This is a genomic window from Bradyrhizobium sp. DN3, from assembly GCF_041357655.1.
In the GTDB taxonomy this organism is placed as follows: Bacteria; Pseudomonadota; Alphaproteobacteria; order Rhizobiales; family Xanthobacteraceae; genus Bradyrhizobium.
This window is the reverse complement of the sequence record NZ_JAULLN010000044.1, coordinates 1-44,430: the sequence shown is the minus strand read 5'-3', so window position 1 is coordinate 44,430 and position 44,430 is coordinate 1. Positions and strand designations below refer to the sequence as shown.

Genomic DNA, 44,430 nt, shown 5'->3' with positions numbered 1-44,430 from the left:
CGCGACGGAGCTATTACAACGAAATACTGCCGGCCTTTTTCAACGGAATCGGCCCATCAGAGAAGCGAGGCCTCCTCGGATTGAGGTCCGCTCGGTGAGGAATAGCCGACTAGATTTGCTCACCCCGAGTTCTCCGCATTTTGACCTTGAGCCGAAGTCGGATTTGCAGCAGCCGCGCGTCCATTGCCAGCGGAGCTAGCCCACGCTGTTGGCACCGTTCCTAGGCGGCGCGAACGTAGCCGTAGCGCAGGTTCGACGGTTGCTTCGAAGCTTGCGTGTACTCGTTCTTGAGCGCCGCGAGGCGGTCCTCGGAGAAGGCCGGCATCCTGGTATTCTCGGCCGCCTTCAGCTTGATCTTGTAGAATCTGGTTGCGTTGCCCGCGAAGATCAGCTGCTTGGTAGCGCTGTTGGCGTCGCCAAGCGCCGCAAAGCCGTACTTCTTCTGCATATCCTCCGGGATTTCGAGCCGGCGCAGCGCCTCGATCTGCCACTGCGGTGAGCCGTACCAGACCGAGTCGGTGCCCCACATGACGTGGTCAACACCCATCCCCTTGATCAGCGTGCCGATCAGCGCGGCGCAGAACTTCGGATGCGCCACCGCCGAGTTGGCAAAGGACGTGCCGAGCTCGGCATAGACGTTGGCGACGCCGAACTTCTGCGGGATTTCCGCGAGATCGGTGGCCCACTGGATACGGCCGGTCTGCTCGAAATCCGCCCACGCATGATCGGGTAGCTCGAGGAACGGCCGCAGCGCCGAGTGATAGATCACGAAGTTCATCTGCGGCCAATCCTTCGCGGCTTTTCCGATGTCCCACGCCGTTGCATATTCCCAGACGCCGGCGAACGACTTCTCATAATCGGGCGGCAGCAACCCCTTGTGGATACACAGCGTGTTGATGCCGGCCTTCACTGCTTTCTCGTAGAACGGATACATCACCTGCTCGTCGTCGAGCCGCCATGGGAACTTCGAGGGCGCCAGCGGATCGCCAATCGTGTAGGACTTCCAGGAATCCGGTTTGTAGACCTCGATCGCCTTGTCCACCTCGTCCATCCAGCCGGGTTGCTTGGGGGTGATGACGCTATGCGCCAGCAGGCGGCGCGAACCGGCGAAGTCGTTGATCAGTTCTCGCGCCTTGACGATCTGCTCATTGGACAGCAGCCACCAACTCGGGTCGTCGAAGGGCGCGCCGCTCAGGAGCGCCATGTTGGTGTCGCTGTCGTAGTAGATCTCTTTCACATAGTTCTGGAACTTGTAGCGGGCGAGCGAGGAGACGCCTTCCTCCTTCATCTTCGGATTCCAGTGCTGGCTCGCAAAGTCCGCCAGCCCCAACAGCTCCTTGTGGTCGAAGTCGTCCCGCACGAAATGAGTCTGGACGTCGAAGATGAATTGGCCTGCAAGGCTCTGCGCGCGGGCCAGCATCAGCTCGGGCTCGCGGGCTTCAGCGGGCGCGACCTGGAAAACATTGCCGTAGATGTCGTTCATGGCGAGGAACGCTGCCGCCATGCCGCAGCTCGTGTGCAAGAACTGCCTGCGACTCAAGCCGAGGTGCCTGCCGTTAACATCGGCGAGCTCGTTGATCCGTGCCTCGACTTTCTTTTGCGTATCGCTCTGCGGGGGCGGGAGATACTCGCCATTGGAGACAATCTGGGTCGGGATAGGCGTTGCCGCCGATGCCGCCTCCGCGCCCGCGACGAGACGCTGTTCTCGCTCACTAAGCCAGGTGCTCATTGTTCTCCTCCCGCTTGTTGGCCGTCGACCGTGCTAGGCGCGCATGAGGCGCGTGTGGCTACTCCCAATCAGTTGGCAGGAGCGACTAGGCGTACCTCTCCGGTTCAGCTACGCATGAAGCCATCACGCGCCCGAAGCCTAGGCGAATCTCTGCATCGCTTCATCCTGCGAGAGCGGCAGACATACCCGAGAAACCACTTGCAGTTGTGGGTATCCGCGCTGATTCAATGCTCAAACTTCTATTCGCGCAAGCGATGTGATCCGACAGTCACGCTGTCCCAACGCCGCATCACTCTGTCATCTGATCGATTTCAGTCGAAGTGAAAGGCTCGTTGCTCAAATGGACTGCGTCGGCTCATGCCCCCGAGCCGAACACCGCAGCAGCGGCTGCCATCTCGACTCTCTGCCGGAGATCCTCATACGGTGGCTGCGTTAACTGCTGCTTTTGGACCCATAGCCGACCTCAACGCGCAGTGTTCGAATAGCGCATCCGATATGGACCGCTTCAGCGCTTGGTCATGGACCAGCGCTTTTGACCCGTTACGGACGTTGGGGTGGGAGATCCTCACCGCATTGGGCCGCAGCCCGGTCAGAAGGATGCGCATCCGGCGATGCTATTCGAGCATCGTGCTCGCCGGTTTTACGCGGACGCGCCGAAACGGCTAGCATCGCCCGTTTCATCTACTGGATCGGCAGATCGAAAACGCGAGATGCCGCTGCACTCATAGAGAAGATCTTCTCGAGTTCGAGCCGCATGGTGTCGCGGCATTCGCACGCCACCGCAGCGAGCCGCGATGAGTCGATCTCGATTTCGCCTCGCCGCTCAGATCTGATCGCTCCGGAAGCGCGCAGATTGCGCATCAGTAGCGTCACCGTCGTTCGTCGTACACCCAACATCTGCGAAAGCGCGTCCTGGGTGAGAGGCAGGACGTCCTGGTTGATGCTGTCGTGAAGTTGAAGCAGCCAGCGTGCCATACGGGCTTGGACGGGATGCAGTGCGTTGCAAGCCCCGCCCAATTGAAACTGCATCAGCATCGCCTTGAAGTGCAGCTGGACTACGTGCCGGATCGCAGGACTCCGGCTGAAAGCGGCATGGAAACGCGCTGCCGGGATCCGCGAGGCCGTCCCCTCGGCACGAACGATAGCCGTAACGGCCGCAGGGGACGGCCCCAGCACGGAAAGAGTGCCCACTGCTCCCTCGCGCCCTATTGCGGCGCTGGCGACCGTCTGCCCATTCGCCATATCGACCATCACCGAAACGGCGCCACTATGAGGGAAGAGGACGTGCTCGGTGTGATCCCCCACCCGCGAGACGACCTCTTCCCGATCGAGAGTTACCATCTGTAGGTCGGGTGCCAGAAGATCGAAGTCCGCGGTCGGCAGTGCTGCCAGAAGCCGGTTACCAACTCCGCTTACAAGCATCACTGCAGCCCGATGCGAAACATCCGCCCCATCGCATTTCGAGCGGCATATGGCGACAACCTCAAACTTTGTTTGAATTCGCGTATGCTTTTCGCTTCGAAATCCAATTCAGATGCGAAAGCTCTTAACCGCAAAAATGAAACTCCAAGCACACGCGACGCGGGGGGCGAATTCTGCTGTTGCAGGATCATTCAATTAGATCCGAGCGCCACGCCGACACAATTGCAAAATGGGTATGGGTAACATCATAAGGGGTTCCCGCCGTTGGCCCGATGCTGCCTAGCTCGAAGCTCGCCCGAGCGTCGGCTGCTTAGTGTAGACCGGAAGCAGCTTGCAGGCAGCGCAGACCGCCGATTCTGACCCGAAGCTACTCTTGCACGCGGTCGCAGTGTGTGCGGGGTGCGTAGGCGAAGGCTGGGACCAGAGGATCGATATTACTCGTGCCGAATTAATGAGACAGGCTACACGTTTCGGAGGAGGTTCGAAATGTACACGCGCGTTCTGGGACTCACGATATCTGCTCTCATGCTGACGTACGGCCCGGTCGGTGCGATCGCACAAGACCGAATGACACCCCAGCCAGATCAGCAACAAATGCAATCCCATCCCACGGGCCAGGAAGGCGCGAGCACGATGGGGCAAGGCGGCATGATGGGGCACGGAATGATGGGAGGACGTATGATGGGGCGCGGCATGATGGGTGGGAGCGCGATGGGATCACCCTTTATGATGCGCATGATGTTCGCTCTGATGGACGCCGACGGCGATGGGACCATCTCACTGCAGGAGTTTCAGGCAGCTCACGAGCGGATTTTCAAGGCAATGGACAGCAATAAAGATGGCAAGCTGACCCTGGAGGAGATGCAAGTGTTCATACACGGCACCAGGTGATCGGCTCCGGCGCGGATGGCGCGCGTCGCGTGCGCCATCCGCCCCCGAAGAAATGAGCCTTAAGCCTTCAGGTCCGTGATCCGCATAATCGCGACCACACTCCCATCGTTGTACGCCTGTTCTTTCGTGTCCTTGTTGCAGGTCCAGACAAAATTCTTCTTGCCCGTAAAGGTCTTTCCCTCCTGGTCAAGCCGAAGCTCCCCTTCGGTGATATGGCAGACCATGGCATTCATCATCGGGGGCCCCATGGTCTTCGACCCCGGCTGCATAATGATATCGCGCATTGAGACGGTCTTAAAACCTGGGATCAGGGATGGTGTCTCGCCTTCATATTCACGCACCACGACACCTGGCCAAGGCGTCGTATCCTTGTAGCCTGTGGTTTGCGCGGCGGCTGGCTTGATCATGGCAGCCGAAGCCGCTGCCAACCCGAATCCCAGTGCAGACCTTCGATCGACCTTGCTCATCGCTTTTCTCCCGACATTACCGAACGAGCCGTTGCATAAGCAGCGCACAAAGTTCGTGGTGAACGGTGGAGCGAAACCGAAAAAAGGACGGTCTCTAAGAGAGCGTGCCTGCCGATAGCACTAATGCCGCTCATTTACCCGGACGGTGATTTCGGCACGTCCCGCCTCAAGGGCAGTGATATTCTACGTCACCTGACGCATCCGGGGAACAGGTGGCGACGCACGAAGACACTGCGGCCGAATGTCCGGAATTTGGCCCATCGGCGACCTTCAACTATGTCTGCTGTTTGTGCCACTGTTGAGGGACGAGCGGACATCTGGAGCGCCCAAACTAAGCGCGTGATTTATGAGTACATGCCATAGCGGAAATTAGAAGGCGGGGCGCGTCTGCCCAATCCGTAAGCACGGGTGCCGTATTATTTGAGTTGCCCTCGCCGCCATCGGCGGCAACCATCGCCGGGCTGCCCATTCCCACGCGAGAGCCCCGATGACCAAGCTCACCCGCTTCTCCGTCGCGCCGCTGCACAGCATGACGCGGCGCCTCACCGATGTCGCATCCGCACGCGCCGCGCCGGATCTGATCGTCACCGGCGCGCGGGTGCTCTCGACCTATTCGGAACGTATCCATCCGGGCCGGGAAGTCTGGATTACCGGCGGCCGCATCGCGGCGGTGAAGCCGGCCGGTGCAGCGAAGAAGGTGTGGAGTGACGTGCCGCTCTATGACGCGGCCGGCGGCATCATCGCGCCCGGCCTCGTCGATCCCCACATCCACATCGAATCCTCGATGGTGACGGCCTGCGCCTATGCCGAGGCCGCGCTGCTCAACGGCACCACCACGATCTTCTGCGACAGCCACGAGATCGGCAACGTCATGGACGTCGCCGGTGTCGAGGCGATGCTGGAAGATGCGCGCGAGGCGCCGCTCTCGATCTTTTTGACAGTGCCGAGCACAGTGCCGGCAACGTCGGCGGAATTGGAGACCGCGGGCGGCGACCTCACGCCGGACAAGATTGCCGGGCTGTTCGACCGCTGGCCCGAAGCGGTGGCGCTCGGCGAGAAGATGGATTTCGTTCCGGTGACGATGGGCGACGAACGCAGCCACGCTATCCTGGCGGCGGCGTTGAAGCGGGGACGGCCGGTGTCCGGTCACGTCTATGGCCGCGAATTCGTCGCGGCGTATGCGGCGAGCGGCGTCACCGACACGCACGAGGCGATCGACCGCGACATCGCCGACGACCTGCTCGACGCCGGCGTCTGGGTTTTCCTGCGCGGCGGTCCGCCGACGACGCCCTGGCATTCGCTGCCGCAGGCGATCCGGACCATCACCGAGCTCGGAGCCTCGCACAAGCGCACGGCCGTGTGCACCGACGACCGCGATGCCGACGACCTGCTGCTGTTCGGCCTCGATTGGGTGGTGCGCGAAGCGGTGAAGGCGGGCATGTCGCCGGAGCAGGCCTGGTCGATGGGCTCGCTGCATGGTGCCACGCGCTTCGCCATGGACGGCGATATCGGCGGGCTCGGTGGCGGCCGCCGCGCCGATCTCGTGCTGATGGACGATCAGCTCAAGCCGCAATGCACCTGGTATGGCGGCGAGCTCGTGGTCGAGCACGGCAAGATCACCTCCCGGCTCGATCAGGCGCTGTCGCAGCGCTATCAATATCCGAAGGCTGCTTATGCCACCGTGAAACTGCCCGAAAAGGTCAAGCTGACGCCGGAACTGCCGGCAAAAGCTTGCACCGTCAATGCGATCAAGACTGCGCTGCCCGGCATCACGTTGATCCACGAGAAGGTCGCGATCGAGCCCGCAAAAGACTGGCCCTCGCTGTTCGCGCGCTACGGCCTGTGTTTCGTTACCGTGGTCGAGCGTCATGGCAAGTCCGCCGGCAACGTCGCGTATGGCCTGTTGAAGGATTTTGGCCTCAAGCGCGGTGCGGTCGCCTCCAGCGTCGGGCACGACAGCCATAACATCATCGTCGCTGGAACCAACGAGGGCGATATGCAGGTCGCGATATCGGCGATCAGGGAGCGCCAGGGTGGCGTCTGTGTGGTAGCCGACGGCAAGGTGAGGGCACTGGTCCCGCTGCCGATTGCGGGCCTGCTCTCGGACAAGCGCGTCACGGAAGTGGCCGAAGAGGTCAAGGCGCTGAAGAAGGAATGGGCAGAGGCTGGCTGCACCATCCCCTACATGGGCTTCAATTTGATTCCGCTATCGGTCATTCCGGAAATTCGCATCACCGACAAGGGCCTCGTGCTGGTGCCGCAGATGGAGCTGGCGCCGCTGTTCGAGTGAGGCACTTTCACGCATTTCTCCATCTAACCGATTGAGACCACCGCGATTTTTCCGCGGCTGCCGCATCGTGGAAAATAAAATCGATCTCGTTGAGATCGCATCTTGTGCGCCCGATCATCTCGCTCGCTGACGCAACCAAGCGAGGTCCGATATGGCGAAGATGCGAGCCGTCGATGCAGCCGTGCGTATTCTGGAGAAGGAAGGCATCTCCACCGCCTTCGGGGTTCCCGGCGCGGCGATCAATCCGCTCTACTCGGCGCTGAAGAAGCGCGGTTCGATCCGCCACATCCTGGCGCGCCATGTCGAGGGCGCTTCGCACATGGCGGAAGGGTATACGCGGGCCAAGGCCGGAAATATCGGCGTCTGCATCGGCACTTCGGGGCCGGCCGGCACCGACATGATCACCGGGCTCTATTCGGCCATCGCCGATTCCATTCCGATCCTCTGCATCACCGGACAGGCGCCTCGGGCACGGCTCTACAAGGAAGACTTCCAGGCGGTCGACATCGAGTCGATCGCAAAGCCCGTGACCAAATGGGCGGTGACGGTGCGCGAGCCCGCGCTTGTGCCGCGCGTGTTCAGCCAGGCCTTCCATGTCATGCGCTCCGGCCGCCCGGGCCCGGTGCTGATCGACATGCCGCTCGATGTGCAGCTCGCCGAGATCGAGTTCGACGACGAGACCTATGAGCCGCTGCCGCTTTACAAGCCGGCTGCGACGCGCAAGCAGGTCGAAAAGGCGCTGGAGATGCTCAATGCTGCCGAGCGTCCGCTGATCGTCGCGGGCGGCGGCATCATCAACGCCGATGCCTCGGATCTGCTGGTGGAATTCGCCGAGATCGCGAACGTGCCTGTGGTGCCGACGCTGATGGGGTGGGGAGCGATTCCCGACGATCACGTGCTGATGGCCGGTATGGTCGGGCTTCAGACCAGCCACCGCTACGGCAACGCCACGCTGCTGGAATCCGATTTCGTGCTCGGCATCGGCAATCGCTGGGCCAATCGCCACACCGGCTCGGTCGAGACCTACACCAAGGGCCGTAAATTCGTTCACGTGGACATCGAGCCGACGCAGATCGGACGCGTGTTCAATCCCGATCTTGGCATCGTCTCGGACGCGAAGGCTGCGCTCGAATTGTTCGTCACCGTCGCCAGGGAGTGGCGCCGGTCAGGCAGGCTCCGCGAGCGCCAGGCGTGGCCCGCGTCCTGCCGCGATCGCAAGAAGACGATGCTGCGCAAGAGCCATTTCGACAACGTGCCGATCAAGCCGCAGCGCGTCTACGAAGAGATGAACAAGGCGTTCGGGCGCGACACCACTTATGTCACCGTGATCGGCTTGTCGCAGATCGCCGGCGCGCAATTCCTCGGCGTTTACAGGCCGCGCAACTGGATCAATGCGGGGCAGGCCGGGCCGCTCGGCTGGACGCTGCCGGCAGCGCTCGGCGTGCGTGCGGCGTGTCCGGAGCGAGAGATCGTCGCGCTGTCAGGCGATTACGACTTCCAGTTCTTGATCGAGGAGCTTGCGGTCGGCGCGCAGTTCAATCTGCCCTACATCCACGTCGTCGTGAACAATTCCTATCTCGGTCTGATCCGCCAGGCCCAGCGCGGCTTCGACATGGACTATCACGTCCAGCTCTCTTTCGAGAACATCAACGCGCCCGAGATCGGCGTCTACGGTGTCGACCATGTTGCGGTCGCCGAAGGCCTCGGCTGCAAGGCGATCCGCGTCACCGACCCGAAGGACACGCAGGCGGCGTTCGCCACAGCGCGCGAATTGATGGCAAAACATCGCGTGCCCGTCGTGGTCGAATTCATCCTCGAACGCGTGACCAACATCGCCATGGGTACGGAGATCGACAACATCGTTGAGTTCGAAGAAGTGCTCGATCTGCCGCTCGACGAGGTCGGAAGCGCTCGGTCTGGCGTGTTGCAGCCGGCCGAATAAGGGGACAGCATCATGCCGAAATTCGCCGCCAACCTCACCATGCTCTTCAACGAGATGCCGTTCCTCGACCGCTTCACTGCTGCGAAGGCGGCGGGCTTTTCCGGGGTCGAGTATCTCTTTCCCTATGATTTCGACAAGGCGCAGCTGCGTGAGCAGCTCGAGGCGCACGGCCTCACGCAGGTGCTGCACAATTTGCCGGCCGGCAACTGGGCGGCGGGCGAGCGCGGCATCGCGATCTTGCCCGAACGCACCGCCGAATTCCGCGACGGCGTGTTCCGCGCCATCGACTACGCCAAGGCGCTCGATTGCGAGCAGCTCAATTGCCTCGTCGGCATCGCACCTGCCGATGCCGAACGGCGCGAGCTCAATGAGACGCTGGTTGGAAACTTGCGCTTTGCGGCCTCGACGCTGGCGCGGGAGAACATCAAGCTACTGGTCGAGCCGATCAACACGCTCGACATTCCCGGCTTCTATCTCAACGGCACCGAGCAGGCCGTGCAGCTGATCTCCGAGGTGCGGTCGAACAACCTGTTCATCCAGTACGACATCTATCACATGCAGATCATGGAGGGCGATCTCGCCCGCACCATGCAGGAATATCTGCCCCAGATCGCCCACATCCAGCTTGCCGACAATCCTGGCCGCCACGAGCCCGGCACCGGCGAGATCAACTATCCGTTCCTGTTCCGCCACCTCGACGCGATCGGCTATCGCGGCTGGATCGGCTGCGAATACAAGCCGCGCACCACGACGCTGGAGGGACTCTCGTGGCACGCGGCGCAGACGTTCGAGACGTGAGAGCGTAGCCACAGCGACGGTGCACTCCCTCTCCCGCTTGCGGGAGAGGTGCAGCGAGCGCCGATCAAATTTCGCTAATTCAACTGAGAGAAACGGACATGACCAACATCGGCTTCATCGGACTTGGCACCATGGGACGGCCGATGGCCGGCCATCTCCTGGCGGCGGGCCATCGCGTTTTCCTGCATGATGCCGCACCGGTCGCGCCCGATCTGATCGCGGCCGGCGGTATCGCCTGCAAGTCGGGTAAGCAGGTTGCCGAGGAGGCGGACGCGGTCATCATCATGGTGCCGGACACGCCGCATGTGGAAGCGGTGCTGTTCGGCAAGGACGGAGTGGCGAGCGGCATCTCCAAGGGCAAGATCGTGGTCGACATGAGCTCGATCTCACCGCTGGCAACGAAGGAGTTCGCGAAGAAGATCGAGGCGCTCGGTGCGGATTATCTCGACGCGCCGGTGTCGGGTGGCGAGGTCGGCGCCAAGGCGGCGAGCCTCACCATCATGGTCGGCGGGCCCGAGCGAGCCTTCAACATCATGAAGCCGGTGTTCGACAAGATGGGCAAGAACGTCACCAGGGTCGGGGCCAATGGCGACGGGCAAACGACGAAGGTCGCCAACCAGATCATCGTCGCGCTGACGATCGAGGCGGTGAGCGAGGCGCTGTTGTTTGCGTCGAAGGCCGGCGCCGATCCGGCGCTGGTGCGGCAGGCGCTGATGGGCGGCTTTGCATCATCGCGGATTCTCGAAGTACATGGCGAGCGCATGGTGAAGCGCAATTTCGATCCCGGCTTCCGTATCGAGCTGCACCAGAAGGATCTCAACCTCGCGCTCGAAGGCGCGCGTGCGCTCGGCCTCTCGCTGCCAAGCACGGCGGTGGCGCAGCAATTGTTCTCGTCCTGCACAGCTCATGGCGGCAAGGCCTGGGATCATTCGGCGATGGTGCGGGCGCTGGAACTCATGGCGGGGCATGAGATCGCCGCGGCCTAGACTGTTACGGGGTAACAGTCTCCAGAATTGACACGTCTTTGGCCGTCCAGGAACCGGAACAATGCTCCGGCCCCGCGGGTTGAAGGTGTACAACAATCACTGGAGGCGTAAGGACATGAAAACCCGTCTTGCGATTACGTTGGCTGCTGCGTCGCTGCTGGCGTCGAGCGCCGCCTTTGCTCAATCGACCACCGCCCAGGGCGCTGCGGACGGCGCGCGCGCGGGCGGCGACATCGGCGGGCCGGTCGGCGCGATGGTCGGCGGCACCGTCGGTGCGGCCGTTGGCGCCGGTTTGGAAATTCCGAATGCGATTCTGGGCGGAATCCCGCGCGATGATTCCGTGGTAATCCGCGAGCGCGTCGTGGTTGGCGAGCCGTTGCCGCCGACCGTGGTGCTGCGCCCGGTACCGAACTACACGGAGTATCGCTACGCGGTCGTGAATGATCGCCGCGTGATCGTCGAGCCGCGCACGCGCCGCGTCGTCAAGATCATCGACTGATCTGCGCAAGCTACGCGCTGATAAAATGGGCCCTGCGGAGTGTCACTCCGCGGGGCCTTCGCTCGTCAGGACCGAATTTGCGCGAAGCCGGGCGGTGGCCCAATCGGCGGCGGCCGCGAGCACAAAGCCCAGGCAAGCCGTGAGCGCGTCGACCAGAAAATCCTCCAGCCGCGCATGGCGACCGGGTGCCCAAAATTGCATCAGTTCGAGCACGCCGATCAGCACGACCGCGGCCGCTGCGGTCAGCAGGCGTCGCTGCCGATAGGCGAGGCCGAAGGCCAGTCCCACCAGGATGAAGGCGAGCGCATGTTCGCCGTCCTGGCCGAAGTCGGAATGGGGCCGGAGGCCGGGGGGACCGAGGGTTGCGAATGTGACGGCGGCCGCGAGCAGCCAGGCAAAGGAACGAACCAAAAGGGACATCCGGCTCGCTTAGCACAGATTTGCACCGGGCCGTATAGTCCCGCTATCAGATCGACGTGTAGTTAATGACGAAATATTAAAGTGGCTGGCGCACGCCGAGGCCGTGCATGAAGCGTTCCCGTATCTGCACGGGGTCGCGCCGGGTGGTGCCGACGCCCGGCTTGTCGTCGATCCGGACCGCGATCAGGCTCGGCTCGGCAGCCGCCATGGCATTCTCGATCAGGCGCTCGAAATCCTCCTCGTCCGCGGCCCAGGCGCTGTTGGCGAGGCCGGACCCGACGGCGATGGCGACGATGTCGGCGACATCAGCGGCCGGTGTCGGCTGTGCGCCGGTAATTTGGTAGATGCCATTGTCCATCACGATCATCGTGAGGTTCTTCGGCTTCAGGGCTGCAATCGTCGAGAGCGCGCCGAGCTGCATCAGCAGCGAACCGTCGCCTTCAAGCGCGAAGACGCGGCGGTCGGGCTGCGCCAGCGCCACCCCGAGCCCGATTGGGAAGGCGAGGCCCATGCTGCCCAGCATGTAGAAATTCTGCGGGCGGTGGCCGGCGGCCCAGAGATCGAAATTGGTGTTGCCGATGCCGCCGATCACCGCTTCCTCGTTTCCGAGCTTCGCGATCAGGCGCGAGGTGACGTCGAAACGGTTCATCACCTTGGTGTTGCGCGCATTCAGATTTGAGCTCATTTGGCCGACCTCACTTGTCGAACACCTTGCCGCCGGTGAGCAGCGGGCTCAGGATCAGCGCCACCGGCGCCTGCGTAGTGACGGCCTGCTTGATCGAGCGGTCCGTGATGAATTCGAGCTCGTCGAGCCGGGTGATGGTGTGATGCTCCAGCGCCAGCGAGTCCAGCACCGGGCGCATGGTGCGGCAGACCAGCGACTGGCCGTAATTGAACTCACCGAGCGTGCCGCGCTCGGATACGAACATGATCAGCGGAATCTGGTAGGGCACTGCGAGCGAGGCCAGAACGTTGGCGAGCGTCGCAAAACCCGAGGTCTGCATCAGCACCGCGCCGCGGCGGCCGCCCATCCAGGCGCCCGAGACGATGCCGACCGCTTCCTCCTCGCGGGCGGTGGCAAAGGTGGTGAAGAAGGGATCGGCGTGCAGGTTCCTGATCAGCGGTGTCAACACCCGATCGGGCACGTAAGGCACGAGGCTGATCTCGTTCCGCTTCAGGGTTTGCAGGACGATGTCATGCCAGCTCTTGTCGCCGGCCCCTTGCGTCGCCTGCGGCGAGGTCTGCTGCTCCGCAATCGCCATTGCGTTCTCCCTTGAGCCGCGTTGTATGCTTGTTGGTCTTCGGCCGTCGCGGCGCTCTCCTGAACTTGACGCAGCAGGCGGGATTGTCAACATGTCCGGGCCGGCACCGTGATCTGCGCCAGACGGCCTGTCGTGGCCGGCACCGCCATGTCATAAGTGCGGCAACGAAAGAGTGGGAGGAAGCAGGGAGGGGGGCGCGCGCCGCGCTGGCCTTGCTGATCCCTGGAGAGCCGGAAGGGTCCTGATGTCGGTCAACAGCAAGCGTGTCGTCTACTCCAATTATTTGGCCAATCCGATCTATATCGACATCCTCAAGGCACGGCCCGACGTCCGGCTCGATCGCATCGAGAACGGCAGCCCCGAAGACGTCTATGCGCCGCTCCTCGGCGCTACCCATGTCTACCAGGTCGGCGCTGCCCGCGACGAGCTCGCCCCGCATTTCCATGTCGATGCCGCTTTCCTGAAGCGCGCGCCGAATTTGCTGCTCGTCTCCAGCAACGGCGCCGGCTTCGACCCGGTCGACGTCGAGGCCTGCACGGCCGCCGGCGTCGTGGTCGTCAACCAGTCCGGCGGCAACGCCCATTCCGTTGCCGAGCATGCGCTGGCGATGATGTTGACGCTGTCCAAGCGCATCATCCAGTCGGACCGACGGCTGCGCCGCGAGCGCGACGTCAACCGCAACGAGCTCGTCGGCAACGAGGTCGAGCGCAAGACCGTCGGCATCATCGGCCTCGGCAATGTCGGCCGCCGCATCGCCGCGCTATGCAAGGGCCTGCTCGGCATGAAAGTGCTGGCCTATGACCCCTATTTGTCGGCCGAGGTGATGGCCGAGCGGGGCGGGGAGAAGGTCGAGCTCGACGAACTCCTGCGCCGCGCCGATTTCGTCTCGATCTCCTGTCCGCTCAACAAGGGTAGCCGCAACATGATCAGCGTGCGCGAATTCGCGCTGATGCAGCCGCATGCCTATTTCGTCACCACGGCGCGCGGCTTCATCCACGATGAGGACGCGCTGCTCCAGGCGTTGCGCGACAAGCGCATCGCCGGCGCCGGCCTCGACGTCTGGTCCAAGGAACCGCCGCCGCCGGAGCATCCGCTGCTGCAGCTCGACAACGTGCTGGCGAGCCCCCATACCGCCGGCGTGACGATCGAGGCGCGCCAGAACATGGGCCGCATCGCCGCCGAGCAGGTGCTGGATGTGCTGGACGGCAAGCGCCCGCCGCGCATCATCAATCCCGAGGTCTGGCCGCACTTTGCGGAGCGCTTCAAGCAGGCGTTCGGCGTGACGCCGGGGTAGGGACAGCTACCCTCTCTTCTCGTCATTCCGGAGCTATGCGAGAACTATGGTGCGCAATTGCGCGCCTGAGAATCTCGAGTTCCGGGCTCGGCCCTGCGAGCCGCTCCGGGAGGGAGCGAAGAAAACAACGTCCGACCTTGATCCGCGTCAAAATCTCCTTTCCCTGTCCGGCCTAAATGGGATTAGAGTGCCGCCGGGGCTGACGGGGGCGCAGGAGGTCCCATGTCAACTTATGTCGTCAGGTTCATGAAAGACGTGCTCGGCGACTATGGCCGGCAGATCGAGGTGTGCCAGGGCACGCTCGAGATCGACGCCACCGATGAGGACGAGGCCAAGGAGCGGGCCAAGGCGAAGTTCTGTAAGGACCAGGCGTTGCATCACTGGTCGCTGCATGCCGACCGCATCCAGGTCAGACCGGCCGATTTTCCGTCATGAAGATCTAAATCGCGATGAGATTGTCATCGCGCTTTAGCTTAGTGTTTGCGCATGATCTTTTCGGAAAGCCGCTGCACACTTTTCCGGATCATGCTTTACCGGCCGGGCGCCGTGATCGGCGGAGGTGCCGTCGTGCCTGCGCCGAGCGACCGCTGCACCATCACGGTATCGGACCAGCGGCCGTGGCGATAGGCGACGCCGCAGAGCAGGCCGGCGCGCGCGAAGTCGAACTTCTCGTGCAGCGCCAGCGAGGGCGCATTGTCGGCATCGATATAGCCGATCATCTGGCGGAAGCCGGCCGCCGCGCAGGCATCATCGATCAATTCCTGGAGCAGCAGCCGTCCGATCCCGCGGCCGAGATGCTCGTGGTGGACGTAGATGGAATGCTTGGCGGTGTAGCGATAGGCCGGTCGCTTGCGGAACAGCACGGCATAGGCATAGCCGACCACCTCGCCGCGATAGGTCGCGACCAGATGCGGCAGGCGGGTCTGCTTCAGGTTCTTGCGTCGGTCGCGCAGATCGTCCGGCTCGGGCGCGCCGGTTCCCTCGACATCGCGCGGCACGCCAGCGCGGACGTGATGGCGGTAGATCGCCAGCATCGCCTCGACATCGCTTTCGCGTGAGGGCCTAATCAGGACCGGCTCGTCACCCGCGCGCGCAATCGCTGTTTCGTTCATCGGCACCTACTCGGCAACGACATAAGTATAGAGCCCGATGCGGCCGTTCGCATCGATCTCCTTGTAGACGCCTTGGATTTCCACATCGAACCCTGGAAATGTGTTGAAGCAGGTCTCGAACATCTTGAGATAGTCGATCATGGGCTTCGCCCGTTCCGTAAGCCTTTCGCCTGGAACGATGGTGGCGATGCCGGGCGGATAGACCACGAATGGCGTGGTGGCGATGCGGCCAGCGATCGCCTCGATCGGCAAATAATCGACGTCGTTGCGGAACAGATAGCGCGCGGCTTTGCGGGGTGGCATCGCGATCTCAGGCCTGTGCTCGGGCATGAACTGCCGCGCCTGGAGCGCGCTGACATCGGCGGCGCGGAAGAAGCGGTGCATCTCGCCACAGAGGTCGCGCAGTCGCACGCCGGCATAGCGCGCCTGCCGCCGCTGGTAGAACTCGGGGATGACGTCAGCCAGAAGCGCATTGTCGTCGTGCAGCTTCTTGAACGCGACGAGGCCGGAGATCAGCGTGCCGGCCTTGCTGGCCTCGACGCCGGGCGTGAGCAGGAAGAGCAGGGAGTTGAGGTCGTTCTTCTCGGGGACGATGCGGTTCTCGCGCAGATATTGCGCGACGACCGGCGCGGGGATGCCGTGCTCGGCATAGGCGCCGGTGCTGCGATCGAAGCCGGGCGTCAGCAGCGTTAGCTTGTTCGGGTCCGTCATGGCAAAGCCTTCGGTGAGGCCGGGGAATCCATGCCAGGTGCTGTCGGGGGAGAGCTGCCACAGGGCGGGATTGGTGGCGAGCTCGTCGGTCGAGAGCGTTTCCCACGCGACGTTGTGCGCGGTGCCAGGGCGGCTGACATCGGGAATGGCGACGCGATCCGGGACGAACGGTTCGAAGAACCAGCGCCGGTCCGGATTTTGCTCCTTCTCCTCGAACTCCCGGCGCATCGCGCGGATCTTCTTGCGCAGCTCGATGCCGAGGCGGATCGTGTCGTCCCACAGCACTTCGCCGGAGCGACCCTTCATCATCTGTGCGCCGACGTCGAGCGAGGCAAACAGCGGATAGAACGGTGACGTCGACGCGTGCTGCATGAAGCTCTCGTTGAAGCGGCGGTGCTCGACGCGCCGCTTCTGGCCGCGGATATGGCGGTCCTTGATGTGGATCTGGGATGCCTGCGAGAAGCTCGCGAGCTGCTTGTGGGTCGACTGCGTCGCGATGATGCCGGGCGCCTCGGGGGGAAGGTTCGCAAGCCCCATGGCAAAGCGGCCGGCATAGAGCGGGTGGAATTTCATGAAGCCGGCCCAGGCCTCGTCGAACAGGATGTACTCGCAGAGATGGCCGATGCGCTTCAGGATCATGTCGGCGCTGTGGATGGTGCCGTCATAGGTGCACTGCTCGACCACGGCGACGCGGAACGGCCGCTCCTTGCGCCAGGCGTCCTTGTCGGCGACCAGGGGATGATTGCGGATCGCCTCGCGCAAGGCCTTCTCATCGAGCATGTCCCAGCGCATCGGGCCGATCAGGCCCCAGGCGTTGCGGATGGTCGGCACGTAGACCGGGACACCGCCATTGATCATCAGCGCGCCGTGATGGGCGGCCTTGTGGTTGTTGCGGTCGAACAGCACGAGGTCGCCGTCGGTGACGAGGCGCCGAGCGCGACCTTGTTCGAGGTCGAGGTGCCGTTGAGCACGAAATACGTCTTTTCTGCACCGAAGATTTGCGCAGCCTCCTTTTGCGCCTTCAGCGCGGGCCCTTCATGGGTGAGGAGGTCGCCGAGATCGAGCACGGAATTGTCGAGGTCGTCGCGGAACACGGACTCGCCGAGATGCTCGACGAAGACGCGCCCGATCGGGCTGCGGTTGTAGAACACGCCGCCATTGTGCCCCGGACAGGTCCAGAGCTGGTTGCCTTCCTCGGCATAGTCGACCAGCGCACCGAAGAACGGCGTCTTCAGCGTCTCGGCATATTGCTTCAGCCGGCTGATCAGGTTCTTGGCAATGAAGGTCGGCGTCTCCTCCGACAGGAAGACATAACCGTCAATGAAATCGAGCACTTCGACCGGCAAATCCTCGAACCGCTTGCGACGGATCAAGAGGATGATGGGGAAGTCGAGGCCCCGGCGCCTCATCAGATTGATCAGCGCCGAGGTCCTGCCCTCGAGGCCCTTCTTGCCCCAGTCCACGACCATGCAGCCGATCGCGGCATCGGTCTGCACCGCCATCTCGGCATCCTCCAGCTTGCGGGCCCGGACCACCTCGAAGCCGGAGCGCTGGATCTCCTCGATGATCTGATTGAAACGGACGCCTTCGAGATCGTCGGCGTCGAACACAGGTGCGGCGAACAGGAAGTTGAAGCGCTTGAAATAGTCCATGTCGGGTCCCGAATGTGCAGGAGATACAGCTCTCGGCACATTCGATGACAGTTGGATGACAGGAGCGAGACTGGCCTGCGGCGGCTAAACTCGATCCGTCATCCTGAGGCGCGAGCGATGGGGCGCGGAGCGCCCCTTCGGGAGCCTCGAAGGATGAACGGCCGGGATGCAGCGGCTGGGCTGTCGCCCTTCGAGGCCGATATGCGGTGCGTCCGCACCGCATATCGGCACCTCAGGGTGACGATCATCTATTGGGGCTCGTTCGCAAACAGCACGACGACGCGCCCGCTCAGTCGATCAGCTTGTCCAGTGTGATCGGGAAGCGCCGGATGCGCTTGCCGGTGGCATGGTAGACGGCGTTCGCAATTGCCGCAGGCACGCCGACGATGCCGATCTCGCCGAGACCCTTGACACCCAGCCTGTTGATCCGCTCGTCCGGCTCATCGACGAAAATGACGTTGATGTCGTGAATGTCGGCATTCACGGGAATGTGGTACTCGGCGATGTTCGCGTTCATGATGCGACCGAAGCGGTGATCCATCACCGTCTCCTCGTGCAGCGCCATTCCGATTCCCCAGACCACGCCGCCCATGATCTGGCTGCGGCCCGTCTTGGTGTTCAGGATGCGTCCGGCGGCGACCGCACTCACGACCCGCGTCACGCGGATGACGCCGAGCTGCTCATCGACCTTCACCTCGGCGAAAACGGCCGAATGCGTGTTGCGGGCATGCGACTTGTCCTCGGCGAACTCGTTGAGCTTCTCCCTTTCGATCCGCTCGAGCTTGCTGTGGCGCATTACATCGGCGATCGAGACGGCACGGCTCCTGTCGCCGGCCTTGGCGACGGTTCCGTCGACGAGAATGATGTCCGACGCATCGACGCCGCCGAGTGGCGAGGCAGGCATCGCCTTGGCGTGACGCGCGAGCTCCCGGCGAATCTCCTCGGCCGCTCCTAACACGGCGTGCGCGCTCGAGGCGGCCATCCACGAGCCGCCTTCCACCGGCGCCAGCGGCAGGGTCGAGTCCGCGAGCCTGACGCTGATGTTCTCGATCGGCAGCCCGAGGGCATCGGCCGCTACTTGGGACACGATGGTGTAGGTGCCGGTGCCGATATCAGATGCGGCACAGGAGACCTCGGCATGGCCGTTCGACGTCAGAACGATGCGGACGGCGACCGGCATCTGCAGTGCTTCCCAGACGCCTGTCGCCATGCCCCAGCCGACCAGGTCGTTGCCGTCGCGCATGGAGCGCGGCGCGGGATTGCGCCGGGCCCAGCCGAAGGCTTCTGCGCCCCTGGCGTAGCATGCGCGCAGCTGCTTGCTGGTGTAGGGGAGGTCCCCGCTCTGGTCGCGATCCGAGTAACACTTCAGCCGCAGCTCGATCGGGTCGAGCTTAAGCGCGACGGCCAATTCGTCCATGGCGCATTCGAGCGCGCAGACGCCCGATGCCGCGCCCGGCGCGCGCATGTCGCAGGGGGTGGCGACGTCGAGGTGGACGAGCTTGTGGGAGAGGCGGCTGTTGGGGCTCTTGTAGAGCTGCTCCCCCCAGCCGGTATCGTTGCGCGAGAAATCCTCAAACCGCGAGGTGACGGCAATGGCTTCGTGGGTGACGGCATCGAGCGTGCCGTCAGGCTTTGCGCCGAGCGCAACGTGCTCGATGGTCATGGGACGGTAGCCCAAGCCGTACATCTGCTGCCGTGTCAGGACGACACGGACGGATCGCTTGAGCGCGAGCGCGGCGAGCGTCGCCAGCACCACCTGGTATTGCGGCCGCAGACCGGAGCCGAAGGCGCCGCCGACATAAGGCGAGAGCACGCGGATGTCGTCCGGCTTCTTTCCGAAAACGCTGCAGAGAAACTTCTGGACGTTCTGGACGCCTTGGGTCTTGTCATAGACTGTAAGCCTGCCGTTGCCGTCCCAGACGGCCGTCGTCGCATACAGCTCCATTGGGTTGTGATGCTCGCTCGGAATGACATAGTCCGCGTCGTGACGGACGGCCGCGCGCGTCAGCGCTGCTGCCGCGTTACCGCGCGGCTTGTGCGGCTGATCCACTTTGGCAGCCTTGCCGCGTTCGGATTCGAGATCGGTCGCAAACGCCTCCTGCTCGTACTCAACGCGAACGCGGGTTGCGGCAAACTTGGCGGTTCCCCAGTCCTCGGCCACGACCAGCGCGATCGGCTGGCCGTTGAACTTGATCCTGTCGTCATAGAGCGGACGGAAGGGCGAGCCCTTCTCCGGTGCCACCTCGTCCTTCCAGGCTTCGTCCTTGTCGGCGAGGGCCGGGCGATGCGCATGGGCGAGCACGTCGACCACGCCCTTCACCTTCAGCGCCTCGCTGGGGTCAAGCCGAGCGATGCGCCCGCGCGGAATGGTGGCCTCGACGACAAAGCCATGGAGGAGATGGTCTGCTGCGAATTCGCCGGCATATTTGGCGGCGCCGGTGACCTTGGCTCGGCCATCGACACGGGACGTTGGTGTTCCGACATAGGCGTTCATCGGGCCCTCACGCGATCTTCTTGTGAGCTTGTGATTGCGGTGTGGCGCTTGCGGCCTGCATCAGCGTACGCACGACGGCTCGGCGCGCGAGCTCGATCTTGAAGCCGTTATGTGAGCGAGCGGTTGCTCCCTGCAGCAACAGATCGGCGGCGTGCCCAAAATGGTCCGGCGTTGCCGCCTGGCCGCGCAGAGCCGCTTCGGCCTCGAGGCTTCGCCAGGGCTTGTGAGCCACGCCGCCGAGCGCCAGGCGCGCTTCGCTGATTGCGTTTCCTTCCAGTTCGAGCGCGGCCGCAACCGAGACCAACGCGAAGGCGTAGGACAGCCGGTCGCGGATCTTCAGATAACTGTAGTTCTGCGCAAAGCCGCGTGGCGGCAGCTCGATTGCGGTGATAATCTCGCCGCTGCCGAGATTGGTATCGACATGAGGCTTGTCGTCCGGAAGCCGATGGAAATCGGTCAGCGCGATGGTGCGCTGACCAGTGGGGCCTGCGATATGCACGAGCGCGCCGAGCGCGGCCAGCGCCACGCTCATGTCGGATGGATTGGTCGCGATGCAGGACGTGCTGGTGCCGAGGATTGCGTGGTTGCGGTTGAGGCCATCGAGTGCCGAGCAGCCGGAGCCGGGGCTTCGCTTGTTGCAAGGTGTCGCCGTGTCGTAGAAGTAGGCGCAGCGCGTTCGCTGCATCAGATTGCCGCCGACCGAGGCCATGTTGCGCAGTTGCGCGGAGGCGCCGGCCAGGATGGCGCTGGCGAGCAGGGGATAGCGCTGCTCGATCAGCGGATGGTAGGCGAGATCCGAATTCGGCACCAAGGCGCCGATGCGCAGCCCACCGTCGGGCGTTTCCCCGATGTCGCGGAGCGGCAGGCGGGAAATGTCGATCAGCCGGGAGGGTAGTTCGACATTCTGCTTCATCAGGTCGATCAGGTTGGTGCCGCCGGCAATCAGCTTCGCGCTCGGATCGGCGGCCAGCAGGCGAATGGCGTCGGCGACATCGCTTGCGCGGGAATACTGGAAGTTGTTCATGACCGGCCCATTGCCTGCTCGATCGCAGCCACGATGTTGGGATAGGCGCCGCAGCGGCAGAGATTGCCGCTCATCAATTCCCGGATCTCGTCGGCGTCCCTGGCGTGGCCTTCGGCCATGAGGCCGGCTGCCGAGCAGATCTGTCCTGGCGTGCAATAGCCGCATTGGAATGCGTCGTGATCGATGAAGGCCTGTTGCAGGGGATGCAGCGCGCCATTCTTGGCCAAGCCTTCGATCGTGGTGATCTCGGCGCCATCCTTCATGATGGCAAGCGTCAGGCACGAATTGACGCGCCGACCGTCGACGAGCACGGTGCAGGCGCCGCATTGGCCGTGATCGCAGCCTTTCTTCGTGCCCGTCAGCGCAAGATGATCACGCAAAGCATCCAGCAGCGTGGTCCAGGGCAGAAGATCGAGGCTGTGACTGACACCATTGACGATGAGATGAATCGGAGTGCGTTCGGGAATTTCATGCGTGACATCGCCCATATCCTGCTCCCTGCAGGCGACCGAGCCTGAGACGTCAGCCGTGCTGACGCGGGGCATGTCGCTTCCGCTGGTCAATGGCGTGCAACGGACAAGCGGCCGCTTGGTTCCTTGACGGGAATTGGGTGCGCCCGCGGCGCAGCGGTCAGCGCTTCGCCTCGCCGAACACCACGGTCGGTACGGCGCGGTTGACGATCTCGCGCAGCGCGAAGCTCGATTGCACCCGCGCGACGCGCGGCAGGCGCGACAGCTCGGTACGGTGGATGCGTTCGAAATCCTGGATGTCGCGGGCGAGCACGATCAGGATGTAGTCGTCTGTGCCTGACATCAGGAAGCAGCGCACGACGGAGGGGCACTTCACCACCTCCGCCTCGAACGCCTTCAGCGCGTCGTCGCTCTGACTCTCCAGCGCGATCCGGACCAGCACCGTCGTCGTGAGGCCAAACTGCGCCAGATCGAGCGCGGCTTGATAGGCCTGGATGTAGCCATCGTCCTCCAGCGCCTTCTGCCGCCGCGCCATCGCCGTGCTCGACAAGCCGATCTTGTTGGCAAGCTCGGTGTGGCTGGCCCGCGCATTGGTCGTGAGTTCCGCGAGGATGGCGAGGTCTTTTCGGTCGAGGGCCAAGGTTTTGTTTCCAGCGTGAAAGGACATTTCCGCGCCCGAAACCGGCGCGCCAAGCGCGAACCTAGCGGATATTTGCACGAAACCAAACTGCCGCCGTCGCTACGATGATGAACGGAATCAATGCTTTGGAGAAGGAGCTGAAGATGCGCGTCGGTGTTCCCAAGGAGATCAAGGTGCAGGAATATCGCGTCGGGCTCACTCCGGGCGCGGTCCGTGAATATGTCGCGGCCGGCCACCAGGTGACGGTCGAGACTGGCGCAGGCAGCGGCATCGGCGCCCCCGACGACGTGTATCGGCGGGCAGGGGCTGCGATCGCCGAAAGTGCCCGCGAAATCTTCGCCAAATCCGACATGATCGTGAAGGTGAAGGAGCCGCAGAAAAGTGAATGGGCCCAGCTCCGCGAAGGCCAGATCCTGTTTACTTATCTCCATCTTGCGCCGGACCCGGAGCAGGCCAAGGGGTTGCTTGCGTCCGGCTGCACTGCGATCGCCTATGAGACCGTCACGGACGCGAGCGGTCACCTCCCGCTGCTCGCGCCGATGAGCGAAGTCGCCGGCCGCCTCGCCATCGAGGCCGCCGGCGCCGCGCTCAGGCGGACGGCCGGCGGCCGCGGGCTGCTGCTCGGCGGCGTGCCCGGCGTGCAGCCGGCGCGGGTGGTCGTGCTCGGCGGCGGCGTGGTGGGAACGCAGGCGGCGCGGATGGCCGCAGGGCTCGGCGCCGAAGTCACGGTGATCGATCGCTCGATTCCGCGGTTGCGCCAGCTGGACGATCTCTTTATCGGCCGCGTGCGCACCCGCTTCTCGACGATCGAGTCGGTCGAGGAGGAGGTGTTCGCTGCAGACGTCGTGATCGGCGCCGTGCTGGTGCCGGGCGCCAGCGCGCCGAAGCTCGTCACGCGCGCGATGCTGGCATCGATGCGGCCGGGCGCGGTGCTGGTCGACGTCGCGATCGACCAGGGTGGCTGTTTCGAGACCTCGCATCCCACCACCCACACCGAGCCGACCTATGAGGTCGACGGCGTCGTGCATTACTGCGTCGCCAACATGCCGGGCGCCGTGCCCGTGACCTCGAGCCAGGCGCTGAACAATGCGACGCTGCCGTTCGGGTTGATGCTGGCGAACAAGGGCTTCGCCGCGGTGTTGGAAAATCCGCATCTGCGCAACGGGCTCAACGTGCATCGCGGCCGAATTACCAACAAAGCGGTGGCGGAAAGCTTAGGTTTGGAATTCGCGCCGGTGGAGAGCGGGCTGGCGGCTTAGTTTCTTCCCTTCTCCCCTTGCGGGAGAAGGTGGCGTAGGCGGCCTTCCGCCGCCGTTCTCAAGAACGCCGAAGCGAAACTTCAGCTATGGCGCCGGATGAGGGGTTGTCTCGGCGAATTCATTGAGAGTTGGTCTCGCGGGGACAACCCCTCACCCGGCTTCGCTTTCGCGAAGCCACCCTCTCCCGCAAGGGGAGAGGGTGCACCGGTGTTGCCGCTCCAATTCAGTCATACCTTCGTCAGCTTGTACTGCCCCAGATCCGGATCGTGGGTCATGCGCCAGTAGTCCACGAACCGCCACGGCATCGCCGAAAACACGCGGCCGCTTGCATTGCGGTAATAAGTGCTCATGCCCGGATGGGTCCAGATCATCGCCTCGTGCTCGACGTCGACCTTGCGGACGTAGTCGTCGAGCACGTCCTGGCGGACGTCGATGGCGGCGACGTCGTGTTCGATCATGTCGACCAGGCACGCCGAGATGTAGCGGCTCTGGCATTCCGACTGGAAGATGACGCTGCCGCCGTGGGCGGGGCCGGAGTTCGGCCCGAGCATGCAGAAGAAGTTCGGGAAGCCCGGCACGGTGAGACCGAGGAACGCGGTCGGATTGTCGTTGGCCCAGGCCTCACGCAAATCCTTGCCGGCGCGGCCGCTGATGTTGAGGCGCGCGGCCATCTCCGTGACCTTGAAGCCGGTGGCAACCACGATGATATCGCTGGGACGGTGCTTGCCGTCGGCTGTGACGATGCCGTTCTGGTCGAAATGGTCGATGGTGTCCGTGACGAGCTCCACGTTGGATCGCGTCAAGGTCTTGAACCAGTTGTTGTCGAGCAGGATGCGCTTGCCGTAGGGCGGATAGGTCGGCACGCATTTTTCGATCAGGTCGGGCCGGCCCTGTAGCTCCGATAGGATGAAGTCAGTGAGTTCCTGCCGGTGCCGGTCATTGCCCTTGTTGACGGCGCGCTCCGGATGCGGCCAGGCCGGGTCCTTGCGCAAGAAGGGCAAGAGACCGTCGCCATATCGCCAGAACATGTTGAAACGGTACCACTGCACATAGAACGGTAGGTGCGCGAGCAGCCAGCGCGCGCCTTCGCTGATCGGATCGGCATAGCCCTTCACCGGCCTCGCCCATTGCGCGCTGCGCTGGTAGACGGTGACGGAGGCCGCGCGGCCGGCGATCGACGGCACCAGCTGCATCGAGGTCGCGCCGGTGCCGATCACGGCGACATGTTTGCCGTCGAGATCGATACCGTCGGACCACAGCGCAGAGTGCAGGATCGTGCCCTTGAAGTTCTCCTCGCCCTTGAAGCGGGCGCGCGAGGGATCGTTGAGCTGGCCGATGGCCGAGACCAGCGCGGTGGATTCGAAAGTCTCCTCGCCATCCTTCGTCTTGAGCGTCGAAATCCAGCGTTGCCTTCCTTCATCCCAGCGTGATGAGGTCAGCTCGGTGTTGACGCGCAGATGCTTGCGGATGCCGTATTCGTCCGCGACCTTCTGCAGATAGCCGAGCAGCTCCTCACGCGGGCAGAAATAACGCGTCCATGCGTTACGCGAGCCGAAAGAGTAGGAATAGGAATGGTTCGGCGTGTCGACGCCGCAGCCGGGATAGCGGTTGATCCACCAGGTGCCGCCGAGCTCGGCGTTCTTCTCGACGATGGTGTAGGGGATGCCGAGGTGGCCGAGCGCCACGCCGAGCGCGATGGCGCAGACGCCGGCGCCGACGATCAGCACATGCTGGTCGGCAAGCTTTTGGTCGGAGGGGCGCTTCGTCCAGCGCGCCTCGCGCGGCACAAAACCCATCTCCTCCCGCATCAAAGGCGCATATTCCGGCGCGACATTCTCGCCGAGGCAGGCGCGCATCATCTTCAGCAGCAGCTCTTCGCCCGGATCGGTGATCACGGGTTTCGGCATGCCATTGGCGAAGAGCCTGACGACGGCGGCGCGGATCTCGTCCTGGATGTCCCGGGGCACGCCGGCCTCCGGATCGGGAATGAGGCGGATGTCGCGCTTGGGCAAATAGGGCGGTTCGAGCCACTTCTCGTCGCCGGTCATGTGCACCAGCACCATCAGAAGGCAGCGGATGTCGCCCTCGGCGATGGCCGAGGCGAGGTCGAGCGGCTTGTGCGGAGACGAGATGTTCATGGCGTGTCCTGATCTCCGGAGGCAGTGAAGAGGCCGCGCGTCATCAGCTTGCGATAGGCGGAGATGACGTGGTCGGGCACGGCGGTGACGCCGGCTTCCGAATAGGAGTAGCGCCGGCTGAGATAGCCGCGCGCGCCCATCAGCATGTGAACGATCGCCTCGAACTCCTCGTCGCTGTAGTCCTCGATCGCGCCGGCAAGCCGCGCGCGACGCAAAATGCGGACATAGGCCGTCGAGATGTTGTCGAGATGCTTCTGGTAGCCGGTCGGTGCGAAGAATTCGGCCTCGTTGAGAATACGCAGGAACTCCGGGACCTCCCGGATGAAGTCGAAGAACGCCGCGAAGCGCTCGATCTCCTGCCGTGCTGCATGCGCCGTGCCGGTGCGGGCGCGGATGAACTCGACCATGTCGAGGCCGATCTTCGGCAGCAGCTGGTTCAGCAGCTCCTGGCGGTTCTCGAAATGATTGTAGAACGTGCCCTGCGCGACACCGGCTTCCTCGGTGATGCGGGCGACCGAGGCTTCAGCATAACCATGCTTGCCGACCACCTTAGTGGCAGCCTCAAAAATCTTCTGCTTGGTCCAGGCGTTGCGCTCGACCCGGTTCAGCTTGGTTATTTTTGCGGTCGCTTGCGTCATTCGGAGGTCTCCAACTCGGCGCGCAGCACGCGCTTGAGGATCTTGCCTGACGGGTTGCGCGGCAGGCTGTCACGGAGGACGAGCTGTTTCGGCACCTTGAAGCTCGCCAGCCGCGCGCGGCAATGCTCGGTAAGGGCAGGGAGGTCGAGGCTCGCGCCCTCAGTCAGCACGACGATTGCGACCGGCCGCTCGCCCCAGCGCGCATCGCGCAGGCCGATCACCGCGACCTCGCGCACTTCGGGCAGATCGTAGATGACGCGCTCGACCTCGGAGGAGGCGATGTTCTCGCCGCCGGAGATGATCATGTCCTTCTTGCGGTCGGTCAGGTACAGGAAGCCCTCGTCGTCGAGATAGCCGACGTCGCCGCTGCGGAACCAGTCGCCGAAAAAGGCGGACGTCGTCTTGTCCGGATCCCTCCAATAGCCGCGCGTGATCTTCGGGCCGCGCAGGCAGATTTCGCCATTCACGTTTGCCGGCAGCGTGTTGCCGTCCTCGTCGCGGATTTCGATCTCGACATGGGCAATGGCGCGCCCGGTCGAGCCGATCTTCTCGATCTCGCGGCCTTTCTCCATGAAGGTGTCGCCGCCGACGGTTTCGGTGAGGCCGTAGGCATCGATGTAGCGCGCATTGCGGAAATATTCTGAGAAGGTGCGGATGCGCGCCTCCGGCGTCTTCTCGCCACCGCCGATCGCCCATTGCAGGCTGGAGGCGTCATAGCGGTTGCGGGTGGGGCAGGTGAGCATCGCGGTGGTCATGACGGGCGCGAACCAGGCAGCGTTGAGCTTGTCTTCTGCGATGGCCGCAAGCGCCGCCTCCGGCTCGAAATTGCGCTCGATGCGAATGAACCCGCCATGCCAGAGCACGGCGATGCCGGGCAGGTCGAGCGCGCCGACATGATAGAGCGGGCCGACGACGAGAAGGCGTGTGTCGGCACTGAGGCCAAGCGCGATCGTCTGGTCGGCGGACTTCCAGTAGAAATTATCGTAGGTGAGCATCACGCCCTTGGGGCGATCGGTCGTGCCCGAGGTGTACATCAGCCGCATCAGGTCGGAGGGCTGGCGCACATGCATCGGCGCTGCCGTCGTGTCGCCTGCGAGATGGGTGACGCTCTGCTGCGCGGTCTCGTCGAGCACGGCGATGTTCGCGCCCGCTGCATTCGCAGCCAATTCCTCATCGGCGACCAGAAGGCGCGCGCCGGCATTGCCGGTGATGTAGCCGACCTCGTCGCGGGACAGGCGAAAATTGATCGGCAAGAACACCGCGCCGAGATGGCTCGTGGCAAAGACGAGTTCCAGGAATGCCGCGCTGTTCTTCATCAGCACGGCCACGACATCGCCGGCACCGATACCCTGCGCGGCGAGCCAGCCGGCGACCGTCCCGATGCGCGCGCCGAAGGCCGCGTAGGAAATCTCCTCGCCGCGGTATTTCAGCGCGGGCCGGTCCGGCGTGCGCCGGGCATGAAAGGCGATGAAGCTCGAAAGGTTGATCATTTGCCGGGTTTTGGGCCGATTGCCGGCCTCATGTCCTCCCCTGATGAATTCTGACTCGTAATTCATCTTTGGCTTGACGTCACCCCCCACCCTCTGAAATCCTTGGGATCACGGAGACGAGACGATCTCCGGCAGGGACCAGGACACGCCGACCCGAAAGAGGGAGGGGAAAATGACGAGAACCCGCACGCCGGGCATCAGCCGCCGTTCCACGCTGGCGCTGATGGGCGCCGGTGCGATGACGTTTGCCGCGCCCTGGGTGGCGCGTGCGCAGGCCAAGACCATCAAGATCGGCATGCCGACGATTTTATCGGGGCGCGTCGCGCAGCTCGGCACGTCTTCGCGCAATGCGGTGATGCTCGAGGTCGAGAAGGTCAACGCCGCCGGCGGCCTTGCCGGCCGGCAGATCGAGATGGTGATCCGCGACTCCAAGGGCCAGCCGCAGGAAGCTGCCCGCGTCGCGCGCGAGCTCGTCAACACCGATGGCTGCGAGCTGATGATCGATGCCGAAGCCTCCTCCGGCGCCTTCGCGGTGCACGAGGTCGCGCGCGATCTCGGCGTGTTCTGTATCCACACCAATTCCGAGACCTCGGCGCTGACCGCGGATCCGAAGCAGCACATTCCCAATGCTTTCCGCACCGCGCGGCAGGGCGTGCACGACTCCATCGTTGGCGGCAGCTATGCCGCAGCGATCGCCAAGGCAAAAGGCCTGAAGAAGTGGGCGACCTGCTCGCCCGACTATGCCTATGGCCGCGACACCACGGCGGAATTCACGCTCTACCTGAAACGCTTTGCGCCCGAGGTCGAAATCATCAGCGAGTCCTGGCCAAAGCTGTTCCAGCCCGACTACACCGAGGTGGTCACCAAGATCCTGCAGGCCAAACCGCAGGCGCTGTACTCCTGCCTGTGGGGCGGCGATCTCACCTCCTATATCGACCAAGCCAACATCTACGCGATGTTCAGCCAGATGGAGGTGTTCGCGGTCAACATGGCCGACTACACCGCGCTCACCGTGGTGAAGAACCTGCCCAAGGGCATTCACTCCGGTAACCGCTACATCAAGACATTCCCGGCGACGCCGGAGAATGCCGCCTGGGGCGACGCCTACAGGGCGAAGTATAATGAATATCCGACCAACTGGTCGTGGGAAAACGCCACCGCCATCATGCTGATGGCGGAAGCCGCCAAGAAGGCGAACTCGGCCGACGGCAAGAAGATCGCGGAGGTGCTGAAGGGCCTCACCATCAGGTGCCCGTTCGGCGCCGACGGCACGGTGACGATGCGCGGCGACGACCATACCCTCGTCGGCTACGCCATCGGCTGGGGCACCACCATCCCGCAGGAGCCTTATGTTCCCGAGGTCAAGGCCGGCGACTGGAAGACCATCTTCGAGCTAGAGGCCGAGTGGAAGAAGAGCAAGGGCTACACCTGATATGACACGCGGCGGAGATGGGCGACCACCTCCGCCACGTTCGTTTCGTTTTCCGCGCCGTATCAGGCGCGCCGCAATGAAAGTGCTTCCGTGGATCTCGACGCGCTCGCCGGCTGCCTCTCCAGCTCCGCCTGCCTGGTGACGCAAACCACCAGCGGCCTCATCATTGGCATGCTCCTGTTTCTCGTCGCGGTCGGGCTGACCCTGATCTTCGGCGTGCTCAAGGTGGTCAATTTCAGCCACGGCGCGTTCTACATGTTCGGCGCCTACTTTGCGATGACGGCCTATCAGCTCACCGGCAGTTTTGCGCTCGCTATGCTGGCGGGCGCGGCCGGCACCGCAATCCTCGGCCTGATTTTCGAGCGCGTCTTCATGAGCCGGGTCTACGGCGCGGATGTCTTGATGCAGCTCCTCGTCTGTTATGCCTTCGTGCTAATCTTCGACGATGTCGTGCGCATCATCTGGGGACCGGAGTTCAAGTCGATGGGCATGCCGTCGGCATTCCAGGTGATGCCGTTGTTCATCGCCGGTGGCGTGGTGCCGCCTTATTATCTGTTGCTGATCGGCGTCGCGCTCGTCGCGGCCATCGTGCTCGGCATCGGATTGTCGCGCAGCCGCATCGGCAAGGTGATCCGCGCCGCCGCACATAACCCTGGCATGGTGTCCGCGCTCGGCATCAACACCGGCCTGATCTATGGCGGCGTGTTCGCGCTCGGCGGCATGCTGGCGGGCCTTGCCGGCGCGCTCGCGGCCCCCGTGCGGTCGCTGACGCCGGGCATGGGATTTTCCGTCCTGATCGAGTCCTTCATCGTCACCGTGATCGGCGGCATGGGCTCGATCCTGGGCGCGCTGATCGGTGCGCTGCTGCTCGGGCTGATCCGCTCGTTCGGCTCGCTCGGCTTTCCCTTGTTCACGGAAGGCTTGATGTACCTCTTCATGGTGATCGTGCTGGTCTCCAAGCCTACCGGCCTGTTCGGCAAGGAGGCGGCATGACCGAGCTGGAGGCCGGACGCGCCGAAACGCTTGCGCCAGTGCGCAGCGGCGCGGCGGTCCAACGCTACCGTGACGTCCTGATCGCGCTGATCGCCTTCATCGTGCTGGCGAGCCTGCCGCTCTTCACCGGCAGCAAGGCGCTGCTCGACTTCGTCATCCGCTGCTCGGCCTACGGCCTGTTCGCGACGTCGCTGAATTTGCTGGTCGGCTACACCGGCCTGACATCGTTCGGTCATGGCATGTTCTTCGGCCTTGGCGCGTATAGCTTCGGCTTGATCATGCAGAAGCTCGGCGTGCCGATTCCCGTCGCCTTCGTCGCGACGCTGGCGATCACCGCAATGGTTGCCGCGATCATCGGCGCGATCTGCGTGCGACTGAAGGAGATTTACTTCGCCTTCGTGACGCTCGCCTTCCAGATGCTGATCCACTCGACCATTTTGTCCTGGGCCTCCTTCACCGGCGGCGACCAGGGTCTGCGCGGCGGCATTCCGCGCCCCGTGTTTCTCGGGATCGACCTTGCCAACCAAGTCCATCTCTATATCGCGAGCTGCGCGCTGCTGATCCTTGGTCTGCTCGCGATGCGCCAGATCGCACAATCGCCGTTCGGCTATACGCTGCGTATGATCCGCGACAACGCCGCGCGTGCCAGCTTCCTCGGCATCGACGTCTGGCGTGCCAAGCTGACCGTCTTCGTGCTGGCGGCTCTGTTCGCGTCAATGGGAGGCATGGTGATGGCACTGTTTGTCTCCGGCGCCTATCCGGAATTCGCCTATTGGACCATCTCGGGCGAGGGCATTTTTATCAACATGCTCGGCGGCGTCTCGACCTTCCTGGGGCCGATGGTCGGTACCGTGCTGCTGCTCTTGCTCAACGACACCGTCACGCGCTTCACCGAGTATCACGGCATCGTGCTCGGTGTGGTCATCCTGTTCTTCGCGCTGGGCCTGCGCAAGGGCCTCTTGGATTTCGTCGCCGAATGGTTTGCGCAGCGGCGCGATGCAGGCGAGGGGCGCTAGCGATGCTTGAGATCCGCAACCTCGCAAAATCCTTTGGCGGCGTGAAGGCGACCAACGATGTCTCGCTCGACTTCCCCGATGGCTCGCTCACCGCGGTCATCGGCCCGAACGGCGCCGGCAAGAGCACCTTCTTCAACCTGATCACCGGTGCCTTGAGGCCGGATTCCGGCCAGGTGCTGCTCGACGGTGTCGATCTCGCCGGCCGCTCGCCGCCCGAGATCGTGCGCCATGGCATCGGCCGCGCCTTCCAAGTGGCCAGCATCTTCAAGTCGCTCACGGTGCAGGAGACCATGCTTGCCGCCGTCAGCGCCGACCAGCGCACCTCCGCGGTGCTGCATAAGCGCTTTCCTTTGCCCGAGACGCGCGACCGCGCCGAGCATGTGATGGAGTTGCTAGGGCTCGCCGGCAAACGCCATCGCACCGCCGCGACCCTGTCACATGGCGACCAGAAGCTGCTCGATATCGCGCTCGCGCTGGTGCTCGAACCCAAGGTGCTGCTGCTGGACGAACCCACCGCCGGCATGGGCCCGGAGGAGCGCTGGCGCATGATCGACAAGGTGCGCGAGCTCTGGGAGACGCAGAAGATCACGGTTGTCTTCATCGAGCACGACATGGACATCGTGTTCAAGATCGCCCCAAAAATCGTGGTGCTTTGCTACGGTCGCATCCTGGCAATTGGCACGCCCGACGAGATCCGCAACAACAGCGCCGTGATCGACGCCTATCTCGGCACCGAACATGCGGGAGCTGCGGCATGAGCGCAGCCGTCATCGAAGTCGCCGATCTCGATGTCTACTATGGCACCAGCCAGATCCTGTTCGGCGTCGGCCTGTCGGTGCGGCAGGGCGAGACCATGGCGCTCCTGGGCCGCAATGGCGCCGGCAAATCGACGACCATGAAGGCGATCATGGGGCTGGCGCCGCCGCGGCGGGGCAGGGTCAGCCTGCGCGGCGCGGTGATCTCGGGCCTGAAGCCGCACACCATCGCGCGCGCCGGCCTCGGCTTCGTGCCGGAGGATCGTCAGATTTTTCCGGAGCACACGGTCGAGGACAATCTCGTCATCGGGAAGAAGAAGGGACCGGACGGCCAGGACGAGTGGCCGGTCAAGCGCATCTACGAGGTCTTCCCGCTTCTGGAGCCGCTGCGCCATCGTATCGCCGGGCGCCTCTCGGGCGGTGAGCAGCAGATGCTCGCGATCGCGCGCACGCTGATGGGCAATCCGGCGCTCCTGCTGCTCGACGAGCCGAGCGAGGGCCTCGCGCCGATCATCGTGCAGCGGATCGGGGAGCTGTTGCGGCAACTCCGCCAACTCGGATCGACGGTGCTGATCGCTGAGCAGAACATGCATTTCTGCCTGGGGCTGGCGAGCCACGCCACCGTCATCGACAAGGGCCAGATCGTCTATGCCGCCGGAATCGACGAGCTGAAGGCCAACGAGGCGATCCGGCGCAGGTATCTGGCGCTGTAAGACGCGCCGCCGGTGTCCAAATAGGCCGAAGAAGAAAACTATTGTCTTGGGGTGGCCAGACGGAAGGAGTTTTCTCTCGGGCGGGCAAAAACGCCAATCGCTTCCATTGCCGTTTGGGGCCGAAAAGACGACATTTCCATCAGAATTTGATGGATTGGCCAGAGCCATGGAACGTACCGGATTTGAACCCTTCGGCGAGCAATTGGTGTCCGCGACGGACACCCAGCCGCGCTCGCGTACGTCAAAGCTCCTGCTGCGGGCCGGCACCGGCCTGTTCTGGTCGCTGGTTGCGGGTATCGTGCTTGCCCGCGCCGCCTTCTTCGAGCCCGGCATCTATGACGGCTTCAGCCGCGTCGCTTCGCTGGCCAAGAGCCTGATCTTCTGAGGCCGATTATTCCGGGCTGAGGATAGAACTTCCCTCGGGCCTGATATGTCGAAAACTTATTTCCCTACGGAAGCGCACTGCGTATAAATCTTTCTCCTCTGGGAGAGATTTGTGTCGCAGAATCAAGCATCCAGCCCGGCCGAGACCAAGCCGGCCTCCGCCGCGATCCGTGTTGCGGCACTGATCCCCGGCATTCTCCTCTGCGTTCTAGTCGCCGGTGTCTCGGCCCTGCTCGAGCGGGCGGAACTCGGCGTGTTCGAGCATCCCTATGTCGAGGCGCTGGTGATGGCGATCCTGCTCGGGATGGCCTTGCGCAGCTTCTGGAAGCCCGCGCCGCGCTGGCAGGCGGGCATCGCCTTCAGCGCCAAACAGCTCCTCGAAGTCGCGGTCATGCTGTTGGGGGCCTCCATCAGTTTCGCCGCCATTGCCGCCTCGGGCATCGCGCTGCTCGCGTCGATCGCGGCCGTCGTCGTGATCGCGCTCTGCGTCTCCTTCGGCCTCAGCCGCATGCTCGGCCTGTCGACGCGTTTGTCGATTCTGATCGCGTGCGGAAACTCGATCTGCGGCAATTCCGCGATTGCGGCCGTGGCGCCGATCATCGGTGCCAACAACGACGAGATCGCATCCTCGATCTCTTTCACCGCGATCCTCGGCGTGATGATGGTGCTGGGCCTGCCGCTGTTGATTCCACTGTTGCAGTTGTCGGCGACGCAATACGGCATTCTCGCCGGCCTGACCGTCTATGCGGTGCCCCAGGTGCTGGCGGCGACGGTGCCGGCCGGACTCGTCTCCACGCAGATCGGCACGCTCGTGAAATTGATGCGCGTATTGATGCTCGGGCCGGTCGTCGTCGGCCTCTCGCTCGTCGCTTCGCGCTGGCACAGCGATGCCAAGAAGACCAATGTCGGCTTCTTTCGCCTCGTGCCGTGGTTCATCCTCGGCTTCCTCGCGCTCGCGACCCTGCGCTCCCTGGAGATCGTGCCGGCCACGGTGGTCGGGCCAGTGACGAAGATCACCGCCTTTCTCACCGTGGTCTCCATGGCCGCCCTCGGCCTCGGCGTCGACGTGCGCGTGCTGGCGAATGTCGGGGGCAGGGTGACTGCAGCCGTGACGCTGTCGCTAATGCTGCTGCTCGGCATCAGCATCGCGCTGGTGCATTGGTTCAAATAATTAGAGCAAAACTGCCGTAGGGTGGGCAAAGGCGCGAAAGCGCCGTGCCCACCACTCGGTTCGGCGTGCAACTAAGTAAGATGGCGGGCACGCTTCCGCCTTCGCTCTACGAGCTACGGCGGACAAGTCGCTTTGCCCACCCTACGAGACTGAGAGCGCTCGCTGCGCCTAAATCACATCCGCCAGCGAGTGGCCGTGCAGCTCGATGTTCAAGCCCTGCATGCCCATGTCGTTGATCTCGCCGCCCATTGCCTTGAGGCTTTCCTCGCGGATCAGCGACATCAGCCCGCGGCGCAGGGCCAGAAACTCTGACGACATCATCATCGATTGCTGCCGCGGCCGCTCCAGCGGGATCGGAATCTCCGCCTTGATCGAGCCAGGGCGCGCTGTCATGCAGTAGACGCGGTCGGAGAGGAAGATCGCCTCGTCGATGTCGTGAGTGACGAACAGCACCGAGATCTTAAGCCGCTGCCACATGTTGGTGAGGATCTGCTGCATGATGACGCGCGTCTGCGCGTCGAGCGCGCCGAAGGGCTCGTCAAGCAGCAGCACTTTCGGCCCCGTGGCGAGCGCGCGGACGATGCCGACGCGCTGCTTCATGCCGCCGGACAGCTTTTCTGGATAGTGCTTCTCGAACGCCTCCAACCCCGCGAGTCCGAGCAGCGTGCGTGCCGCACGCTCGCGCTGCGAGCGCGGCATGCCGCGCATCTTCAGGCCGAACTCGACATTTTCCCGCACCGTCTTCCAGGGAAACAGCGAATATTGCTGGAACACCATGCCGCGCTCGGCGCTGGGGCCGTTCACGGGCTCGCCGTCGACGGTGACGATTCCGGTGGTCGGCTTGAGGAAACCGGCGACCGCATTGAGCAGGGTCGACTTTCCGCATCCGGAGGGCCCGACGATCGAGACGAACTCGCCGGGCTTCACATGGATCTGCGTGTCGGTCACGGCCTGCACCGCTCCCTCGATGGTCTCGTAGGCGAGGGAGAAGTTCTTGACCTCGATATGGCCCTTCGGCGCGCTCGCAAGCACCTCGCTCATGTCGACCTCCACGGCATCACCAATTGCCCCGCGCCTCTGATGAGCAGGCTCGATCCAAGGCCGAGAACGCCGATCGCGATCATGCCGAGCGCGATGTCGGCATACTGGACCAGCGAATAGGCCTCCCAGGTGAAGTAGCCGATGCCGTATTGCCCCGAGATCATCTCGGCAGCGATCAGCGACACCCAGGCGACACCCATGCCGACGGTGAGGCCGGTGAAGATGTGCGGCAGCGAAGCCGGAAAATACACTTCGCGGAAGATCGAGCGCTCGCGTGCACCGAGACATTGCGCGGCGCGCACCAGCACGGGATCGACCAGCGACATGCCGTGCAGCGTATTGACGAGGATCGGGAAGAACGAGCCGAGGAAGGTGATGTAGACGATGCTCTGCTCGTTGGTCGGCCACAGCATGATTGCCATCGGCACCCAGGCGATCGCCGGTATCGGGCGCAGCACTTCGGCGACCGGGAAGATCACCTCATGCACCAGCTTGAAACGACCCATGATCAGACCGAGCGGCACGCCCACGATCGCCGCGAGCGAGAAGCCGATGAAGATGCGCCGACAACTGAGCAGGATGTGCAGCAGGAATTTGGGATCGTGGATCGCCTTGGTGAAGCTCGCATAGACCGCGAGCGGCGATGGCACGTTGGTGAAACGTACGAAGAACACCACGCGATAGGTCGTGAGCAGGTGCCAGACCAGCAGGAAGGCGAGCAGCGAAATCACGCCGATCGCGGTTGCGCGAAGCCGGCCCTGATTCAGCCGGTACCAGCGCCGCGCGAGCGTGCCGAACGAAGGGGGGGTTGCGGGCGGAGTGACGGCGGACACGGGAGCCGTCTCTGCAATGGCTGTTGCCGGCATGCTGTCCTCGGAATGTCTGAGGCGGGCGGGACTGCTCACGTCTTGCCTCCGCCGACCGCCGCCTTCACCGCGTCATCGAAGCCGAGCACCTTGCCGCTGATCTTGGCGGCGTAGGCTTCGGCATCCTTCTTGAGCAGGAAGGGCGCCACGTCGCCATTGCCGACCGCGAAGAAAGCCTGGTCGGCGAACAGCTTGATGCCGCGCGTGGTATCGAACACATAGGCGACGTTGATCTTCTTGCCCTTGGCCTTGTAGTCGGCATAGGCGCCGAGGGTGCAGGCTGCGGACGAGAAGGGCATGATGCCGGCATCATCCACCCAGACCTCGCCGGCCTTGCGCGGATCGGCGATCGGCTTCTTGCAGAAAGAATCTTCGCCGGAAATCTCGTAGTTCTTGGTGCTCGCAAGTTGCGCGTCATAGTCGAGCTTCATCTCGGCGTAGGCCTTGCGGATGTAGCTGTCGTCGACCCACTTCTTCGGATCGAACTCCTTCATGCGACCGAGGTTTTGCAGCACCTTGACGTCGGCGGTGGCGGCATCGATCAGCGCCGGCTTGATCGTTGGATCGGTGGTCATGTTGCCGCTCGGGCCGAGGAAGATGTAGACGACTTCCTTGCTGATGCCGGTCCATTCCTGTATCTTTTCGGCGGCGAGCTTGGGATCGTCGCGCAGCCACTGGTTGGCGGCGATCACCGCCTTGAAGTAGGCGACGACGACTTCCGGATATTTCTCCGCGAAATCGGTGCGGACGACGATGCCGTGGAAGGTCGGCAGATTGGTCTCGACGCCGTCAAAAATCTTTCGCGCGAAGCCGCGGAAGGGCAGCAGCTCGGCGAACGGAACGAAGTCGGCATGCGCGTCGATCTTCTTCTCCTGGAGGTTGGTCGAGCCGACTTCGGGGCTCTGGCTGACCAGCTGGAAGAAGTCAGTGGGATAGCCGCGGTCCTGCATCGCCTTCAACACCATGCCGTGCGCGGCCGAGCCGAAGGGAACGCTGACGAGCTTGCCCTTGAGATCAGCGAGATCGTAGTAAGGCGAGTCCTTGTGAACGACGATGCCGTTGCCGGAGCCTGACAGGCTGTAGGCGGCGATGCCGATCAGGCGGCTCTTGCTCTCGGGATTGCTCTCGAAGGTGAAGCCGTTCACGATCAGCGGATAGTCGCCCATCATGCCGATCTGGAGCTTGTTCGCCATCATCGCGTTCGTGACAGGTGGGCCGGACGTGAAATTCTGCCATTCCAGCTCGAACTTGATGTTGGCGTACTTGCCGTCCTTCGGCAGGTATTTTTCGAGGAGATGCAGCTGCCGGATGACGACGCCGGCGGTCACCGTATTGGTCGTGGTATCCTGCGTTCCGATGCCGAGCGTGACGGTTTCCGCCGAGGCCGGCTGCGCGAGCAAAAGCGCCAGCGACGTCATCGACATCGCGATCGAGAGCGTGGGAAGATGGCGGACCATTCTCATCCTCATTCGGTTGGATGTGCTGTGGTTGCCATGATTGGGTGAGGCAGGGGGCAGGGCAAATCCGGAATGACACCCGCAGTCGATTAGTTGCCGGGAAAAACTGATTGCATACTCCTTGGGCAGTCCTGCACTATAAAGCCGCTTGCGTGTGCACCGGCTCTGGTCGCAAGCTCATTCAGTCGGGCGCGTGTCCACGCATCTCCTCCAGCACGTCGGGCCGGCAGACCACGATCTGCGATCGCTTGGTCAGCACGATTCCCTTTTCCTGCATGCGCTTCAGGCTGATCGTGACCCATTGCCGGGTGGCGCCGACCATGTGCGCGATGTCGGCATGGGTGAACGCGGCCGCAATCACCCGGCCATCGGCATCCTCGACGCCATAGAGCTCGACGAGGTGCAGCAGCAGGTGTGCGAGGCGCTGCGTGATCGAGCGCGTTCCCAGCATCTGCGCCAGGGCCGAATAGCATTTGCCCTTGAAGGTCAGGCCCTCGATCAGGCCGATCGCGAGGTTGGGGATCTCCACGGCAAGGGATCGCAGCTCCTTTCCGGGCAGTTGCACGACGCTGCAATTGCTGGATGCGACACCGGACCATTGGTGAACGGTGCCCTCGAACACTTCGGGCCCGCCGACGAAATTGCCGACATGCCAGTAGGCCAGCGTGATCTCGCGCCCGAGCGGGGAGGTGTAGAACACGCGAATGCGGCCGCTCTCGATCAGCCAGATGCCGTCATGCTTGCCGCCCTGGCTGAACAGCGTCTGGCCGCGGTTGAGCACTTTTCGGCGGCCTTGTTTCAAGACCAGCTCACGCTCGCGCGGCGACAGCTTGTCCATCAGCGGCGGCGGGCCGCCGATCCATTGCTGGTTCTCGGTGAGCAGCAGCGAGGAGCCGCCGGCAGGCCGCACTGCCGGGGGAACAGCCCCACGAACTGCATTCGCCGCCTGCAACATCATCTGCCTCCGGAACGCTCAAATCGTTCTAAAGAGGAGCAATGTCCGTGCCAGATGGAGTCGAGGCGAGGTTTATTCCGCCGTCATGCCCGGGCTTGTCCCGGGCATCCACGTTCTTGGCGCGGCAGGAAGATCGTGGATGGCCGGGACAAGCCTGGCCATGACGCTGGTTGCGCAACCGAACGCTCAGGATGCAGGGTTGTCTGCGGCAGCCAAACTCAGCAAATACGGCTTCGGGTAAATCCCCCGGTTATGTCCATCCGAAAACGAGATATTCAGCCCATAGCCGAGATCGCCGATCTCGGTGATCGCAATGCGCGGAAATGTTTTAGGGAAGCGGCCGTCGAACCGGGCGCGGGTGCAGTGGGCGCATTTGCAGGAGAGGCGGAGCGTTTCCGCCGGTAGGCTGATCGCCTCATCCTGCGTGGTGCGGACGAGGAGCGAGGCGAGGTCGGCGCTGGCTTCATAGTCGGCCACGGTCGGTGCCACCAAGGTCATGGTCATGACGTATCTCCGACCTTTCTCTACGTTTCGCGGCGCCGCTGCGATAGCAACTAATTGCCGGCGCAGGCGTGGGCCGCCGATCTTCGATGCCTGCATTCAAGCATCGCCCCCGAAATGTGAAACTAATCGACCGGGAATTTCACTTCCGCGTTGCCGTATTCCCCGCTCTCCGAAACCTTGTGCGCAATCGAGCCAAGGAGAGACGGCGGATGAGCGCATTTCAGAAGGAAACGGTTTTGTCGGTCAGGCACTGGACCGAGTCTCTGTTCAGCTTCACTGCGACGCGCGATCCCGGCTTCCGTTTTCAGAACGGTCAGTTCGCGATGATCGGCCTCGAGGTCGAGGGCAAGCCGTTGATGCGGGCCTACAGTATGGCGAGCGCCAATCACGAGGAGGCGCTCGAATTCTTCTCGATCAAGGTGCAGGACGGCCCGCTGACCTCGCGCCTTCAGAAGATCAGGGAAGGCGACATCATTCTGGTCGGTCGCAAGGCGACAGGCACGCTGATCACCGGCAACCTCATTCCGGGAAAACGCCTCTTGCTGCTCTCGACCGGCACGGGGCTCGCGCCGTTCGCAAGCCTTATCAAGGATCCCGACGTCTATGAGAACTACGAGACCATCGTGCTCGCCCATGGCTGCCGCCAGGTTTCGGAACTTGCCTATGGCGAGCACGTCGTCGAAGGCCTGCGCAATCACGAATTTTTCGGACCGCTGATCCGCGACAAGCTCGTTTATTACCCGACCGTGACCCGCGAGCCGTTCAGGAATCGCGGTCGCATCACCGACCTGATCGCATCGAACCAACTGTTCGACGACATCGGGCTACCAGGCCTCGATATCCAGACCGACCGCATCATGCTCTGCGGCAGCCCGGCGATGCTGGAGGAACTCCACGCAATGTTCTCGGCGCGCGGCTTCGTCGAGGGCAATCACAGCCAGCCCGGCCATTTCGTGATCGAAAAGGCCTTTGTCGAGCGCTGAAGCGCAAATCGCACCCCGTCGACAACTAATTGCTATCGCCGGGACGTCACCTGAACAAATCTGACGCAAAGGCGCCGACCATCGGCGAACCAGGAGCAAGCGATGGCACTAGATCAGATCGTCGACGGACTTTCGGAGGTTTCCTGCGATGTGCTGGTGATCGGCGGCGGCACGGCCGGCCCGATGGCGGCGCTGAAGGCGAAGCTGAAAAACCCGAAGGCCAACGTCGTCCTGCTCGAAAAGGCCAACGTCAAGCGCTCCGGCGCGATCTCGATGGGCATGGACGGCCTGAACAACGCCGTCATCCCCGGTTACGCGACGCCCGAGCAGTACACCAAGGAAATCACCATCGCCAATGACGGCATTGTCGACCAGAAGGCGGTCTATAAATACGCGCAGAACTGCTACAAGGTCATCGAAGAGCTCGACAGTTTCGGCATCCGCTTTCTGAAGAACGAGAACGGCGATTACGCCGTCAAGAAGGTGCACCACATCGGCACCTATGTGCTGCCGATGCCGAACGGCGAGACCGTGAAGAAGGCGCTGTACCGCCAGCTCCGCCGCGCCCGCATCCTGATCTCCAACCGCTACATGGCGACGCGGCTCTTGAAATCCGCCGACGGCCGCATCGCCGGTGCGGTCAGCGTCAATACCCGCACTGCCGAGATGCTGGTGATCAAGGCCAAGGCGGTGATCCTGTGCATGGGCGCCGCCGGCCGTCTCGGCCTGCCGACCTCCGGTTACATGTTCGGGACCTACGAGAATGCCGCCAATTCCGGCGACGGCTATGCCATGGCCTATCACGCCGGCGCCGCGCTCGCGAACCTCGAATGCTTCCAGATCAACCCGCTGATCAAGGACTACAACGGTCCGGCCTGCGCCTATGTCGCGGGCCCCTTCGGGGCTTACACCGCGAATAACGAAGGCTCGCGCTTCATCGAATGCGACTATTGGTCCGGCCAGATGATGCTGGAATTCTACAACGAACTCTTGTCCGGCAAGGGTCCGGTGTTCCTCCAGCTCAAGCATCTCCACCCCGACACCATTTCGGAGATCGAGTCGACGCTGCACAAGGTCGAGCGCCCGACGCGTGGCCTGTTCCAGCAGGGGCGCGGGGTCGACTATCGCAGCGAGTCGATCGAGATGCACATCTCCGAGATCGGCTTCTGCTCCGGTCACAGCGCTTCAGGCGTGTTCGTCGACGACAATGCCCGTACCACCGTGCCTGGCCTTTACGCCGCTGGCGACATGGCGAGCGTTCCGCACAACTACATGCTGGGCGCCTTCACCAACGGTTCGGTCGCCGGCATCGACGCCATGGAGTTCGCCGACAGCCACGACTTCGCGGAGTTCGATGCCGCGGACGTCGCGATGGAGCGCGACCGCGTGACGGCACCGACGAAGCGCGAGGACGGCATTCCGCCGAACCAGATCGAGTACAAGACGCGCCGCCTCGTCAACGATTATCTCCAGCCGCCGAAGGTTACGCGCAAATACGAGCTCGGCATGCGCCGTCTCGCCGAGGCGAGGGAAGACATGCAGGAGCGCATGATTGCGCGCAATGCGCACGAGCTGCTCCGCGCGCTCGAGGTGCAATCGATCATGGACTGCGCCGACATGGCCGCGCACGCCTCGCTCTACCGCGAGGAGAGCCGCTGGGGCCTCTATCACTGGCGCACGGATTTTCCGGAGAAGGACAATGAGAACTGGTTCTGCCACACGCTGCTGTCCAAGCGGAACGGCAAGATGACCAGCGAGAAGCGGGCGGTGGAACCCTATGTCGTCCCGATCGCGGACGACGAGAAGGACCTTTACGACAAGCAGCGCATCCGGGCCACAGCCTGAGCCCTCGTCACAGCAAGCAACAGGAGATAACGATGCCTCTCGCTTCCTATCAGACATCGGTTCCGGTGGTCGTCGACGACGCCAAATGCATCGCCGACAAGGGCTGCACCGTGTGCGTCGACGTCTGCCCGCTCGACGTGCTGCGCATCAGCGACATGACCAACAAAGCCTACATGGCCTATGACGAGTGCTGGTACTGCATGCCCTGCGAGGCGGATTGCCCGACCGGCGCCGTCACCGTCAACATTCCGTATTTGTTGAGGTAGTCATGTCGAGCCCGTTCGAGTCCTATGACGATCTCGACGACGCTGATGAGCGGCTCCAGGCGGCCGATCCCGCCGAGCGCCGCGTCGCCATCATCGCACTCGGCCATTCCGGCGATCCCGCCGCGGTCGCTCATCTCGCCAACATGGTGGCCGATCCCGACGCAGGCGTGCGCCAGCAGGTCGCGATGGCGCTCGGCGAGTTCGACGGGCCGGAAGCCGCGAGCGCGCTGGTGAAGCTGCTGGTCGACCCCGAGAGAATCGTCGCGGGCGCCGCGGCCGACAGCATGGCCGAATTCAAGGATCCCGCTTGCGCCGATGTCATCCTGCCGCTGGTGAGGCATGCCCACGCCTTCGTCCGCATGGGCGCACTGCGCGCGCTCAAGGAGCTGCGTCGCAAGGACACGCTGAAGCCGGCGCTGGAAGCACTCCAGGATTCCGATGCCGCCGTGCGCGTGCAGGCGATCGGCGTGATTGGCTTCCTGAAGCTGGAAGAATCGATCCCCGCGCTGACCGCGCTGATCAACGATCCCGACGCCCATGTGCGTCGTGCCGCCGTGAGCGCGCTTGCATTCTCGCAGATGAAGCCCGCAGCAGAGACAATCACCCGTGCGTTGAATGACTCGGACTGGATGGTGCGCGAGATGGCTGCGGAAACGCTGGGCCTCAACGTCAACGGTTCGCTCGCGGCCGATCCGCTCGTCGCCTGTCTTGGCGACGAGTTCTGGCAGGTGCGGCTGAAAGCGATCCGCAGCCTCGGCAAGATGAAGATCGAACGCGCGGTGCGCCCGATCGGCAATTGCGTCAATCACGACCAGGCCAATCTGCGCAAGGAGGCCGCCGCAGCGCTCGGCGAGATCGCCCATCCCGATGGCGAAGCATTCTTGGCTGTGATCGCCGATGATCCCGATCCCGATGTTCGCAAGAACGCACGCTGGGCGCTTCAGCAGATTGCAGCGCGGAAGGCGCGGGCGGGGGCATAGCCGCCGCTCTGGACTTCCCTCGCCAGACGTTTATTGGTCTTCGCCAAGGGGACCGGCCGCCGAATGATGCGGCCGGTCCGAAAAACAGCGAGGACGCGGCCATGACGACATTGACGGTTAAAGACCTTCTCCCCGAGGACGGCACGCGGGGAACGCTAGCCGGCCGCGTCTGGCTGCCGCAGGTGAATGGGCCCGCTGTCGTCGCCGTGCGGGGTGACGGCGTCTTCGACGTCACGGCGAAATTCCCCACCATCAGCGCGCTCTGCGAAGAGGACGATCCGGCCAGGGCGCTTAGCTCGACCAAGGGCGAGCGCATCGGCGATCTCGAAGCCATCGTCGCCAACACGGCACCCGATGGGCGCGATCGTCAGAAGCCGTGGCTGCTTGCACCCGTCGATCTCCAGACGCTGAAGGCCGCCGGCGTCACCTTCGCGATCTCGATGCTGGAGCGCGTGATCGAGGAACGCGCCAAGGGCAACCCGGCCTCGGCCGAAGCGATCCGCAAAGAGGTGACGCGGCTGATCGGCGACGATCTGTCGAAGCTCAAGCCCGGCTCGGACCAGGCGATGCATCTAAAGCAGGTGCTGATCGACCAGAACGCCTGGAGCCAGTATCTCGAGGTCGGCATCGGTCCCGATGCCGAGGTCTTCACCAAGGCGCCGACATTGTCGTCGGTCGGCACCGGCATGGATGCCGGCCTGCATCCGAAATCGACCTGGAACAACCCCGAGCCCGAGCTCGTGCTGTTCGTCTCGAGCCGCGGCAGGATCGTCGGCGGCGCGCTCGGCAACGACGTGAATCTGCGCGACTTCGAGGGCCGCTCGGCGCTGCTGCTGTCGAAGGCCAAGGACAACAACGCGTCGTCCTCCATCGGGCCGCTGCTGCGCCTGTTCGACGATACGTTCTCGCTGGATGATGCGCGCAGGCTCGACATCAGCCTCAACGTGAAAGGCGCGGACGGTTTCGTCCTCAACGGCCATTCCTCGATCAGCAAGATCAGCCGAGACCCGACCGACCTCGTCGCGCAGACCATCGGCAAGATGCATCAATATCCAGATGGTTTCGTGCTGTTCCTCGGCACGATGTTCGCGCCCGTCGAGGACCGCGATGCGCCGGGGCAGGGGTTCACCCACAAGCGCGACGACATCGTCACGATCGCCGCGCCCCAGCTCGGCAAGCTCGTCAACCGCATGCGCACCAGCGACGAGTGTGAGCCGTGGACCTTCGGCATCGGCGCACTGATGAAGAATCTCGCGCAGCGGAAGCTGATTTGATTTCTTCGCCTCTCCCCGCTTGCGGGGAGAGGCCGGAATTTGCGAGAGCAAATTCCGGGTGAGGGGGACTCACCACGAGTCGATTAGGTCGACATACGCACAGCTCTCGCCACATCGTCATGTATGGACGGCCCCCTCTCGGCAAGGGCTTTTTGGTGCTTCAGCAA

Annotated in this window: 40 protein-coding genes and 1 pseudogene; 21 read left to right on the top strand and 20 right to left on the bottom strand. The window is 63.4% G+C overall.

Going from position 1 to position 44,430, the window contains the following annotated elements; translation table 11 throughout:
* Positions 1–220 precede the first annotated feature (220 nt).
* Positions 221–1,729 carry an amidohydrolase family protein gene (locus AAE027_RS36880; RefSeq protein ID WP_370990725.1) on the bottom strand — a complete coding sequence of 503 codons (1,509 nt, stop codon included), beginning with the start codon at positions 1,727–1,729 and terminating at the stop codon, positions 221–223.
* Between the two features lie 681 nt (positions 1,730–2,410).
* A complete protein-coding gene (locus tag AAE027_RS36875) occupies positions 2,411–3,151 on the bottom strand; it encodes a Crp/Fnr family transcriptional regulator (RefSeq protein WP_370990726.1) in 741 nt (246 codons plus the stop codon).
* Between the two features lie 486 nt (positions 3,152–3,637).
* On the opposite strand from AAE027_RS36875, the gene AAE027_RS36870 reads away from it, so the two are divergent.
* Positions 3,638–4,042 carry an EF-hand domain-containing protein gene (locus tag AAE027_RS36870; RefSeq protein ID WP_091892272.1) on the top strand — a complete coding sequence of 135 codons (405 nt, stop codon included), beginning with the start codon at positions 3,638–3,640 and terminating at the stop codon, positions 4,040–4,042.
* A 59-nt stretch (positions 4,043–4,101) separates the two neighbouring features.
* Here the strand turns inward: AAE027_RS36870 and AAE027_RS36865 are convergent, their stop codons facing one another.
* Positions 4,102–4,509 (bottom strand): hypothetical protein, encoded by a 408-nt coding sequence (locus tag AAE027_RS36865; protein WP_091892274.1) that lies wholly within the window; start codon positions 4,507–4,509, stop codon positions 4,102–4,104.
* Between the two features lie 487 nt (positions 4,510–4,996).
* On the opposite strand from AAE027_RS36865, the gene AAE027_RS36860 reads away from it, so the two are divergent.
* The 5 genes from AAE027_RS36860 to AAE027_RS36840 all read left to right on the top strand — a co-directional run bounded on the left by AAE027_RS36860 (position 4,997) and on the right by AAE027_RS36840 (position 11,024).
* The gene (locus tag AAE027_RS36860; RefSeq protein WP_370990727.1) at positions 4,997–6,799 is read left to right on the top strand and encodes an adenine deaminase C-terminal domain-containing protein; all 1,803 of its coding nucleotides are present in this window, start codon (positions 4,997–4,999) and stop codon (positions 6,797–6,799) included.
* Positions 6,800–6,950: 151 nt separating this feature from the next.
* Entirely contained in the window at positions 6,951–8,741 is a 1,791-nt protein-coding gene (gene gcl, locus AAE027_RS36855; RefSeq protein ID WP_370990728.1) for a glyoxylate carboligase, read from the top strand.
* A 12-nt stretch (positions 8,742–8,753) separates the two neighbouring features.
* Positions 8,754–9,539, top strand: coding sequence for a hydroxypyruvate isomerase (hyi, locus tag AAE027_RS36850; RefSeq protein ID WP_370990729.1), 786 nt, complete (start codon positions 8,754–8,756; stop codon positions 9,537–9,539).
* Positions 9,540–9,622: 83 nt separating this feature from the next.
* Entirely contained in the window at positions 9,623–10,525 is a 903-nt protein-coding gene (locus tag AAE027_RS36845) for a 2-hydroxy-3-oxopropionate reductase (RefSeq protein ID WP_370990752.1), read from the top strand.
* A 115-nt stretch (positions 10,526–10,640) separates the two neighbouring features.
* Positions 10,641–11,024 (top strand): DUF1236 domain-containing protein, encoded by a 384-nt coding sequence (locus tag AAE027_RS36840; RefSeq protein ID WP_370990753.1) that lies wholly within the window; start codon positions 10,641–10,643, stop codon positions 11,022–11,024.
* A gap of 42 nt (positions 11,025–11,066) precedes the next feature.
* Here the strand turns inward: AAE027_RS36840 and AAE027_RS36835 are convergent, their stop codons facing one another.
* From AAE027_RS36835 to AAE027_RS36825, 3 genes are all read right to left on the bottom strand, one after another.
* Positions 11,067–11,444, bottom strand: a complete 378-nt coding sequence (locus AAE027_RS36835; RefSeq protein WP_091892286.1) for a VanZ family protein — start codon at positions 11,442–11,444, stop codon at positions 11,067–11,069.
* Positions 11,445–11,520: 76 nt separating this feature from the next.
* Positions 11,521–12,129, bottom strand: coding sequence for a thiamine pyrophosphate-dependent enzyme (locus AAE027_RS36830; RefSeq protein WP_370990730.1), 609 nt, complete (start codon positions 12,127–12,129; stop codon positions 11,521–11,523).
* 10 nt (positions 12,130–12,139) lie between these two features.
* Positions 12,140–12,706, bottom strand: a complete 567-nt coding sequence (locus AAE027_RS36825) for a thiamine pyrophosphate-binding protein (RefSeq protein ID WP_370990731.1) — start codon at positions 12,704–12,706, stop codon at positions 12,140–12,142.
* Positions 12,707–12,950: 244 nt separating this feature from the next.
* Between AAE027_RS36825 and AAE027_RS36820 the strand changes: the two genes are divergently transcribed.
* A complete protein-coding gene (locus tag AAE027_RS36820; RefSeq protein ID WP_370990732.1) occupies positions 12,951–14,000 on the top strand; it encodes a hydroxyacid dehydrogenase in 1,050 nt (349 codons plus the stop codon).
* A gap of 222 nt (positions 14,001–14,222) precedes the next feature.
* Positions 14,223–14,435 (top strand): hypothetical protein, encoded by a 213-nt coding sequence (locus AAE027_RS36815; protein WP_370990733.1) that lies wholly within the window; start codon positions 14,223–14,225, stop codon positions 14,433–14,435.
* Between the two features lie 95 nt (positions 14,436–14,530).
* Here the strand turns inward: AAE027_RS36815 and AAE027_RS36810 are convergent, their stop codons facing one another.
* The 6 genes and pseudogenes from AAE027_RS36810 to AAE027_RS36785 all read right to left on the bottom strand — a co-directional run bounded on the left by AAE027_RS36810 (position 14,531) and on the right by AAE027_RS36785 (position 22,103).
* Positions 14,531–15,112, bottom strand: coding sequence for a GNAT family N-acetyltransferase (locus tag AAE027_RS36810; protein WP_370990734.1), 582 nt, complete (start codon positions 15,110–15,112; stop codon positions 14,531–14,533).
* A 6-nt stretch (positions 15,113–15,118) separates the two neighbouring features.
* A pseudogene (locus AAE027_RS36805) lies at positions 15,119–17,475 on the bottom strand (Orn/Lys/Arg family decarboxylase).
* Positions 17,476–17,764: 289 nt separating this feature from the next.
* On the bottom strand, positions 17,765–19,969 hold the full coding sequence (locus tag AAE027_RS36800) for a xanthine dehydrogenase family protein molybdopterin-binding subunit (protein WP_370990735.1): 2,205 nt from the start codon (positions 19,967–19,969) through the stop codon (positions 17,765–17,767).
* 7 nt (positions 19,970–19,976) lie between these two features.
* Complete coding sequence (locus tag AAE027_RS36795; RefSeq protein WP_370990736.1) at positions 19,977–20,993, bottom strand: FAD binding domain-containing protein; 1,017 nt, start codon at positions 20,991–20,993, stop codon at positions 19,977–19,979.
* Positions 20,990–21,481, bottom strand: coding sequence for a (2Fe-2S)-binding protein (locus AAE027_RS36790; protein WP_370990754.1), 492 nt, complete (start codon positions 21,479–21,481; stop codon positions 20,990–20,992). Before AAE027_RS36790 ends, AAE027_RS36795 begins: the two co-directional genes overlap by 4 nt.
* Before the next feature lie 142 nt (positions 21,482–21,623).
* Positions 21,624–22,103, bottom strand: coding sequence for an Lrp/AsnC family transcriptional regulator (locus AAE027_RS36785; protein ID WP_370990737.1), 480 nt, complete (start codon positions 22,101–22,103; stop codon positions 21,624–21,626).
* A gap of 143 nt (positions 22,104–22,246) precedes the next feature.
* Between AAE027_RS36785 and ald the strand changes: the two genes are divergently transcribed.
* Positions 22,247–23,362 (top strand): alanine dehydrogenase, encoded by a 1,116-nt coding sequence (gene ald, locus AAE027_RS36780; RefSeq protein WP_370990738.1) that lies wholly within the window; start codon positions 22,247–22,249, stop codon positions 23,360–23,362.
* Positions 23,363–23,589: 227 nt separating this feature from the next.
* On the opposite strand, the gene AAE027_RS36775 is transcribed toward ald, so the two are convergent.
* From AAE027_RS36775 to AAE027_RS36765, 3 genes are read right to left on the bottom strand one after another with little or no spacing between them, the layout of a single operon-like run.
* Positions 23,590–25,500 carry a flavin-containing monooxygenase gene (locus AAE027_RS36775; RefSeq protein ID WP_370990739.1) on the bottom strand — a complete coding sequence of 637 codons (1,911 nt, stop codon included), beginning with the start codon at positions 25,498–25,500 and terminating at the stop codon, positions 23,590–23,592.
* Entirely contained in the window at positions 25,497–26,138 is a 642-nt protein-coding gene (locus tag AAE027_RS36770) for a TetR/AcrR family transcriptional regulator (RefSeq protein WP_091892312.1), read from the bottom strand. Before AAE027_RS36770 ends, AAE027_RS36775 begins: the two co-directional genes overlap by 4 nt.
* Positions 26,135–27,628, bottom strand: a complete 1,494-nt coding sequence (locus AAE027_RS36765; protein WP_370990740.1) for an AMP-binding protein — start codon at positions 27,626–27,628, stop codon at positions 26,135–26,137. Before AAE027_RS36765 ends, AAE027_RS36770 begins: the two co-directional genes overlap by 4 nt.
* Positions 27,629–27,800: 172 nt before the next feature.
* On the opposite strand from AAE027_RS36765, the gene AAE027_RS36760 reads away from it, so the two are divergent.
* The 7 genes from AAE027_RS36760 (at position 27,801) to AAE027_RS36730 (ending at position 34,092) form a co-directional block, all read left to right on the top strand.
* The gene (locus tag AAE027_RS36760) at positions 27,801–29,060 is read left to right on the top strand and encodes an ABC transporter substrate-binding protein (RefSeq protein WP_370990741.1); all 1,260 of its coding nucleotides are present in this window, start codon (positions 27,801–27,803) and stop codon (positions 29,058–29,060) included.
* Positions 29,061–29,150: 90 nt separating this feature from the next.
* Positions 29,151–30,053: a branched-chain amino acid ABC transporter permease gene (locus tag AAE027_RS36755; RefSeq protein WP_091892316.1), complete on the top strand. Its 903-nt coding sequence runs from the start codon at positions 29,151–29,153 to the stop codon at positions 30,051–30,053.
* Positions 30,050–31,069, top strand: a complete 1,020-nt coding sequence (locus tag AAE027_RS36750) for a branched-chain amino acid ABC transporter permease (RefSeq protein WP_370990742.1) — start codon at positions 30,050–30,052, stop codon at positions 31,067–31,069. The genes AAE027_RS36755 and AAE027_RS36750 overlap by 4 nt, the downstream gene beginning before the upstream one ends.
* Positions 31,070–31,071: 2 nt before the next feature.
* Positions 31,072–31,827, top strand: coding sequence for an ABC transporter ATP-binding protein (locus AAE027_RS36745; RefSeq protein ID WP_370990743.1), 756 nt, complete (start codon positions 31,072–31,074; stop codon positions 31,825–31,827).
* On the top strand, positions 31,824–32,537 hold the full coding sequence (locus AAE027_RS36740; protein WP_091892322.1) for an ABC transporter ATP-binding protein: 714 nt from the start codon (positions 31,824–31,826) through the stop codon (positions 32,535–32,537). Before AAE027_RS36745 ends, AAE027_RS36740 begins: the two co-directional genes overlap by 4 nt.
* 166 nt (positions 32,538–32,703) lie before the next feature.
* Positions 32,704–32,922: a hypothetical protein gene (locus AAE027_RS36735; RefSeq protein WP_091892324.1), complete on the top strand. Its 219-nt coding sequence runs from the start codon at positions 32,704–32,706 to the stop codon at positions 32,920–32,922.
* A 111-nt stretch (positions 32,923–33,033) separates the two neighbouring features.
* Positions 33,034–34,092: a YeiH family protein gene (locus AAE027_RS36730; protein ID WP_370990744.1), complete on the top strand. Its 1,059-nt coding sequence runs from the start codon at positions 33,034–33,036 to the stop codon at positions 34,090–34,092.
* Between the two features lie 168 nt (positions 34,093–34,260).
* Here AAE027_RS36730 and AAE027_RS36725 read toward each other — a convergent pair whose 3' ends face one another.
* From AAE027_RS36725 to AAE027_RS36705, 5 genes are all read right to left on the bottom strand, one after another.
* Entirely contained in the window at positions 34,261–35,133 is an 873-nt protein-coding gene (locus AAE027_RS36725; RefSeq protein WP_176945797.1) for an ABC transporter ATP-binding protein, read from the bottom strand.
* Complete coding sequence (locus tag AAE027_RS36720) at positions 35,130–35,999, bottom strand: ABC transporter permease (protein ID WP_370990745.1); 870 nt, start codon at positions 35,997–35,999, stop codon at positions 35,130–35,132. The genes AAE027_RS36725 and AAE027_RS36720 overlap by 4 nt, the downstream gene beginning before the upstream one ends.
* 35 nt (positions 36,000–36,034) lie before the next feature.
* Positions 36,035–37,456: an ABC transporter substrate-binding protein gene (locus AAE027_RS36715; RefSeq protein ID WP_370990746.1), complete on the bottom strand. Its 1,422-nt coding sequence runs from the start codon at positions 37,454–37,456 to the stop codon at positions 36,035–36,037.
* Positions 37,457–37,637: 181 nt separating this feature from the next.
* Entirely contained in the window at positions 37,638–38,414 is a 777-nt protein-coding gene (locus AAE027_RS36710; RefSeq protein WP_370990747.1) for a Crp/Fnr family transcriptional regulator, read from the bottom strand.
* A gap of 183 nt (positions 38,415–38,597) precedes the next feature.
* Positions 38,598–38,909 (bottom strand): gamma-butyrobetaine hydroxylase-like domain-containing protein, encoded by a 312-nt coding sequence (locus AAE027_RS36705; RefSeq protein ID WP_370990755.1) that lies wholly within the window; start codon positions 38,907–38,909, stop codon positions 38,598–38,600.
* 215 nt (positions 38,910–39,124) lie between these two features.
* On the opposite strand from AAE027_RS36705, the gene AAE027_RS36700 reads away from it, so the two are divergent.
* From AAE027_RS36700 to AAE027_RS36680, 5 genes are all read left to right on the top strand, one after another.
* Entirely contained in the window at positions 39,125–39,898 is a 774-nt protein-coding gene (locus AAE027_RS36700) for a ferredoxin--NADP reductase (RefSeq protein ID WP_370990748.1), read from the top strand.
* Positions 39,899–40,000: 102 nt separating this feature from the next.
* Complete coding sequence (locus AAE027_RS36695; protein ID WP_370990749.1) at positions 40,001–41,743, top strand: fumarate reductase/succinate dehydrogenase flavoprotein subunit; 1,743 nt, start codon at positions 40,001–40,003, stop codon at positions 41,741–41,743.
* Positions 41,744–41,775: 32 nt separating this feature from the next.
* Positions 41,776–42,009, top strand: a complete 234-nt coding sequence (locus tag AAE027_RS36690) for a 4Fe-4S dicluster domain-containing protein (protein WP_007593252.1) — start codon at positions 41,776–41,778, stop codon at positions 42,007–42,009.
* Positions 42,010–42,011: 2 nt separating this feature from the next.
* Positions 42,012–42,989: a HEAT repeat domain-containing protein gene (locus AAE027_RS36685; protein ID WP_370990750.1), complete on the top strand. Its 978-nt coding sequence runs from the start codon at positions 42,012–42,014 to the stop codon at positions 42,987–42,989.
* Positions 42,990–43,090: 101 nt separating this feature from the next.
* The gene (locus AAE027_RS36680; RefSeq protein WP_370990751.1) at positions 43,091–44,263 is read left to right on the top strand and encodes a fumarylacetoacetate hydrolase family protein; all 1,173 of its coding nucleotides are present in this window, start codon (positions 43,091–43,093) and stop codon (positions 44,261–44,263) included.
* Positions 44,264–44,430 lie beyond the last annotated feature (167 nt).

Excerpts from the sequence above, each read along its gene's own strand:
- AAE027_RS36880 (WP_370990725.1), bottom strand. The coding sequence starts at position 1,729 with ATGAGCACCTGGCTTAGTGAGCGAGAACAGCGTCTCGTCGCGGGCGCG.
- AAE027_RS36875 (WP_370990726.1), bottom strand. The coding sequence starts at position 3,151 with ATGCTTGTAAGCGGAGTTGGTAACCGGCTTCTGGCAGCACTGCCGACC.
- AAE027_RS36870 (WP_091892272.1), top strand. The coding sequence starts at position 3,638 with ATGTACACGCGCGTTCTGGGACTCACGATATCTGCTCTCATGCTGACG.
- AAE027_RS36865 (WP_091892274.1), bottom strand. The coding sequence starts at position 4,509 with ATGAGCAAGGTCGATCGAAGGTCTGCACTGGGATTCGGGTTGGCAGCG.
- AAE027_RS36860 (WP_370990727.1), top strand. The coding sequence starts at position 4,997 with ATGACCAAGCTCACCCGCTTCTCCGTCGCGCCGCTGCACAGCATGACG.
- gcl (WP_370990728.1), top strand. The coding sequence starts at position 6,951 with ATGGCGAAGATGCGAGCCGTCGATGCAGCCGTGCGTATTCTGGAGAAG.
- hyi (WP_370990729.1), top strand. The coding sequence starts at position 8,754 with ATGCCGAAATTCGCCGCCAACCTCACCATGCTCTTCAACGAGATGCCG.
- AAE027_RS36840 (WP_370990753.1), top strand. The coding sequence starts at position 10,641 with ATGAAAACCCGTCTTGCGATTACGTTGGCTGCTGCGTCGCTGCTGGCG.
- AAE027_RS36835 (WP_091892286.1), bottom strand. The coding sequence starts at position 11,444 with ATGTCCCTTTTGGTTCGTTCCTTTGCCTGGCTGCTCGCGGCCGCCGTC.
- AAE027_RS36830 (WP_370990730.1), bottom strand. The coding sequence starts at position 12,129 with ATGAGCTCAAATCTGAATGCGCGCAACACCAAGGTGATGAACCGTTTC.
- AAE027_RS36825 (WP_370990731.1), bottom strand. The coding sequence starts at position 12,706 with ATGGCGATTGCGGAGCAGCAGACCTCGCCGCAGGCGACGCAAGGGGCC.
- AAE027_RS36820 (WP_370990732.1), top strand. The coding sequence starts at position 12,951 with ATGTCGGTCAACAGCAAGCGTGTCGTCTACTCCAATTATTTGGCCAAT.
- AAE027_RS36815 (WP_370990733.1), top strand. The coding sequence starts at position 14,223 with ATGTCAACTTATGTCGTCAGGTTCATGAAAGACGTGCTCGGCGACTAT.
- AAE027_RS36810 (WP_370990734.1), bottom strand. The coding sequence starts at position 15,112 with ATGAACGAAACAGCGATTGCGCGCGCGGGTGACGAGCCGGTCCTGATT.
- AAE027_RS36800 (WP_370990735.1), bottom strand. The coding sequence starts at position 19,969 with ATGAACGCCTATGTCGGAACACCAACGTCCCGTGTCGATGGCCGAGCC.
- AAE027_RS36795 (WP_370990736.1), bottom strand. The coding sequence starts at position 20,993 with ATGAACAACTTCCAGTATTCCCGCGCAAGCGATGTCGCCGACGCCATT.
- AAE027_RS36790 (WP_370990754.1), bottom strand. The coding sequence starts at position 21,481 with ATGGGCGATGTCACGCATGAAATTCCCGAACGCACTCCGATTCATCTC.
- ald (WP_370990738.1), top strand. The coding sequence starts at position 22,247 with ATGCGCGTCGGTGTTCCCAAGGAGATCAAGGTGCAGGAATATCGCGTC.
- AAE027_RS36775 (WP_370990739.1), bottom strand. The coding sequence starts at position 25,500 with ATGAACATCTCGTCTCCGCACAAGCCGCTCGACCTCGCCTCGGCCATC.
- AAE027_RS36770 (WP_091892312.1), bottom strand. The coding sequence starts at position 26,138 with ATGACGCAAGCGACCGCAAAAATAACCAAGCTGAACCGGGTCGAGCGC.
- AAE027_RS36765 (WP_370990740.1), bottom strand. The coding sequence starts at position 27,628 with ATGATCAACCTTTCGAGCTTCATCGCCTTTCATGCCCGGCGCACGCCG.
- AAE027_RS36760 (WP_370990741.1), top strand. The coding sequence starts at position 27,801 with ATGACGAGAACCCGCACGCCGGGCATCAGCCGCCGTTCCACGCTGGCG.
- AAE027_RS36750 (WP_370990742.1), top strand. The coding sequence starts at position 30,050 with ATGACCGAGCTGGAGGCCGGACGCGCCGAAACGCTTGCGCCAGTGCGC.
- AAE027_RS36745 (WP_370990743.1), top strand. The coding sequence starts at position 31,072 with ATGCTTGAGATCCGCAACCTCGCAAAATCCTTTGGCGGCGTGAAGGCG.
- AAE027_RS36740 (WP_091892322.1), top strand. The coding sequence starts at position 31,824 with ATGAGCGCAGCCGTCATCGAAGTCGCCGATCTCGATGTCTACTATGGC.
- AAE027_RS36735 (WP_091892324.1), top strand. The coding sequence starts at position 32,704 with ATGGAACGTACCGGATTTGAACCCTTCGGCGAGCAATTGGTGTCCGCG.
- AAE027_RS36725 (WP_176945797.1), bottom strand. The coding sequence starts at position 35,133 with ATGAGCGAGGTGCTTGCGAGCGCGCCGAAGGGCCATATCGAGGTCAAG.
- AAE027_RS36720 (WP_370990745.1), bottom strand. The coding sequence starts at position 35,999 with ATGCCGGCAACAGCCATTGCAGAGACGGCTCCCGTGTCCGCCGTCACT.
- AAE027_RS36715 (WP_370990746.1), bottom strand. The coding sequence starts at position 37,456 with ATGGTCCGCCATCTTCCCACGCTCTCGATCGCGATGTCGATGACGTCG.
- AAE027_RS36710 (WP_370990747.1), bottom strand. The coding sequence starts at position 38,414 with ATGATGTTGCAGGCGGCGAATGCAGTTCGTGGGGCTGTTCCCCCGGCA.
- AAE027_RS36705 (WP_370990755.1), bottom strand. The coding sequence starts at position 38,909 with ATGACCTTGGTGGCACCGACCGTGGCCGACTATGAAGCCAGCGCCGAC.
- AAE027_RS36700 (WP_370990748.1), top strand. The coding sequence starts at position 39,125 with ATGAGCGCATTTCAGAAGGAAACGGTTTTGTCGGTCAGGCACTGGACC.
- AAE027_RS36695 (WP_370990749.1), top strand. The coding sequence starts at position 40,001 with ATGGCACTAGATCAGATCGTCGACGGACTTTCGGAGGTTTCCTGCGAT.
- AAE027_RS36690 (WP_007593252.1), top strand. The coding sequence starts at position 41,776 with ATGCCTCTCGCTTCCTATCAGACATCGGTTCCGGTGGTCGTCGACGAC.
- AAE027_RS36685 (WP_370990750.1), top strand. The coding sequence starts at position 42,012 with ATGTCGAGCCCGTTCGAGTCCTATGACGATCTCGACGACGCTGATGAG.
- AAE027_RS36680 (WP_370990751.1), top strand. The coding sequence starts at position 43,091 with ATGACGACATTGACGGTTAAAGACCTTCTCCCCGAGGACGGCACGCGG.